The 57671-nt window shown below is 38.8% G+C and carries 42 protein-coding genes, 1 tRNA gene and 1 pseudogene (2 of these 44 running past the window's edge); 32 read left to right on the forward strand and 12 right to left on the reverse strand.

Features of this window, described 5'->3' with window-relative positions; all coding sequences use genetic code 11:
• The 12 genes from DW036_RS02465 to DW036_RS02520 all read left to right on the forward strand — a co-directional run.
• On the forward strand, positions 1-349 hold the 3' end of the coding sequence (locus DW036_RS02465) for a TonB-dependent receptor (protein WP_118461030.1). 2753 nt of this gene lie to the left of the window's left edge; the window shows 349 of its 3102 coding nt (coding positions 2754-3102); its start codon lies off the left edge, out of view; the stop codon is at positions 347-349.
• A gap of 12 nt (positions 350-361) precedes the next feature.
• Positions 362-2071 (forward strand): RagB/SusD family nutrient uptake outer membrane protein, encoded by a 1710-nt coding sequence (locus DW036_RS02470; protein ID WP_233560228.1) that lies wholly within the window; start codon positions 362-364, stop codon positions 2069-2071.
• A 26-nt stretch (positions 2072-2097) separates the two neighbouring features.
• Complete coding sequence (locus tag DW036_RS02475) at positions 2098-3609, forward strand: DUF4859 domain-containing protein (RefSeq protein WP_118461032.1); 1512 nt, start codon at positions 2098-2100, stop codon at positions 3607-3609.
• A 57-nt stretch (positions 3610-3666) separates the two neighbouring features.
• A complete protein-coding gene (locus DW036_RS02480) occupies positions 3667-5952 on the forward strand; it encodes a DUF6055 domain-containing protein (protein ID WP_233560231.1) in 2286 nt (761 codons plus the stop codon).
• Positions 5949-6494: a hypothetical protein gene (locus DW036_RS02485; protein WP_118461034.1), complete on the forward strand. Its 546-nt coding sequence runs from the start codon at positions 5949-5951 to the stop codon at positions 6492-6494. The genes DW036_RS02480 and DW036_RS02485 overlap by 4 nt, the downstream gene beginning before the upstream one ends.
• Positions 6495-6605: 111 nt before the next feature.
• On the forward strand, positions 6606-7898 hold the full coding sequence (locus tag DW036_RS02490) for a CotH kinase family protein (RefSeq protein WP_158585936.1): 1293 nt from the start codon (positions 6606-6608) through the stop codon (positions 7896-7898).
• 8 nt (positions 7899-7906) lie between these two features.
• A complete protein-coding gene (locus DW036_RS02495; protein WP_118461038.1) occupies positions 7907-9235 on the forward strand; it encodes a DUF6055 domain-containing protein in 1329 nt (442 codons plus the stop codon).
• Between the two features lie 10 nt (positions 9236-9245).
• Positions 9246-10157 (forward strand): DMT family transporter, encoded by a 912-nt coding sequence (locus tag DW036_RS02500; protein ID WP_118461197.1) that lies wholly within the window; start codon positions 9246-9248, stop codon positions 10155-10157.
• Positions 10154-14134 carry a hybrid sensor histidine kinase/response regulator transcription factor gene (locus tag DW036_RS02505; protein ID WP_118461040.1) on the forward strand — a complete coding sequence of 1327 codons (3981 nt, stop codon included), beginning with the start codon at positions 10154-10156 and terminating at the stop codon, positions 14132-14134. Before DW036_RS02500 ends, DW036_RS02505 begins: the two co-directional genes overlap by 4 nt.
• Positions 14135-14274: 140 nt before the next feature.
• On the forward strand, positions 14275-17523 hold the full coding sequence (locus DW036_RS02510) for a S41 family peptidase (RefSeq protein WP_118461042.1): 3249 nt from the start codon (positions 14275-14277) through the stop codon (positions 17521-17523).
• A gap of 124 nt (positions 17524-17647) precedes the next feature.
• Complete coding sequence (locus DW036_RS02515; RefSeq protein WP_118461044.1) at positions 17648-18463, forward strand: MBL fold metallo-hydrolase; 816 nt, start codon at positions 17648-17650, stop codon at positions 18461-18463.
• A gap of 336 nt (positions 18464-18799) precedes the next feature.
• Positions 18800-19552, forward strand: a complete 753-nt coding sequence (locus DW036_RS02520; protein WP_118461046.1) for a NigD-like protein — start codon at positions 18800-18802, stop codon at positions 19550-19552.
• A gap of 69 nt (positions 19553-19621) precedes the next feature.
• On the opposite strand, the gene DW036_RS02525 is transcribed toward DW036_RS02520, so the two are convergent.
• From DW036_RS02525 to DW036_RS02550, 6 genes are all read right to left on the reverse strand, one after another.
• Positions 19622-21010 carry an FAD-dependent oxidoreductase gene (locus DW036_RS02525; RefSeq protein WP_118461048.1) on the reverse strand — a complete coding sequence of 463 codons (1389 nt, stop codon included), beginning with the start codon at positions 21008-21010 and terminating at the stop codon, positions 19622-19624.
• 413 nt (positions 21011-21423) lie between these two features.
• On the reverse strand, positions 21424-22146 hold the full coding sequence (locus DW036_RS02530) for a DUF3823 domain-containing protein (RefSeq protein ID WP_118461050.1): 723 nt from the start codon (positions 22144-22146) through the stop codon (positions 21424-21426).
• Between the two features lie 12 nt (positions 22147-22158).
• Positions 22159-24117: a RagB/SusD family nutrient uptake outer membrane protein gene (locus DW036_RS02535; protein ID WP_118461051.1), complete on the reverse strand. Its 1959-nt coding sequence runs from the start codon at positions 24115-24117 to the stop codon at positions 22159-22161.
• Positions 24118-24129: 12 nt separating this feature from the next.
• Positions 24130-27264: a TonB-dependent receptor gene (locus DW036_RS02540; protein ID WP_118461053.1), complete on the reverse strand. Its 3135-nt coding sequence runs from the start codon at positions 27262-27264 to the stop codon at positions 24130-24132.
• Between the two features lie 38 nt (positions 27265-27302).
• Positions 27303-28604: a hypothetical protein gene (locus DW036_RS02545; protein WP_118461055.1), complete on the reverse strand. Its 1302-nt coding sequence runs from the start codon at positions 28602-28604 to the stop codon at positions 27303-27305.
• Positions 28605-28638: 34 nt separating this feature from the next.
• The gene (locus DW036_RS02550; RefSeq protein WP_118461056.1) at positions 28639-30576 is read right to left on the reverse strand and encodes a sialate O-acetylesterase; all 1938 of its coding nucleotides are present in this window, start codon (positions 30574-30576) and stop codon (positions 28639-28641) included.
• A gap of 200 nt (positions 30577-30776) precedes the next feature.
• Between DW036_RS02550 and DW036_RS02555 the strand changes: the two genes are divergently transcribed.
• On the forward strand, positions 30777-31640 hold the full coding sequence (locus DW036_RS02555; RefSeq protein WP_118461058.1) for an AraC family transcriptional regulator: 864 nt from the start codon (positions 30777-30779) through the stop codon (positions 31638-31640).
• Between the two features lie 133 nt (positions 31641-31773).
• On the opposite strand, the gene DW036_RS02560 is transcribed toward DW036_RS02555, so the two are convergent.
• The 5 genes from DW036_RS02560 to DW036_RS02580 all read right to left on the reverse strand — a co-directional run bounded on the left by DW036_RS02560 (position 31774) and on the right by DW036_RS02580 (position 38901).
• Positions 31774-34641: a sugar-binding domain-containing protein gene (locus DW036_RS02560; RefSeq protein ID WP_118461060.1), complete on the reverse strand. Its 2868-nt coding sequence runs from the start codon at positions 34639-34641 to the stop codon at positions 31774-31776.
• Positions 34642-34671: 30 nt separating this feature from the next.
• Positions 34672-35874, reverse strand: coding sequence for a hypothetical protein (locus DW036_RS02565; RefSeq protein ID WP_147401427.1), 1203 nt, complete (start codon positions 35872-35874; stop codon positions 34672-34674).
• 16 nt (positions 35875-35890) lie between these two features.
• Positions 35891-37534, reverse strand: a complete 1644-nt coding sequence (locus tag DW036_RS02570; protein WP_118461064.1) for a sodium/solute symporter — start codon at positions 37532-37534, stop codon at positions 35891-35893.
• A 26-nt stretch (positions 37535-37560) separates the two neighbouring features.
• Positions 37561-38574, reverse strand: a complete 1014-nt coding sequence (locus DW036_RS02575; RefSeq protein WP_118461066.1) for a glycosidase — start codon at positions 38572-38574, stop codon at positions 37561-37563.
• Positions 38575-38827: 253 nt separating this feature from the next.
• Positions 38828-38901, reverse strand: a tRNA-Met gene (locus DW036_RS02580).
• A 209-nt stretch (positions 38902-39110) separates the two neighbouring features.
• Between DW036_RS02580 and DW036_RS02585 the strand changes: the two genes are divergently transcribed.
• The 19 genes and pseudogenes from DW036_RS02585 to DW036_RS02675 all read left to right on the forward strand — a co-directional run bounded on the left by DW036_RS02585 (position 39111) and on the right by DW036_RS02675 (position 57444).
• Complete coding sequence (locus DW036_RS02585; RefSeq protein ID WP_118461068.1) at positions 39111-40232, forward strand: hypothetical protein; 1122 nt, start codon at positions 39111-39113, stop codon at positions 40230-40232.
• Positions 40233-40400: 168 nt separating this feature from the next.
• On the forward strand, positions 40401-40646 hold the full coding sequence (locus DW036_RS02590; protein WP_118461070.1) for an NVEALA domain-containing protein: 246 nt from the start codon (positions 40401-40403) through the stop codon (positions 40644-40646).
• Positions 40630-41694 (forward strand): BF3164 family lipoprotein, encoded by a 1065-nt coding sequence (locus DW036_RS02595; protein WP_118461072.1) that lies wholly within the window; start codon positions 40630-40632, stop codon positions 41692-41694. The genes DW036_RS02590 and DW036_RS02595 overlap by 17 nt, the downstream gene beginning before the upstream one ends.
• Positions 41695-41880: 186 nt before the next feature.
• The gene (locus DW036_RS02600; protein ID WP_118461074.1) at positions 41881-42132 is read left to right on the forward strand and encodes an NVEALA domain-containing protein; all 252 of its coding nucleotides are present in this window, start codon (positions 41881-41883) and stop codon (positions 42130-42132) included.
• 150 nt (positions 42133-42282) lie between these two features.
• Entirely contained in the window at positions 42283-43365 is a 1083-nt protein-coding gene (locus DW036_RS02605) for a BF3164 family lipoprotein (protein ID WP_233560234.1), read from the forward strand.
• A 12-nt stretch (positions 43366-43377) separates the two neighbouring features.
• Positions 43378-43551, forward strand: a pseudogene (locus tag DW036_RS02610) (BF3164 family lipoprotein); the annotation flags it as partial.
• 183 nt (positions 43552-43734) lie between these two features.
• Positions 43735-43986 carry an NVEALA domain-containing protein gene (locus DW036_RS02615; RefSeq protein WP_118461078.1) on the forward strand — a complete coding sequence of 84 codons (252 nt, stop codon included), beginning with the start codon at positions 43735-43737 and terminating at the stop codon, positions 43984-43986.
• A gap of 1 nt (position 43987) precedes the next feature.
• Complete coding sequence (locus tag DW036_RS02620; RefSeq protein WP_158585937.1) at positions 43988-45193, forward strand: DUF4221 family protein; 1206 nt, start codon at positions 43988-43990, stop codon at positions 45191-45193.
• A 44-nt stretch (positions 45194-45237) separates the two neighbouring features.
• Positions 45238-45486 (forward strand): NVEALA domain-containing protein, encoded by a 249-nt coding sequence (locus DW036_RS02625; RefSeq protein ID WP_369905707.1) that lies wholly within the window; start codon positions 45238-45240, stop codon positions 45484-45486.
• A 25-nt stretch (positions 45487-45511) separates the two neighbouring features.
• Positions 45512-46510: a 6-bladed beta-propeller gene (locus DW036_RS02630; RefSeq protein WP_118461083.1), complete on the forward strand. Its 999-nt coding sequence runs from the start codon at positions 45512-45514 to the stop codon at positions 46508-46510.
• Between the two features lie 30 nt (positions 46511-46540).
• Positions 46541-47425 (forward strand): DUF1573 domain-containing protein, encoded by an 885-nt coding sequence (locus tag DW036_RS02635; RefSeq protein WP_118461084.1) that lies wholly within the window; start codon positions 46541-46543, stop codon positions 47423-47425.
• Entirely contained in the window at positions 47409-48320 is a 912-nt protein-coding gene (lepB, locus tag DW036_RS02640; RefSeq protein ID WP_118461086.1) for a signal peptidase I, read from the forward strand. The genes DW036_RS02635 and lepB overlap by 17 nt, the downstream gene beginning before the upstream one ends.
• Entirely contained in the window at positions 48317-49987 is a 1671-nt protein-coding gene (locus DW036_RS02645) for an O-antigen ligase family protein (RefSeq protein ID WP_118461088.1), read from the forward strand. Before lepB ends, DW036_RS02645 begins: the two co-directional genes overlap by 4 nt.
• A gap of 5 nt (positions 49988-49992) precedes the next feature.
• Positions 49993-51957, forward strand: coding sequence for a transglutaminase domain-containing protein (locus DW036_RS02650; protein WP_233560237.1), 1965 nt, complete (start codon positions 49993-49995; stop codon positions 51955-51957).
• A 34-nt stretch (positions 51958-51991) separates the two neighbouring features.
• A complete protein-coding gene (locus DW036_RS02655) occupies positions 51992-52429 on the forward strand; it encodes a helix-turn-helix transcriptional regulator (protein WP_118461201.1) in 438 nt (145 codons plus the stop codon).
• A 135-nt stretch (positions 52430-52564) separates the two neighbouring features.
• Positions 52565-52951, forward strand: a complete 387-nt coding sequence (locus DW036_RS02660) for an START-like domain-containing protein (RefSeq protein WP_022394051.1) — start codon at positions 52565-52567, stop codon at positions 52949-52951.
• A gap of 76 nt (positions 52952-53027) precedes the next feature.
• Positions 53028-54926 carry an LptF/LptG family permease gene (locus DW036_RS02665; RefSeq protein ID WP_118461089.1) on the forward strand — a complete coding sequence of 633 codons (1899 nt, stop codon included), beginning with the start codon at positions 53028-53030 and terminating at the stop codon, positions 54924-54926.
• A gap of 26 nt (positions 54927-54952) precedes the next feature.
• Positions 54953-56167 carry a bifunctional 3,4-dihydroxy-2-butanone-4-phosphate synthase/GTP cyclohydrolase II gene (locus tag DW036_RS02670; RefSeq protein ID WP_118461091.1) on the forward strand — a complete coding sequence of 405 codons (1215 nt, stop codon included), beginning with the start codon at positions 54953-54955 and terminating at the stop codon, positions 56165-56167.
• A gap of 83 nt (positions 56168-56250) precedes the next feature.
• Positions 56251-57444 (forward strand): pyridoxal phosphate-dependent aminotransferase, encoded by a 1194-nt coding sequence (locus tag DW036_RS02675; RefSeq protein ID WP_022394054.1) that lies wholly within the window; start codon positions 56251-56253, stop codon positions 57442-57444.
• 73 nt (positions 57445-57517) lie between these two features.
• Here the strand turns inward: DW036_RS02675 and DW036_RS02680 are convergent, their stop codons facing one another.
• Positions 57518-57671 carry the 3' portion of a DUF362 domain-containing protein gene (locus tag DW036_RS02680; RefSeq protein WP_007211130.1) on the reverse strand. The gene runs 17 nt beyond the window's last position, so 154 of the gene's 171 nt are visible here — the last part of the coding sequence; the start codon falls outside the window, past its right edge; it ends in the stop codon at positions 57518-57520.

The raw sequence follows: 57671 nt of genomic DNA on the forward strand, positions 1-57671 counted from the left end.
TATAAATACGGATGGAACACCTTATATTGACGAAGCTACTGGCAAACAAAAAATGGTACGTTTATCCAACTCTATGGGGCAAGGATTCTGGAGTGATCATTTAGAGAAAGGTGATTTCGTGAAACTAACCAATGTAACTCTGGGGTATGAACTGCCTCTGGCAGGAAAGATTAAAAAGTTTATTAATTACGCACGTCTCTATTTGTCGGCAGAAAACGTATTCTGTATTACTGGTTATTCAGGCATTGATCCTGAAGTATCTAATAACTTTATGTCACCGGGTATTGACTATCAGGATAAATATCCTACTACTCGGTCGTTTACGGTTGGCATGAATCTTACCTTTTAATAGAAACTGATTATGAAAAGATATTTAAAAAATACCCTTATGGGATTGATGGCTAGCAGTATGCTGAGTCTGACTGCTTGCACTGATTTGACAGAAAATCTATATAGTACACTGAATGATACGAATATTGATTTTGATAGCGAGAAAGATGTTGCTTCATTGATGGGACAGGCCATAGCGCAATATCGCTATATGCATTGTTCTTGGTTTGGTTCTTGGGAGTTGAACGAACAATGTACAGATCAGTATATGGTTCCTTTTCGTGTAGGTATAGGTTGGGGAGATGTTTATGTAAATCTTCATAAGCATGATTGGAATTATAATTTAGGGCATGCTGAGAATATTTGGAATTTTGCTTTTGGATGTATTGGTTATTGTAATAAAGTGCTTGATGTAATGCCTGCAGAAAATGCAGCAGACCGTGCCCAGATGCGATTCTTTCGTGCTATGACTTATTATCAACTATTGGATTATTTCCGTAATGTACCTATAGAAACGACTTTGGATGTACCAGATGGATACCTGCCGGAACAGAATACTACACAAGAAGTCTATGAATTCTGTGTAAAAGAATTAACGGAGATTAAAGAAGATATCGGTACTGACAAATATTTTGGTTATGGTAATCGTTGGTCAGTTTGCATGGCACTTGCTAAACTCTATTTAAATAAAAATGTCTATCTGGGTACAACTGGTAATGATGGTTATGAAGCAGCATTGCTTGAGGTGAATGACATTATTGATAATGGTGGTTACACTTTAGCTCCTAAATATAGTGATTGTTTCCGTGAGAACATAGATGATAATCCGGAGATAATATTTGCAATACCGCAAGATAGAACTCACGCGAAACATTTCTTATTGCATACTTACTCTTTTCCGCAGGTAGGTCTGGAGGCTTTTGGATGTACGGCTAATGCAACCAATGGTAGTTGTGCTGTTCCACAGTTCATTGATTCGTACGATGCGGCAGATAACCGTTTAACAGATACTTGGACAGGTGGTAAGCAGAAGAAAGCAGTGAAGAATTCTGATGGCACTTATACTTCACAGGCAGGTGATTATATAGAGTATGCTGAAGATGATTGGGCAGGTGAAGGTATTCTGAACTATAATAAGAATGTACATTCTATTGATGTACCGGGTGCTTATAAGCAGGAAGGATATCGCATGGTGAAGTATGAAATCGTAGCAGGAGAGTATGGCACAATTGCTGATGATATACCTGTTTTCCGTTTGGCTGATGCAATGTTTATTAAGGCTGAGTGTTTACTTCGTTTAGGACGTGACGAGCAAACTGCTGCCGACTTGGTGACTGAAGTTCGTAAACGCTCATTTGATGCAGCCACAAAAGCCGTTCGTTCCGTAGCTCAATTAAAAGGAGGAAGTTGCTATAATTATGGTCACCGTGAATATACCTGTGAAGGTTATGCAAACTGGGATCCGGCTTCTTATGTATCTACTACGGAAGGTGGTGCAGACATTGAATTAGGTGGCTTATTGGATGATCTGGGCTGGGAGTTTGTAGGTGAACAACATCGTCGCCAAGATCTGATTCGTTTTAAGATGACTGATGGACGTAGTGTATACAATGGTAAATCATGGTTCTGTAAGGATGCTACTACGGAATCTCATTGGAATTACTTCCCGATTCCAGAACAGGCAATGAGATCTAATATTAATCTGAAGCAAAATACAGGTTATACTGGAGCTACTGAATAAGTGATAACCCTAAAAAATAGAATAATATGAAAAAGATATATTTTTACCTTGTATGCTTTGCCTTACTAATGTCCGGTTTGGCAGGGTGTGGTGATAATACGGATATATGGAGTGAACACATCCTTACTGCTGAAGAAATAGCAGAATTGGCGCGTCAAGATTCTATAAAAGAGGCGCAGAAGAATTCTATTAATGCTGATTTGATTCTTGAATATGATGCTGAAATAACAATTCTTGCTAATGGATATGATGGTGTATATGTTTATATTGATACGGTTAAGATCGCTGATTTATTTGGAATAACTCCGACTCAATTGGCACATGGTATTGCCAATATGGGATCGGATAAACCTTATGAAGATGCCCCAGATATCACAGGTTTCTGTATTGAAGGCACTACACATGCTGATAATATGACGAATTCTAATACCAACTCTTATTGGGGACATTGGTGGGATAAAGATGGTAATACAGCTTCTTGGGGAGATAATGCAAGAGTTTTTGCAGAATATGATGCAGAAGGAGGATACTTCAATGTAGGACAAATGCCTGGCAAACTGGAAGTTGGCAAAGATGTTAAGTTTATTGAGTGCTTGAAGTATCAAGAAAAGCGTATTGCAGTTGTTATTACCGCGAAGCCCAAAGAAAAAGGACAGATAAGTGCTACGATTGTTAGTACACAGGATTTAACTGTGACAATGAATCCAAGATCAACTTATGATTCAGATCCAATAGCGTTTGATCGAGCAAAAGTATTGAGTGATTTGGGAATATCCTCTTTAGAAGATGCACAAATTATCGGTGTTAATTCTGATGGGAGTTATGCGCAAGAAACGAGTGCTACTAATGGCTTCTGGTACGATCTTAATGGTTTTGCCGGTTCTCATGGGGATGGCGCTGGAATATATGTGGAATATTATGGATTGGGTGATGACGTTGAAGAGGAAGATTTGGACGTTTTATATGTAGGACAAATGCCAAATGCATTGGAAGGTGGATACAGTGTAACTGCAAAATATGGCTTCTTAGCAAACAATAAAATAGTAATGTTGAATATTACCGTTAATATCGTTGCGTATGAAGATCCGGAAACTCCTCCTGTAGGGGAACCAACTACAGATAAAGTATTGGATGTTACTATTGAGAAATCGTGGGATGATACATTTAGCAATGTACAGTTTGATATGAAGGATGTACTTCGTGAGGCTTTCAAAATGACTACTTATCAAATTCACAAGGCAAGAATTAGCGGTGATTTGAAAATATATTGTGGTAAAGTCAGTGAAGAAGATCCGACATATACTAGTGATGCCCCAGGATATTGGCTTAATGCAACCGGTGAAGTTTGTAGTTATGGTACGGAGAGTGTGGTATTCTGTTGTCTCGGAAGTTCGGAAACGGCGCTTTATTTGTATGCTGGTAACCATCCGGAAAGCTGTTTACCTAATACTGCGGTGGCTTCTAAATATATCATCTCTTGTAATGGAGGCGTTGTAACAGTGAATTTAACCGTTAAGGTAGGAGCAAAAGCTGAATAATAAATGTAAACTGTAGGGAGTAGAGTTATTCTATTCCCTGCTATATATACTAACACTATGAGAAGTATAAAAAAAGAACTCTTGACAAAACTTATTGGTCAAATGTTAATGTGCCTGATAATGATGGCTTACCCTTTCTTCTTTGTAGGATGTAGTGATGACAAAGAAGAAGGTACAGGGGAAAATATGATAACCGTTAATGAAGACCAACTCTCTTTTTCATTAGAAGCGGAGGATACCTATACGTCTGTTAGTTTTACTGCTTTGGCGTCATGGACTGCAGCTCTGAAAGAAACTAATGCTGCGAGTTGGTTAACTCTCTCTGCTGACAAGGGGATTGGTGGAATGATGAAAATAGGGCTAACCTTGAAAAAAAATACTAATAAAGAAGCTCGTACAGCTACAGTTATTTTAACCTGTGGTACTACAAAACAGGAAATTAGTGTAGCACAAGCCGGTACTTCTTTATTAATTATGGATGAAACTGATATTCAAGATTTTGACAAGTATTATAAACCTGAAGAATTCAGTAGTATGAACATGCTTCGCAGCGATGCCAAATGGTCTTGGTTCCGGAGCAAACAGAGTGAACATTTCTTTGTATTTTGGGAAGCAGGCTTCGGAGACGATCCAAATGCAGCAACTGTAGATGCAGCTTTGCGTGTGGATATCGATGATTTATTGGAAAAAGCAGAACAATTCTATAAAACAAATATTGAAAAGCTGAAATTTGCAGAATTGGGACAAGGTAAATCTTATTTGGACAAATATAAAATGGAAATTTACTTGTTGTATCAGACTGAATGGCTTGCAACAGGCTCTGGCTATGATAATACAATTGGTGCTTTGTGGGTGAATCCCAGTACTTGTCAGCCGGTAGGTTCTACTATTGCTCATGAAATTGGACATAGTTTCCAGTATCAGGTTTATTGTGATAAGATACTGCAGGGTGAGCCTAATGATTTTAAGCATGGTTTCCGTTATGGCTACGAAGGCAGTAATGGTGGTAATGGATTCTGGGAACAGTGCGCACAGTGGCAATCTTATCAGGATTATCCAGAACAATTGTTTGCTAATTACCACTTTGATGTATGGTTGGCTAATTGTCACCGTCACTTCGAACATGAATGGATGCGTTATGCTAGTTATTGGCTGCAGTACTACTGGACACAAAAACATGGCATTGAAACTGTAGGTGAAATATGGAAACGTTCAGCTTCTCCAGAAGATGCTATCGGAACATATATGCGTTTGTATTGTGGTAACCAATGGGAGGCCATGAAAACAGAACTATATGATTATGCTGTACGAATGGCTACTTTTGATATTGATGTCATTCGCAATTATGCTGATGGGTATATTGGGAAATATTCTACTAAACTCTATCAGATTGAGGATAATTATTATCAGGTTGCTTATGCCAGTTGTCCGGGTTCCACAGGTTTCAATGTTATAGCGTTGAACGTGCCAGAGGCAGGCACTGCTATTACTGTTAATTTTGAAGGGTTGGCACCGGGTTCTGCTTTAGCTACTGATGATCCGGGTGAATATATGGAGTCGGAAGCAGTGAAAGGGAATGTAAATAAATACAATGTAGGAACTGCAAGCAACGCAGGATGGCGTTATGGTTTTGTTGCTTTGAAAACTGACGGTACTCGTGTATATGGAGAAATGAATCAGAAAGCAGTAAATTCTGTAAACTTTACTATTCCTGCTAATACCGACAAGTTGTATTTTGTGGTATTAGGAGCTCCCAATCAATACAAAGCGAACCCATGGGACGAAAAAGAGTTAACTGATGAACAATGGCCTTATAAGGTGAAATTTAACGGTACTGATCTTTTGGGGAGTTTTAATATTGACACGAATGCCGATCCTAAAGATGCGGAGTTTACTTATAGCTTCAATTGTAATGCTGCAACAGAAGGTTATGATCTGGGGGTTATTGATTTGCAGTCGAATGGAGATATTCAAAAACTGGCGCAAGCTTTTGTTATGCAACCCAGTGTACTGAGTGGAAATACATTAACCATTGCAAACGGGCAAACATCAAATCCTGCTGAAGGAAAAATAGCTTTTGGTTTGCTACAAACGGATGGAACTTACTCTTATTCCTATACGGCTAATGGTGGATTTTACTGTACAACTGAAGGTAATCAAGGCTCATGGGGGAATAATGATCCCATTTGGATTGAATATGATAAAGATGCATTCGTTTTTAAATATGGTCATAAACCGGGAAGTAGTGTGGCTGGAAAGAAGTATGTAGTAAAACCATCGTTGGTATATACCAAGAATGGCATGCAATATAAAGCTACTTTTGTGTTAAATCTACAGTTTTGAAGAAAATCTTAGGGAAGGAAGAAAAAGTATTCTTTCATCTTCCTTCTTTTAATAATAAATTTGATAACCTTAAAAACATGATTATGACTCGTTTATTTAATTTTTCATTAGCAATGCCTTTGCTCTTTTATTTGCTGTATTTATTAACTTTTACTCTGACATCTTGCGGCGATAACGATAGTGGGAGTAAAAAGCAGGTGGATGAATCGGAAATCTTTGTGCCCGATGCCAAAGATAGACAGGCTTTTAATGTTGCAAATTTATTAGGAAAGTTGTCATATGATGAAGATACAAAAGAATGGATTATTCTTCCGGAAAGAGAACAAGATAATATGTTTATCCATTTGGGTGACGAAGAAGGAGCTTATATGATTGTGTCCAACATGAAAAAAGAGTATGAGGATTATGTGGGAACAATTACTTTTAGTGGGAAAACTGCAATGAAGCACCAAATAATCTCCAATTCAAAAATGAGAAACAAAACTTATGTTTATACTATTGAACTTTCTGATATCATTCCAACAGAGGAAAGTCATAAATAGGTATTAGGTTATATGTGGAAATGGGAGGAAATAAAAGTAAATCCTTTTATTCCTCCTTTTTTATCTTATGCGCTTGGATATCATTTCTCTCCTGCATTAAATAAAAATACAATGAAATTAGCAAATATTTTTGGCTTGATATGTTTATCTGCGTTCTTGGTAAATTGCTCAGATGACTCTGCGCCTGTAGAACCAGATATACCAGATACAAGTGAAGTTGTGGATGCTCAATATCAAGTTGCACAACTGGCTATCACCACCGAGAATGCTGCCCCTATCATCTCAAAAGATAAGAAGGACTATGTAAACTGTACCCTCACCATTGAGTCGAAAAAAGAAGAATGGAATTATACAGGAACCGGACGTATTCGCGGACGTGGAAACTCCACATGGTTATGGTATCCTAAGAAACCTTATCGCATTAAACTGGATAAGAAGTCAGAGATACTCGGATTGGCTACTGAGAAGGATTGGGTACTGTTGGCTAATTATCGGGATCCAACTCACATGATGAATACCTTCACTTTTATAGCAGGACAACAATTGGAACTTCCTTATATTAACCATTCTCGTTATGTAGAAGTCACACTGAATGGGGATTATATTGGACTTTATCAATTGACCGAACAAGTTGAACAGGGCAGTAGTCGTGTAGCGGTGGATGATGAGCAAGGAATGCTGATCTCGCTGGATGCGGATGACGGACCGGAGCTTAATCCGGATGGAGGGGATAATTTCTGGTCGACAGTTTACAAGATGCCCATCTGTGTGAAATATCCTGAGGATGCGACTACTAACCAACTGAAAGTAGTACAAAATGATTTTGCCCGGTTGGAACAAAGCATATATGAAAGTAATTATGAAGCAACCTCTAAATTAATGAATATTGCTTCGTTTATTGACTATATGCTGATACAGGAGTTAGTCTATAATGTGGAAGTGGATGCCCCTCGTAGTATTTATATGCATAAAGACAAAGAAGGACTCTGGACAATGGGGCCGCTTTGGGACTTTGATGCCGGTTTTGACTTCGATTGGGGAACTATGTATACCGGACACAATTTTTTCACTAGTTATCGTGAATTGGTATTAGGTACTGATCCTGCCAATCATATCGGAGGTTATTATGTACCCTCTTTCTTCACTGATTTATTTAAAAATAAGCACTTTGTTAGTGAGTATAAAGCACGTTGGCAAACAATCAGGGATAAAATAATGTCAGACTTTTGGGAGGAAACGAATATCTTTGTAACATCTTGTTCCGAAGCAATGAAACGGAATGCTGAACGTTGGCCTATTGACAAAGATTATCAGACAGAGATATCTCGAATGAAGCAATGGCTTCAACAGCGTACCGACTATTTAGATACTGTTATTAAGAACTATCCGTCAGGAACAAAATAGAAAATAATATGAAGAAGTATATCCTTTTATTTAATTTTATCTTAGTGATTTCTCTGAGTTTGATAGCGCAAGAGGCAGCATCTGTTCCAATGCCTTCCGGCAAAGAAATTTATATCCCCAAAGACCTGCAGGGTATGGATCTTCAAAATCCTGATAGTAAATGGAGTTATCACCGCATGGCATATACTGATAATTTCGTCATTTTCTGGGAAAAAGGGTTTGGAAATGATCTGTCTAATCCTCCTCAGTTGGAAGGGCATGATATGGAAGTGGATTTGTCGAATTTAACGGAAAAATTGGAAAGTTTCTATCGTTTTTTCCGGGATACTTTGAAGTTTTCCAAGCCGGGTTCAAAGTGTGATAAGTATCGTATGATGGTCATGCTAAACTACTCTTTGGAAGGAACTGCCTATGGTGGTGATTATGATGGAGAAATCGGTGCATTATGGATTGCTCCCAATCGTGTGCAGGATAAGAAACTGAATTGCATAGCCCATGAATTGGGACATAGTTTTCAAGCTCAGATCAGTTGTGATGGAGAAGGAGAGGCTTGGGGAGGATGCGGTTTCTTTGAAATGACCTCGCAGTGGATGCTGTGGCAAGTGAATCCCGAATGGATCACTGATGAAAAATATCATTGGGATGCTTTCATGAAGCTGACTCATAAAGCTTATCTCCATCTGGAAAACATCTATCATTCTCCCTATGTGCTGGAATATTGGGGTATGAAACGAGGATTGCCTTTTATTGCCGAACTCTATCGTCAAGGTAAGCGGGGAGAAGATCCGGTGATAACTTACAAGCGGATGACCGGATTAGATCAGAAGCAGTTCTGTGATGAAATGTTTGATGCTTATCGTCATTTTATCAACTGGGCTTTTCCTCGTGTATGGAAAGAAACTCGACCGTATGCCAATAAATATACTACCAGCTTAACCACTCTATCGGACGGGTGGTATGGAATCGCACCGGACAACTGTCCTGAGAATTATGGATTTAATGCTATTCCGTTAGCTTTACCTGAACAGGGAAAGAAAGTGAAAGTAGAGTTCTGTGGAGAAGCAGGAAAGGAAGGATATAATGCAATTCATACGGATAAAGCCGATTGGCGTTATGGTTTTGTAGCCATAACGGAGGATGGTAAATCTATTTATGGGGATGTGAGTGATAATAGCGGAAAAAGTATTATTTTTACAGCTCCAAAAGTAAATAAATTGACTCATTTGTGGCTGGTTGTGATGGGTGCCCCTACTGAACATTGGATGAATCCCAATCCGGAGGAAAAAGATGCCCAATGGCCATATCGCATCAAAGTTACAGGAAGTAAACCTTTATAAACAAAATGCTATGCTTGCAAGGGCAACTTATGTAAATAGTCGTAACAATACGAGGGCTATCATTTATGCCTGTATTGCGGTGCTTAGTTGGTCTACTGTTGCCACCGCTTTTAAAATTGCTTTGACGCATCTTACTCATTTTGAGATGTTGTTGATAGCCAGTTGTACTTCATTAATCATATTTGTCCTTTTGCTGACCTTCCAGAAGAAGTGGAAACTATTGTCTGCATTGCCTGCCCGGCAATGGGGATATTTTGCATTATTAGGCTTGCTGAATCCGGTGGCTTATTACCTGGTGTTGTTTAAAGCTTATGATTTGCTGCCTGCACAAGTGGCGCAACCTATCAATTATGCATGGCCTATTGTGCTATTAATATTGCTGGCCCTATTTGCCCATCAGCCCATACCTCCGAAGAAATATATCGGTATGTTTATTTCTTTGGGTGGAGTAGTACTTATTTCTGTAGGAACCGGGCAGTCGGGTGGCATGGATATACCTGTTCATGGCTTGTTGTTGGCAGCATTGAGTGCCTTGTTGTGGGCTATGTACTGGATGATAAATAATAAATTTAAGGATCGGACAGATGGTAGCGTTGCACTGTTTATGAGCTTTTTGTTTGGTACGGCATATTTGCTGGTTGGCGCAATGATAGTGGGTGTTCACTTGAATACTTTGCCCGGTATCTTGTCAGGAATGTATGTCGGCGGATTTGAGATGGGGATCCCTTTCATCTTTTTCAGCCTTGCCATGCGGAAAACTACGAATCCGGCACTGGTCAATCAGCTTTGCTACCTGTCTCCCTTCTTGTCTTTGTTCTTTATTGCAATCATATTGGGTGAACAAATTGTGTTTACAACGTATATCGGCCTCATATTGATTGTACTGGGAATTATGTTCAACCAATATCTGGTAAAGAAATGAAAAAGATTATCCTTGCGATGATAGCTGTTATGGTTCCGCTGATGCTTTCTGCCGGTTCTACTGATTTTTGGTTTCGTAATTTTTCAGTAGAAGACGGATTATCCTCCAGCGCTGTACGTGCTATTATGCAGGATAAATATGGCTTTATGTGGTTAGGTACAGATGATGGTCTGAACCGTTATGACGGTACCACTATTAAAATATACAGATTGAATCCGGAAGGAGTTAATGATTATATTTCATTTTTATACGATACTACAGATAGGATTTGGATAGGAACAGGGGACGGAGTTTATATTTATGATTATGAAACAGAGAACTTCGAGCCGTTTAAACTTCTGACTGCCAAAGGGGATAGCATTAAAACCAATGTGAATCATATTGCTGAAGACAGGGATGGTAATTTGTGGTTTTCAACCGTAGGTCAGGGAATCTTCAAATATAATGTATCCAAGCATTATCTGGAGCATTATGAGTTTAAAGATGCCGATGGGTTAATGGCCAGCGTGCTGATTGATAGTGAAAATCAAATATGGGCTGTTACTAATTGGGGAAACCCGACTGTTTCTAAGTTGAATAAAGCGGAGAATAAATTTGAGCCTTTCCATATTACCTACGAAACGGGTGGGTACGACTCCAACTCTTTGGTTATGCTGGAAGATTCTGAACATGCACTCTGGTTGGGAACCTGGGAGTGTGGTTTGCAAAAGATAGACCGGTATACCGGTAAGGCAACTACTTATTTGCACCCGTCGGATGGTAAAGGGGCAACGCATATTCACTCTTTGATGGAATATGCTCCCCATCAACTACTGATAGGTTCGGATGACGGGCTTTTACTGTTTAATACCCTTACATGCGAACACCAATTATTTACAGAAGATGAAACGAATCCTTATTCTTTGTCCAATCGTTTTGTTTATCCTATTGTAAAAGACCGTGAAGGTGGAGTCTGGATAGGAACTTTCTATGGCGGTGTGAATTATCTGTCACCCAATACCGGGCAGTTTGAGTGCTTTGCTCATTCTCGTTTTTCCAATTCTGTCAATGGAACTGTTATCGGACGCTTTTGTGAAGACACTTACGGGCATATTTGGATTGCTTCTGATGATGGTGGCTTGAGCCGCTTTTCACCTAAAGATAAACACTTTACTCATTATCTGCCCGATGAGCACAGAAATAGTCTTTCTTATCATAACGTACATGCACTTTGTATGGATGGTGATGATTTATGGATTGGTACTTATACGGGGGGAGTTAATGTGTTGAATACAAAGACAGGGGTATTCAGGGTTTATACTGCTAAAGCGGGAGATCCCACTACCCTTGATAGAAGCAGTTCTTATGCTATCTTTAAGGACCGTGAAGCACGTATTTGGGTAACTTCCATGTCGGGGGTAAACTTGTATAACAGGGAAGAGGATAACTTTACCCGAATAAGAGATCTTGGTTCCTGGATCATGGACATAGATCAGGATGCCGATGGAAATATCTGGTTCTCTTCTCAGGGAAACGGGCTGTTCAAGTATGATCCGGATAAGCAGGAATGGACGAACTATGTACATAGCAGTGCTCCCGGTGCATTGATTAATGATCAGGTGAATTGTGTATTGATAGATGGTAATGGGGAAATGTGGATTGGAACGATGAACGGACTTTGCAAATACAATGCAAAGGAAGACCTGTTTGAATTAATTCCATTGGATATTCCCAGCAGTAATATTTGTGCTATTATTGAAGATCAGCGTGTCTTATGGCTGACTACTACAAAAGGGCTGGTGCGATATGTTCCCGGAGAAAGTTGCCAGGTATTTACACGAAGTGACGGATTGCAAAGCGAGCAGTTTCTGGTGAATGCTGCTTTGAAAGCTTCCGACGGGAAAATCTACATTGGTTCGGTAAATGGGTTTAATGCTTTCTATCCTTATCAGATTAAAATGAACAAGGTACTTCCTCCGGTAATTATTACGGGACTGGAAGTATTCAATAAAGAGATCCGGATAGGTGATAAGTTGTTGCCGAAGGCTCTGAACCATATGGAACAGCTGGAATTATCTTATAAAGATCATGTCTTCAGCTTGCTTTATGCTTCATTGAGCTATTGTACGCCCGAAAAGAATCAGTATGCCTATAAATTGGAGGGTTTTGATAAAGAATGGAATTATGTAGGTTCTCAAAATAAGGCTACTTACACCAATCTGCCTGCCGGAACCTATACTTTTAAGGTGAAAGCTACTAACAACGATGGTATCTGGAGTGAGCAGGAAGCAAGCCTGAAAATAGTTATTCATCCGCCTTTCTATTGGAGTCTGCCGGCCAAATTGCTTTATTTCCTGTTGTTGTGTGTGGCATTGACTTTCTTCATCCGCTTTCTGCTGAAAAGGAGTGAAAAGAAACATACGGCAGAGATTAAGCAACTGAATGTGAATAAAGAGAAAGAGGTGCATGAGGCTAAGATTAAGTTTTTCACAATGATAGCTCATGAAATCCGTACTCCGGTTTCGCTTATCATTGGTCCGTTGGAAAAGATTATGAGATCATCCACGCCTATGCCGGCGATGCTGCGTGATGACCTTAATATTATAGACCGCAATAGTCAGAGATTATTGTTCCTGGTAAATCAGTTGTTGGATTTCCGCAAAGTGGAACAGGAGGGGATGACCATGAAATACACCTCACAGAATATTCGTCAATTGCTGGAGGCTGTTTGTGAACGGTTTAATCCTTTCATTACCCAACATGGTGCTCATCTTACGGTGGAGTATCCCGATGCGAATTTTACGGCTATGGTGGATAGCGAGGCGGTTACAAAGCTTATCAGTAATTTGCTGACGAATGCAAGTAAGTATACAAAAGATGAAGTTATCCTTTCGTGTGTGGTGCAACCGGAACAGCATACATTTGTAATCAGGGTAACGGATAATGGAATCGGTATAAGTAAGGAGGATCAGAAGAAGATTTTCAAACCTTTCTATCAGGCCATGGACAATAAACCCGGTACTGGTATTGGACTGAGTATTGTGAAAAGCATTGTGGAGTCTCATAATGGCTGCATAGAAGTGGAGTCTGAAGTCAATAAAGGATCGTCCTTTATAGTAACGTTGCCCATAGAACAAAGTCAGGAGGCAGTTCCGGAAGGGGAAGCGAATGGATTGAATCCGGCAATTCCCGAGGACATTTTATCGGAAAGCTTACCGGCAGCAGTCTCTAAGGATAAACCGGTCATGCTGATTGTGGATGATAACGAAGAAATGCTGAACTTCCTTTCCGGCAGTTTCTCTAATCAATACTCTATTCTTACGGCTGAAGATGGGATAGAGGCTTTGGAAAAGTTGAAAGAGAATGATGTGACCCTGATTGTGAGTGACTGGATGATGCCGCGCATGGATGGGGTGGAACTTTGCAAGGCTTTGCGTGCTGATCAGGCCATCAGTCATATACCGTTTATTTTGCTGACTGCTAAAACGGATACGAATTCAAAGATAGAAGGTATGGATTGCGGGGCGGATGCTTATATTGAAAAGCCTTTCTCGGTACAGTATCTGGAAGCATGTATCAAGAATCTGCTTGATCTGCGTAATTTGTTACGTCAGAAATTCTCTAAAATGCCACTGGTACCGTTGAACAGTATTGCCAATAACTCTATGGATAATAAATTCCTTACCCGTATCAATGAGATTATAGAGCAAAACTTCTCAAATTCGGAACTGTCTGTTGACTTTCTGGCAGAAGAACTTTGTATCAGTCGTTCCGGATTATTTGCCAAGATAAAAACGCTGGCTAATGTTACTCCGAACGAACTGATTCAGATTGTGAGGTTAAAGAAAGCTGCTGCTTTGCTTTCAGAGAATAAATACCGGATCAATGAGATTTGCTATATGGTAGGTTTTAATAATCCATCTTATTTTGCCAAATGTTTCCAAAAGCAATTCGGTATCAAACCCGGAGAATTTGTTAATAATCAGAGCATCGGTTGAGTTGTACTTAAAGTGGCGAAGACTTTCTTTCGGAGTTTTTATTGAATGAAAGTTGGCAGGATTGATCTTTTTTTGTATGTTTTTCGTGTAATTATTCTTTTTCTTTTCATACTTTTGTAAGTCAACTAATTTTTAAGAGTATGAATAATAAATTACTTTTATCCCTATTTGCCCTTGTAGGTGTATCTGTCTGTCTTTCGGCAGCAGATGAAGCGCGTTTATTGCGCTTTCCGGCAACGAACGGGAACGAGATTGTTTTCTCGTATGCAGGCGATTTGTATAGAGTGCCTGTCACTGGAGGAGAGGCGCAGCGCCTGACTTCGCATGTGGGTTACGAAATGTTCCCTCGTTTTTCACCCGATGGCAAAACGATTGCTTTTACCGGTCAATATGATGGAAATACGGAAGTATATACCATCCCGGCAGCCGGTGGAGAACCACAACGCCTGACGTATACTGCGACGAATTCCCGTGATGACCTGGGCGATCGTATGGGACCTAACAATATCGTGATGACCTGGACACCGGATGGTAAACAGATCATTTATCGTAACCGTATCAGTGACGGTTTTTCCGGTAAGCTTTATTCTGTCAATCAAGAGGGTGGTATGCCCGAAATTATCCCTTTGCCCGAGGGGGGATTCTGTAGTTATTCTCCCGACGGCAAGCGACTGGCTTACAACCGTACCATGCGTGAATTCCGTACCTGGAAGTATTATAAAGGTGGTATGGCGGATGATGTCTGGATATACGATCCGGCAAAGAAATCAGTGGAGAATATAACGAATAATGTTGCTCAGGATATCTTCCCCATGTGGATCGGCGATGATATATTTTTCCTTTCCGACCGTGACCGCACCATGAATATCTTTGTTTATAATACGAAGACAAAACAGACGTCGAAGGTTACTAACTTTACCGAATATGATGTGAAGTTCCCGAGTGCTTCCGGCAATACCATTGTGTTTGAGAATGGCGGATATATCTATAAGATGGATGCTGCCACCCGTCAGCCCGAGAAAGTAAATATCAGTCTTGCTTCGGATAATATCTATGCCCGCAGCGCCATAAAGAATGGAGCTAAGTATCTGACAGCCGCCAGTGCATCTCCCGATGGAGAACGGGTAGTGGTGACTGCACGTGGAGAGGTCTTTAATCTGCCCTCGACCAAGGGTGTGACGAAAAATATAACCCGTACTCCGGGTGCCCACGAACGTGATGCACAATGGTCTCCTGATGGAAAATACATTGCTTATATCTCGGATGCTACCGGAGAGACTGAACTTTATCTTCAGGATGCAGTAGAAGGTAATCCGGTGCAGCTGACCAAGAATAATGATACGTATATCCGCTCTTTCGAATGGGGTCCGGACAGTAAGAAGATTGTTTATACCGACCGTCAGAATCGTATCAATCTGCTGGATGTAGCTTCACGACAGGTGACTATGCTATTGCAGGACCCGATGGGGGAACCGCAGGATGTGACTTTCTCGCCGGATAGCAAATGGCTGACTTATACCCGTGATGCAGACAATGAAATAACTGTTGTATATGTTTATGATATTGCCGGAAAGAAGGAATATCCGGTGACGGACAAGTGGTATAATTCTTCTTCACCGGTATTCAGTACGGATGGTAAGTATCTGATTTTCTCATCTGCCCGCGATTTCAACCCTACATACGGCTGGTTAGAATGGAACCACGTCTATAATAATATGCATGGAGTTTATCTTGCTTTGCTCTCGAAAGATACCCCGTCCCCTTTCATACAGAAAGATGCCGGAGTGAAGAACGACACTGAGAGTGAGGCGCCGAAGGCTGCTGAAAAGACTGCCGGAAAGAAAGACGCGAAACAGGAAACTGCCTCTGCGTCACTCGTCAAGTTTGATCCGGAAGGTATTACCGACCGTATCATCAAGCTTCCATTGTCGGCTTCTTATTATGCTAATTTCTATTCAAACGGAAAGAAAGTATATTACTGGGGCAATGGCGGAACGAAGTTTTTCGATCTTGAAGGTCAGAAAGAAGAAACGGTTGCAGATGGTGCTATGATGACGGTTACTCCGGGCAGTCAAAAGGCTTTGTTCTACAAGGACAGCAAGCTTTATGTAACCGCTATGCCGGAAGGGGCGGCTAATCTGAGTACGCCTGTCAATATGGATAATATGTCCATTACGATAGATTATCCCAAGGAATGGGCACAAATCTTCGATGAGGCCTGGCGTGCTTATCGTGATGGTTTTTATCTGGAGAATATGCATGGTGTGGATTGGAAAGCAATCAAACAGAAATATTCTGTCCTGTTGCCTTATGCAAAGACACGCCTTGATCTGAATTATATCATCGGAGAAATGATTGGTGAACTTAACTGCGGACACGCATACGTCAATCCGGGTGAAACGGATAAACCGGCACGTATCAAGACAGGTTTGCTGGGTGCTGAAGTATCGGCTGATAAGAGTGGTTTCTTCCGTTTGGATAAGATACTTCCCGGTGCTTCCTGGAGTAAGGAACTGCGCTCTCCGCTTACTGAACCGGGTATTGAGGCTAAGGCCGGGGAATACATTGTCGCCATTGACGGCATACCGACGAATACGGTGAAGAATATCTATGCTTTACTGGTAGGAAAGGCTGATGTGCCGACAGAAATCTCGCTGAATAGCAAACCGCAATTGGCAGGTGCAAGAAAGATTGTCATCAGTCCGCTGGAAAATGAATATCCTCTTTATCATTATAATTGGGTACAGGATAATCTGAAGAAGGTGGACAGAGCATCCAATGGACGTATTGGTTATATCTATATTCCTGATATGGGTCCGGAAGGTCTGAACGAGTTCTCCCGTTATTTCTATCCGCAGCTCGACAAGGAAGGTCTGATTATAGACGACCGTGCTAATGGTGGCGGTAATGTATCTCCTATGATTCTGGAACGCTTGTCTCGCGAACCTTACCGCTTGACGATGGGGCGTGGTACGAAGCGTGTCGGTACTATACCCGATGCCGTGCAAGTAGGGCCGAAGGTTTGTCTGATTAATAAATATTCTGCTTCCGACGGTGATCTATTCCCATGGGGCTTCCGTGCATTGGGGCTTGGTAAACTAATCGGTACCCGCACCTGGGGTGGTATTGTAGGTATCAGCGGACCATTGCCTTATATGGACGGTACGGATATCCGTGTTCCTTTCTTCACCAGTTATGATGCGAAAACAGGCCAGTGGATTATTGAAAATCATGGCGTCGATCCGGATATCTTGATTGATAACGATCCGGTGAAGGAATGGAATGGTGAAGATGAACAGCTCAATAAGGCTATCGAAGAAGTGATGAAGGAATTACAGGATCGTAAGCCATTGCCGCCTGTTCCGGCTCCAAGAGATTTCAGTAAGTAATCACATACTTTACTATACTGTTATAAATATGCCATTTTATGAGGAGAGCTTTGCTCTCTCCTTATAGAATGGCATATTCTGTTTATCTTTGTGGCTCAGATTTCGTAATTATAGAATTAAGAAGATGAAGGATACTCAGATTATTATGTTAGGTACAGGTAATGCAGTCGTTACCCGGTGCTATAATACTTGTTTCGCAATCCAGACAACTGAAAATGTGCTGCTCGTGGATGCCGGTGGAGGGAATGGAATATTGGTTCAGTTAGAGAAAGCCGGTATCGCCATTGAACGTATTCACGATATGTTTGTGACTCATGCTCATACGGATCATATATTAGGTGCAGTATGGGTAATTCGGATGGTGGCACAACGGATGCAAAGTGGGAAATATACAGGAGTCTTCCGAGTGTATGGGCATGATAAAGTGCTACAGGTTCTGGATTGGATCTGCCGGATGACGTTGCCTAAGAAAATAGTACAGTATTTAGGGAATGGCATTGAACTTTGTGAGGTTAAGGACGGAGAGATATTTAAAGCAGGGGAGTTAAAACTACAATCTTTTGATATAGGATCGACTAAAGAGAAACAATATGGTTTTCGTACCACATTGCCGAATGGTCAATCGCTGGTTTGTCTTGGAGATGAACCTTATAATGAGAAAAATCGTCCTTATGTAATAGGGGTTGATTGGTTGTTATGCGAAGCTTTCTGTTTGTATAAAGACCGTGATATATTCAAGCCTTATGAGAAGCACCATAGTACAGCACTAGATGCCGGAAAGCTAGCTGAAGAACTGAAAGTGAAGAATTTATTGTTATATCACACAGAAGATAAAACGTTGGATACCCGTAAGGTGTGTTACACTGAAGAAGCGGCTCAGGGATTCTCTGGTGTGGTATACGTACCGGATGATCTGGAAATAATCGACTTCTCAGAGTAGAAACAAACCTTATTAAAGCGTTATTGATTAACAACCTTTGTTCACTCCACACGGTAACTCCATTTACACGCTGCGGTAAAGGTCGTTACATATCGCGGTAAAGAGCGTTACAATAAGGGGTAAAGGACGTTACATCCTGGGGTAAATGCTTTTACATTATTGGGTAAATGAGATGTAAATGCTATCTGTTGATAATCAGCGATATATACTATTCTAAGTAACTTGGCTGATTTTATTTGAGCATAATTAACAAAATGCTATGCAGTCTTTTCCTCAATATCTCATTTCTATAACGTAGAAAAGTTATTTTAAATGTTTAATAGGAGGAACCACACTATGAAAATTTATTCTGTATTTAATAAAACACTTTTATTTGTTGGGGCCATAGTTTGTACTATAGGTTTGCAGTCTTGTTTGGATGATGATGATAACAATACCTATTATTTGAGGTATCCTAATGCTCTTGTAACAGTGAAGGGCGCTGCCGACGATGCATTCTTCTTGCAGTTGGATGATAAGACGACCTTATTGCCAACCAATGTAAAAGCTTCTCCTTTCGGCGACAAAGAGGTCAGAGCTTTGGTGAATTACAGTGAAGTGAATGAACCCAGTGGCGACTATACGAAAGCCGTGCATATAAACTGGATAGACAGTATCCTGACCAAGCCTATCGCACCGGATTTAGGGGAAGAAAATGATGAGGTATATGGCACAGACCCTGTAGAGATTGTGAATGATTGGGTAACTATCGCTGAAGATGGATATCTGACACTTCGCTTCAGGACTATATGGGGCGGTAGTAAAAAGCATTTCGTAAACTTGTTGTTGGGACAGAATCCGGAGAATCCTTATGAAGTAGAGTTCCGCCACAATGCGTATGGCGATACCTACGGAAGTGAAGGTGACGGCTTAGCAGCTTTTAAGTTGGACGAACTGCCTGATACGGAAGGTAAAACAGTTAAACTGAAATTGAAATGGAAGTCATTTAGTGGTGAAAAATCAGCTGAATTTGATTATTGTACACGGAAGTCCGTTACACCGAGTGAAGCGGCTATTACAGCAGTAAGAAGCACTTTAGATTTGAAATAGTTTTCATAAGACTGTGATTGATAGAAGGAAGGACGCCATGAGCTTTGGCGTCCTTCTTTTTTGGTAGTATTACAACAATTGACCTACCTGTTGAAGCCTGTTTCTAAGTTGTTTTATATCTACATTATGTACGTCAGGCGATTTGGATCTGCAGATTTGTCCGGCAGCTACACCTACAGCCTCCCCAGTCACCAGGCAAGGTGGCATTACACGCAGACTTCCATGTGCGTAATGATCGGTTGAAATACAACGGCCGGCTACAAAAACATTCTTTAATCCTATTGGAAGAAGGCTTCGGAAAGGAATTCCGTGCGATTCTCCTTTTCCGTATCTGGGATATGTTGTGGCATTGCTTTTATGTACATCAATATAATAGGCGTTACGACCAATGCCATCCTCAAATTCTTTGTGGGCCAACCAATCATCTAACGTGAAAGTATAATCACACTTGATGCGTCGACTTTCACGGATTCCCATTAATGAAGCAGTACTTGCCAGATAAGAGGAAGCAAACACCTTAGGTTCATATTCGGCGAGTCCTTCCTGAAATTGTCGGGCTACTTTCCGGCCGGCCATCATGGCTTTCGAAAGAGAGACTGGATCTGTACTGTCTACTGTTACATGTCCTGCGTTGAACATCAGATATCCTGGTCCGGCGTATTTATCGTTGATATGATTGTCTTTTATCAGATTATATTTACCTGAATCGAGCATCTTATGAATAGGTCCGTCTTTTCGGCTGGTATGCACAGAGCCAACTAGTGAAAATTCGTAAGGGTCGATGTTGGATAAGGAAAAACAAAGAGTGCCTTGCTGAACATTTCCTTCTTCATCGCCCATATCAAAACCTGCACCAGCCCATGTTGCCAAATCACCATCGCCTGTGCAGTCGATAAACAGTTTTGCTTTGTAAGCAGTGAGTCCGGCTTTGTTGGCTACAACAATTGCATCCACCACTCCTTCCTGTTTCATCTCTACCGCGGCCATGGTGGAGAAGAATAACACTGAAACTCCTTCGGAAGTGACCAGATCGTCGTATACTGTTTTCAGATATTCCGTATTGATGGGTACCCAATCGTTACCTTTGATATGTGGAACTCCTTTTTTTGCCTCAAGGAAAACCCTTTCGGCAATTCCTCTGTAAATTATCTTTTCTTTATCCGTAAAGGGGCACCAGGCATTTAACAATCCTGATGTTCCCATTCCTCCTAACATTCCTGTTGATTCTATCAATAAAACCTTAGCACCTTCTCGTGCCGCTGCCGTTGCAGCTGCGCAACCGGAGGGGCCACCTCCTACAACAATTACATCCCATTGGTCACCTGTTTTTATCATTCCTTTTTTTGAGGAAAGGCTATTGCCCTCCTCTGTGGATATTGTTGCTTGCATTATTCCCGGGATGGCTGCAGCTGCAGCTATCATTCCGGCCTTTTTCATAAAATCTCTTCTACTAGTCATATAAGCTATTTCTTTTTATGATACTGTGTTATCATTGTCTTTTTCAATTCGCACAAAATTATATTAATAAATTCATTTCATCTATACCATACCCGTATTATTTATTGGATTGTACAGATAGTTTGTTTTTCACTAAATCATATGGTTTTAAATCTAAATATTAACAATGATAAAATTACAAATAATTTATTATGTATGTTTAGCCTTCTCATAGAATGTGATTTGTTATTGGATATAATATCTTGTTTGAGTAAAAGTACGCTAAAAAGTATTCTTAGCGGTATATTATTTTATTTGATGTGAGGTGTGTCAAAATGTGAACTGCATCCCAAAAGTTAGACATAAAACTTCTTGGGTGCAGTTCAGTTTTGGTACAACCTCTAGTTATCAAGAAAAACAATCTAAAATATTTGTTAGAATGATATTTTTACAGCTGGAGCATAGTTATGCCTAACAGTTCCGACATCATCTAGACTAGCTATAGCTCCTATACGAAAATAATAACTTCTACCTGCTTTGAATAGATTTGTGTTTTTTTCTAAATTAATGGATAGTTCATATTGCTTAGATGGATCTATAATCTCATTGATATTATTTGTTTTATCATTGCTAGATTGTATGTCAAATTTAACAGCTTCTCCTACATGCATATCTGAAAATGCATATAAACGGATATTTTTTATGATAGTATTCTCACGTCCTCCTTCCAATGAGAAGGTTGCTACTATCTCATTTTGATTATGAGTAATTGTTGGAGATTTAATACGGATATAGGGCTCAACTTCAAAGTTATATTCATTATTTCCCGGTTTTATTTCAAAAGATTTGAATTCTAAAGGATAGAAATTGGCATTTCTCAAGTATAAATCATATTTATTGGAGAATACGAGATTATTGCGGAATTCTCCATTGTTTTTTATAACCCAGGTTTGTGCACTAGGATTTTCATAACCTAATTCATAAGCTTCTATTGTAGCCCCATTTTGCAAATCGGTTTCAACAAGCTCTCCTGTTTTAACATCTCTTATTGAACCATAAAAGCACGCGTTGGGTCCTGTAAAGTTGTCCTTTTCGCAAGAAGGTAATAATAGCAAGCAGAATAAAGACTGAATTAAAAATATTTTTTTTGTTTTCATATACTTATATTGTTAATATTGAGGATTTTGAATTAAATTATTGCTTGTCGTTCCTGGAATAGCTAAATAGTATGACCTTTCATTAAAACGACGTCCATTATCTATATTATCGTAATAGCTATTTGCACGTACAAATATATATTGAGGAGTTGTTTCGCGCAAATCAAGGATAGGGACTAGGGCTTTCCGCATGGCGGCCCCATTAAATATGATATGGGCATCCCGTCGACGAATTAAATCCCAGTAACGATGACCCTCAAAAGCAAGTTCTACTCTTCGTTCTTTCAGAACATTCTCCACTGTTAATGGAATTTCGTCCCTATGACCAGCTCTTTTACGAATATCATTCAAGCATTTTTTGGCTAGGATAATATCGCCTTGGCCAGATTCAGCTACGGCCTCTGCATAATTCAGGTATACTTCTGCCAGTCGCATGTCTATATAGTCTGTGGTGGAACTAAAGAGCTTACCCGTTACACTTTTATCTTCCTGTAGAAATTTTTTTAAAGAAAATCCTGTGATAGAATATTTCGCATCTTCCCAATTATTATAAATTCTGAATGAATAATCGGTCATGGCTTGTCCACCGAATGTATAATAAGTTTTTCCGTCTTTCCCGATCGCCTTGTTGTCTTGGTATATTAGCTGTGTACCATCGGGAGAGATTAAGCCCCCTTGCATGATAATTGTGACTCCTTTCCAAATACTCCCGGGAACAATACAACTGCCAAATAATCGTGCGTCTTTCCCTGCGAAAATGTCAGAAGGATTATTGTATTTGATATATGGTACGTTTATGTCGATTCCTTCACCAGGGTTGGCGATGTAGATGTCTTCTTTGCCGTCAATACGTGTACGAATGGGGGCACTTTTCCCTGTACCATCATCTGTGTAATCTTCGTATATATCGACTAGATTTAATGCAGGACTAAACTTACCGTATGCGGTGGTATATCCGGGATTTGTTTGTGCTGGGTTGAAGAATATATCGGTATTATGGCCTTGTAACATTGTCTGTGTCCCGTCGATATAACCTTTTGCAAAAATCACTTCATTTAAAACTTCTGGATCTGTAGGATTCTCAAATATGTGTTGATAGTTTACAGCTGCTTCTTCAGCGTTTTGAGGGATGGGCTTATAAAGTTGTTTACCAGAATTATCAATAATTTGTTTTGCTGCATCAGCAGCCTTTTGATAATAATTCTCAGCATCAGTTGGAGTAAAACCGCCTACTAATTTATCTTCTACGGCCTTGCCTGTAAGAGGTGCTTTATTCCAATATTTTGCCAATGAAGCTGCAAATAGAGCAACTCTAGACTTTAATGCATATGCAGCCCATATCGTTGCACGTTTTGTTCCTTCTATATTTTCTACTTTCTCAGGTAAATGAGCAGCAGCTTTATCGCATTCTTCTAGAATAAAATCCCATGTCGCTTTTTCTGTGCTGCGAGGAACATATAGTGCATCCCCCTCTTCCATCTGTTGAAGATGTGTTACAATAGGTACACCACCAAAACGTTTTGCTAATGCAAAGTAGGTATAAGCACGGATAAAATGTGCCTCACTAAGCAAACGGTTAGCTTCATTTTCGCTAATATCGACGGTAGGAACAGTTTCCATAAATTGATTAATTTGCCTGATAGCTCCATAATCCCAATATCCATATGATATTTCTACGCTATGAGAACCACCACTATTAGTACTTTCATCTGTAAAGAAGGAAGAACTATAGCCTAATTCTACCCATCCACCACTTTCTTGATGATAATTGAAACCTTTATTGGGATTGTAAGAAAAGTCTTCCATTGGCATCTTGTTGTATAAGGTGGCAAGGATAGTTTTTATTTCACTGATGTCAGAGAATACTTGCTCTGGCGAAACCCTATCAAGAGGTTTTATGTCTAAAAAATCACTACATGCAGTGCTCATAAGTGCAGCAAATAGGATGCATATCATTGATTTGCTTTTCATATCTTTAATTGTTTAAAAGTTAATACTAAGACCAAAGTTAAAGGAACGCATAAGAGGATAAGTTAAATCTGCTGTATAATCTCCTTCTTCCCTTTCGGGGTCTAAATCTTTGATACCTTTGCCACAAAAGGTAAACAGATTAAATCCGTTGGCATAAATCCGTAAACCTTCTAGACCTATAGCTTTTGTCCATTGTTTTGGAAAAGTATAGCCAATTTCTATACTTTTGATACGCAAATAGGAAGCATTGAGACGCCATAAATCAGTAATCATAGCATCTGTTGTTCCACTAGCATCAGTCTTCAATGCGGGATATTTGCCGCTAATCCATTGGGTATTGGGGTCATATGGATCGTCATTGATATTGGCGGTATGCCACCTATCCATGTACTGTTCCCATAATACTGGATAGCTTCCATATCCCCAAATATCATTTTTTTGAGTGAATACAGTGAACAGGGCAGAACCTTGCAATAAGACATTAAGATCGAAGCCCTTCCAAGCTACATCTAAGTTAAAACCATATTGTAGAGGTGGGTTGTTAGCAATTCCCGATTGTTGACCTGCCCAGAATGTTGGTAGTTGGTCTTTATCATTGATTATACCATCACCGTTGACATCGATAACTCTATAACTACCAGGTAAGCCTTTAGAATTGCCCACACTTCCTCCGATTAGTGGAGCTTCTTGATATTGTTGAATATTTGTGTATTGGCCATCATATATAAAGCCCCATTCTCTACCAGTGTAGCGGTTACTGCCTTGAGAGTCTTTCCATGCTTCCCATGAACTGCTATAGGGTGAGCGCTCTGTATGCAGTAGCTTTTTTCTCGAATATACGAGATTAGCACTTACCCCATATTTGAAATCTCTGATAGAATTTCTGTGTGAGATAACTAATTCGAATCCGCGTACTAAATCGCTATTTAGGTTCTCTTGTGGGAATGATGCTCCGAAAGTATTAGGTACAGACTGTATTTTGGTAGCTAATAATCCATTTCTGTTCTTTTGGAAGAAATCTACGGATGCTGATAATTTCCCATTCCACAAATCAATGTCTAATCCTATATTAGCCGTTTTGGTTTTAATCCAAGTTAGATTATTATTAATAACTCCTGGAAATAATACTCCATTTGTTAAAATACCATCATTAAAGACGTAGCCTCCGCTTATACCAGCAAGGGTATAGCCAGAATAATATTGAAACGGATTACCGGCATCAGCTCCCATCCAACCATACGAACCTCTTAACTTTAGATTAGAGATAAAAGGAAGATTTTCTTTTATAAAAGATTCTTCGGAAATTCTCCAACCTGCGGATAAAGAAGGGAAGAATGCCCAGCGCTTTCCGGGAGCGTATTTATATGAACCATCATATCTGAATGCAAATTCAAATAAATATTTATTCATGTAATCATAGTTAGCTCGACCAAGTAAAGATAGAAACGCTTCTTCTGTACGGTTGCCGCCGTTTGATAAATTGGTTAAACTACCTTGGTCCAGAACATCATTGGTGTATATATCATCATATTGTCTTTTACCAGAGATTGTTTTTTGTTCCATTTTCTTGGCTTCCCATACCATGGTTGCTCCAATTGTATGTTGTCCAAAACTATTGTTGTATAACAATTGAGCTTGGACATCTCTACGGGCAAATGTAGTTTTGCTATTTGAGTAGGTGGAAACTGCTGGGTCTACTACCTTAGCGTCAGTTTGATAGTCATAGAGATAATATCCTTTTTGCAGAATGGAATTATCGTTGATATTTCCATCATACGCACCTAATACTTTTGCTTTTAGGCCTTTCACCCAAGGTACTGTATAGGTGAGCTCCAAGGTTGTTTGATATTGTGTATTGTTCCACGACTGGTAACCGTCAACATCTTCCTGCATCATTGCTACAGGATTTTGATTGGTGTTGGGTAAGCTTGAATAGTGATCAGGATTCTTCAATGTTGTCGGTCCAATACCGCGTTCTGCCGTAATTATTGGTTTAAATAGCCAAAAGTAGCCAATACGGGGTGATTTATTACTATCATATTTCCCCGAGAATGTAAAGTCGGCTATTAAATTCTTTGTAAGCTCTGCTGTCATATTAACTCGCGCATTATATTTGCGATACGTTTGAATATTGCTTTTTAATAGCCCATTATCTTCCATGTACCCCAAACTCATGTAATACTTAACCTTATCGGAACCGCCGGTTGCAGAAATAGAATGTTGTTGTTGTGTGGTTATATTCTTTAGGGTCAAATCAAGCCAGTCATGGTCTTGATATCCTGGCTCTGTTCCTGCTTTCCATTTTGCTAGTTCTTCATCATTATAGGAAGGATTATTTCCGTTGTTTCTGTCCATCTCGTTTTTCATAAGGCGATAGGTGTAAGCATCAACTGATTGACGCATTGAAGTTGGGCTCTTGATGCCAAAGTAGCCGTTATATGAGAATTTTGTTTTTCCTTGACTACCCTTTTTTGTTGTAACAATAATAACGCCATTATCTGCATTCATACCATATATGGCTGCTGAAGCATCTTTCAGAACGGAAATGCTTTCAATATCATCCGGACTTAATCTTTCAAAATCTGATATACCATCTCTGGCTACTCCATCAATTACTACCAGTGGGGAACCAAATCCTCTGATACTTACCATGCTGTTGAAAGAGCCTGGCTCACCAGTCTGTTGGCGAATTTGAATACCAGGAATCTTACCTTGGATGCTACTGACTAAACTAGGAGCTTTGGTTGTTAAGATGTCATCAGATTTAATTTGTGCCACAGATCCAGTCAATGTTTCTTTCTTCTGTACACCATATCCAACTACTACAACTTCATCCAAAAGCTCAGTGTCTGATTCTAACTTTATAACTAGGTTTGTTTTAGCTGCAATGTGAATCTCTTTACTTTTGTATCCAACATAGGTTATCTTTAATCTGCCATTTGGATGAGCAGAGAGTTTAAATGTGCCATTTACATCAGTAATTGTTCCATTCGTAGTTCCTATTTCTACGATATTTACCCCAATAAGAGGTTCGCCGGTTTCGTCTGTGACCAAACCTTTAATAACACCTGTTTGTGCAAGCCCATTGAAGGGAATAAGGCAACAAATCAATGCAACCCAAAAACTTGCAAATAAAAAATGTTTCATGTTTAAATTAGATTTAATTAATAAAGAATGGTATGTTTCTATTTTAGACTTTGTCCTTGATTCTTTAATAGAGAGTCAAAGTATTTTGCTGCAAAACTTTTTGTACCATCAGGACGAATCAGCCAAAAGCCTCTCATTTCATCATTGGTACGTGTACCATTGGAAGAACGGAATGCTTCATCTTTGGGCTCATTACAATAAAGTTCCCACTGAATGAGGTATGGTATATTTAAGGCTAAACACACTGCAACATATGTGTCCCAGTTCTTGATAACGGGCTCTTCAGTGAGTAATTCTTCATAGCGTTGTTCCGGAATGCCAATTTCACCTAAGAATACTCTCTTTTCGCCTTTCATAATGTTACTTGGCGTGAAGTATTTTTTTATATATTCGATACCTTTATATAATAGTATGCCGTTATCTAGCCCTGTTGTATTTAAGGCATCATAGCATGACCAAGAAACCATATCTACATTTACGTTTGGTAATACCGAATTGATGATTCCTGGAATTCCGTTCATGCTGTCAATTACTTTGTTTGCTTCAATGGCATGGTATACTTTACATTTAGAATTTACATTCTCTTGCCTTGCGCGTTCTACCCCTCTTTGACGGGCTGTAAACCATTTGACCATATTTTGTACTCTTTGGGTGGAATCGGCGGGGACTAGAACCGTGTATCTATCTCCGTCTACAGCCTTAATAAGTTCACCGGCTTTGCGCGACCATCTAGCACTGTCTCCGGTTCCTCCTCTCATTATCCAATCTCCTTCCCAATTTTCTAATATGAATGTCATCTCTCTGTCTTTATATTCATCTAAAAGGTATTGGGTTAGCTCGTAGATTTCTTGTTCTTCTTTTTGGCTGCTTTCATTAGTGGTTTTCACTCCTGCTCCACCAATACTCAATACAATTGTAGAGAAGTTCATGTCAAAACATGTTTTATAGTAAGTGTTTTGTGCCAAATCTTTTAATGTACAATTGTCTGGAAGCTGCCATTCGGAATTGTATGAATATCCATCTATTTTAGTAATCTTTCCTTGCTTTTTCCCTTTGTTGAACCACAATTTGACAACACCATATCCCATTTGTTGTAATGTGCGGCATCCTTCGATAATATAGGGTTCTCCTGTAAAGTAGTATTTCCCGTCTACATGTGTAGCACCGATTCTTGTAGAAAAATTATCGGGTATTTGATACCCTTTACTTGGTTTATGCTGATCTATGATGGCTGCAATTTCCGCATCGCTTAATTCTTTTGTTTTATCACTAAGCGAATGGCAAGAACAGGCAAATATTGAGATTAAGAAATAATAATGAAATAATTTAATTCTTTTCATGATGATTTTGAGTTTAGTAAATTAATTGTGTTTTTTATTCTTGAGTTATACCTTCCCAAACATCAGTGCGGAAAGGAGCTGCCGGAAGCCCTACACTATTGTATAAGTTTACATTGGGATTATCTGACCATGCATAACGTACAGCAATTGGGGCGTCTACTTCATCTGAATATACGATTACATCTTTTCCTTGGACTTCAGCTTTTGCCCAATGATATTTTTTGTCATTTCCTGCAATAGTGAAGCCTTGGAGTTCTTTTCCTCTTACCACTAACCCTTGGGCAACATTTAAATAGCTTATTCGTATTTTATTTCCTTCTATATTCATAGAGTGAAATGTTGGTCCCATAGCTATGATATCTTTTCTACCATAAGCTAATTTCTGGGCTTGCAGGTATAATCTGTGAGATACATCTTGCTTGTTTTGTGGGTGGATATAATGCTCTTCACCTATATCGATAGTAACAGCTAATCCCGTAGCGGGATATAAAAGCGCTTTTGCTTGTACTTCTCGCATCTCAGCCCAACCGGACTCCATAGGTTGTGGCTGTTTTTTCATGAAATTGGGCAATTGTACAATAAGGAACGGAAGATTCCCTTGCCGGAATCCGACTCTCCAATCTGTAAACAACATTGGTAATAGCTGACGATATCTTTTAGCTTGTCCTGCATTATTTTCTCCTTGATACCATAAGAAACCGCGTATCGTGTATGGCATTATAGGATAAACCATAGCATTATATAACACTGTATTTGTGTTATAGTAATTCTGCCAACCGGGGGCTCTGCGTTCCAATTCCGCATTATATCTCCATTCATTATCTAAAGGTACAATTAATGTACTATCTTTAGTGCATATGCTAAGAGGTTGTTCTTCCGTACCTAAATGAGCACTTCCCCAATATATGGTTGCTTTAAAAGAAAGTACATTTTTCTTTTTTAGCCATTTTGCAGGAAGTTCTATGCCCTGTGTTTTGCTTTTTTTTATTTTTTTTCCATTAAGCCATATCTCCAATGCTTTGATATCTATATCTCCGGTGAGAAATAATGATGTTTTTGTTTTTGGCATTTCAAAAGTTGTGCGTAGCCAGGCTACTCCCCAAAAATTAGTAAGATTCATTTTATCGGTTCTGATAGGAGCGGATGTTGTGGCCCAATCTCTATCATTATAAGATGTTTTGTAGACTTTGGCTTTGATGCCGGCATTTGCCTCAGCTACAATAACTTCTCTCATTCTATCATTTTCTAAACTTTCTTCCACCTTTTTTCTCCATTTTAGAGTGTCTGTGTCTAGATTATTAACCCATTCAGTATAGGCCTTATGTGTCTTTAATGTTTCTGCATTCATCCATGCCTCTATATTTGTCGCCCCCCAAGAAGATGAGATAATTCCTACAGGTACTTTTTGGTCCTGTGATATTTCTTTTGCGAAAAAATAGGCGACTGCAGAAAATGATTTGGCTGTTTCAGGTTTGCAGATATCCCAATCTTTTCGTTCCCACTTTGCTGTTGGTATTATATTTGTTTCATGTGGTGTGTTGAAGAAACGTATCAGTGGATAATTTGCTTCGGCTATCTCTTTAAGGGTATTGGGACCCACACCATCTTGTAGCATCCATGCCATATTGGATTGTCCGGATGCAAACCATACTTCTCCTATATAGATGTCTTGTAATTCAATGCATTCGTCTGCTGAAGTGACTGATAGTACATAAGGTCCTCCTGCAGGTTTTGATGGGATATAGAGCATCCATTTCCCATTAGCATCTGTTTGACAATCGAAAATTTCTTGTTGGAATTTTACCATAACTTTGGAGCCTGCATCAGCCTTTCCCCATATTGCAATTGGTTTCTCTCGTTGTAATACCATGTGATTCGAGAAAATAGAAGGAAGTTGCAGAGCCCCTGCATAAATTTGCCCACCATAGAATAATAATAACTGGACAATGATAATGATATTGATTTTCTTCATACTATGATATTTATTTTGTTTAATCTAGGTAATGAAATATATAAGTAAAAGACTCTTTTTTTATAATGCAAAAATAGCGTATTAGTATATGTGCTTTGAATATTTTATGGCTTAATGATGATACTATTTTGCTATTTCCTTTTGGAAGCTCGAAAAAATAGTATAATATTGTAGTGAGAAACTTTTATTGCTGAAATACAATGAAACAAATAATCAGGGAGATTACTCCCATTAATAATGATGATTTTTTTGTCTTATTAAATCATCCGTGTGCTAAATTTGATTTTCCCACGCATTACCATTATGAATATGAGCTAAATATGGTCTTTAATTTTCATGGAAAGAGGATTGTTGGGGATTCGGTAGAGAATATTTGTAGTTCTGATTTGGTACTAATTGGGCCAAATACTTTCCATTCATGGAGTGGTGCTCCTGATTTTAGGACTCATTGTATTACTATTCAGTTCAGTCCGGAGCTTTTTACTAATTGCTTCTTGCATAAGAATCTATTTCGACCTATAAAAGAAATGCTAGATTTATCCAGTAAGGGTATTTCTTTTCCGCCGGAGAAAAATGAGAAAATCGTAGTTTTATTGCTAGAGTTAACGAAAAAGAAAGGCTTTGATACAGTGGTTGATTTTTTGAATCTTTTATATCAATTAGCTATTTCAACAAATAAACAGGTGTTATGCAGCCCAAATTTTACTCAGGATTATTATGAGTTGAAAAGTAGAAGAATAAAGATTGTATATCAATATTTGCAAAAGAACTATGGCAACAAGATAGCTGTAGCTGATGTAGCGAAACTTATTAATATGACAGAGTCTGGCTTTTGTCATTTTTTTAAAAAGAGAACTCAAAAAAGTTTTGTCGATTTTCTGAACGATTTGCGTATAGGAGAGGCGGCTCGAATGTTACTTGAAACAACACATACCATTTCAGAAATATCTTATAATTGTGGTTTTTGTAATATGTCTAATTTCAATCGCATTTTTAAGAAGAAGAAGGGATGTACTCCAACGCAGTTCCGGGATGAGAATACTCATACGGTAACAATCTATTGAATTTGATCGAATGTGTTGTTGAGGAAGTTGTTTCATCTAAATAATACAATACGATAAAGGAATAAAAAATTATTCCTTTATCGTATTGTATTATTTAGATGAAACCTGCATGAGCAAAGGATATGGAATTTTATTAAAATGTTGTAGATATATCCTGCTGTGGAATATTATACCCTTCTGCTGTTAACTTTAGATTCTGTTGTTTGTATGTTATGGGTAATTCAAATTTAACGCTTCTGACTTCTCCCGGTAATAAAGAAAAATATCCATCTTCGAAGTAGACTGGTAAAATAGCATCTTCTGTTTTTGCATTACGAATGTTTAACTTTATAGCTAAAGCAATTTTATCTGTTGTATTACAGATTGTTATACTTCCCTTGAGCTCTTCTTTTTCTCTGTGTACTGTAAGCTTTTGTCCAGTTAATGTTGTTTGGGGAATATTATTTAATGAAGTATAATCATGCGGTTTTTTATCAGATATCCAATAAAAATTTTGAGATATGATTCTATTTTTGTCTCTTAATTGTAATCGGACAAAGTAGCATTCATTTGGGATATTTTGAATTGGTAGTTTTATTGCTGTGCTAACTTGATTAGGAGATATGTCTAAATGTGAAGTTTCCTCGTATAGGACTTTTCCCTGCAAAGATATAATTTGTCCGATAGCTTGTAATTCTGACAAAGATTGAAGACTGGTATTTACGATTTCTATTTCTCGAGTAATCATATTATATTGAATATGTACAGGTTCACAAGCCTTTTTGGCACCATAATAGGCACCCGGAGTTTCATAATCCCAAGAATAAGTCTGCCAGACCATACTTGGCCAAGCAGGATGACTCATCCAGAGTAATACTCCTGATGTCGTATTAAAAAGTTTGCTGTTCCAACTCTCAAAAATGGCCCTATAACTTTCATAATTGACTAATTGTGCTTTTCTGCAGAATTCATCTACTCCTGAGGATATCCCGAATTGGTTATTAATCCCCTCTTCATAACTTTGTATAAAAGCATTATTTCCCCATTGGCCCTTTAGCCAATCATGATAATACCATACATCTCCTATAGGCCATAAATCTTCTTCCGACATCATTTTACGTAAAGATTCTGCCGTAGGCAATGATGGACTACCAACTTCACTTGCAAACCCTTGAGCTATAGTATAATAGTCTGTTGGCTGTATGTAATTCCACGGACCGCTTGGTCTTGTGTTGAGCGTACGTGAATTTCCTAAATAATGTCTGGTACCATCAGCTTCTGCTATAATTTTCGATATCCCATTTTCAATATATGCAGGAGGGAAGCCTTCATTCTGAGGGCACCAGATAGCTATTGAAGGGTGATTACGGAAACGTGTCACGATATAATTTACATTATCTAAGAATAAGTCATAATCGGCTGGCAAGAGGTTATGGTTTTCAGTTGAAAGTCCAAAGTCGTTGAATACTAAAATTCCGTATTCGTCGCATAAATCATAAAAAACTTTTTCAGTACTTTCTGCTGTCCAATTCCGTATCATGTTAAAGCCTTGTTCCTTGTGAAATCTGATGTAAGGTTCCAGTCTTTCACGAGAAGAACGTTTCATGGCGTCATCTATTCCCCAGTTTCCGCCTTTACAAAAGATACGCTTTCCATTAACTCTTATTATGATGTACGGGTTGGACTGATCCTCTACTAATTCTTCTATACCTGCCTCTACATTTTCTTTGATGGAAGGTATCCAACAGTTGGGAGAAAGTTCAACTTTTTGCAAATTGTCGAAAATCACCTTATGGTTTGCATAGGCATCCAGTGGATTGAATAGAATTCTTTTCGTCTTTCCTAGTTGCTGTATAGTCAATTCGTAACTTAGCTCGCGAATACCGAATCTTACAGTTTGTAAGTCGGATAAGGTTTTATCTTGCATAAGGGAGAGATGCATTGTATATAATTCAGGATTTCCATAGCCATTTGGCCACCATAAACGTGGATTTTTAATATTTAATTGGGGAAACTCATCGGGAATGAAAGATATTTTTTTGTGTTCTAAGGGTTTTAATTCTATTTCTTTTGATAATTCGCTTTTATCTATTTGAATTTTTATATCGGCAGTTTTTGTCTCTGAAGTGTGGTTGATAGCTTCTACGTTTATAGTTACTTTTGCAGAGTTCGTTTCCGGTAATGGTAGATTAGTCAGAATTTGAACGTTCTGTATAGAAATATCTTTTCTGAATATTAATTGAACATCTTGCCAGATACCTATATTTCTGTCACGAATGCCAGGCATCCAATCCCAACCTTCTGAACAGATAAAGGTAGGACCATCTAAACATAAAACTCCACCATTTCCTCCATGACTAACACTGTTTTGTTCTTGTGGGATTCCCGGATTATTAGGTGGAAAAATACGGACGGCAAGTACGTTTTGAGTGTCTTTATGAAGATAATGAGTGATCTCAAACTCATTAGATGCAAATGCACCTGCCATTTTTCCGACAAATTGGTAATTTAACCAAATTTCTGCTTTGTAATTTATCCCATTGAAACGTAAAAATGTTCTTTTATCTTCTTGATTGCTAGGTATATTAAAGGCTATGCGGTACCACCAGTCTGTTCTGCATAAATCTTCAGGAATTATTAAGTTGTTTAATCCCCAATATGGATCTGGGTAAACACCTTGATTGACTAAAGTTGTCAAAACTGTTCCTGGCACAGTTGCATTATACCAGGCAGACGTGTCATAGTTAGGATCAAAGATTGATTTCGAGGATGCTATTACCTGTTTTGAATCAGCCATTTCCCATCCTTTAGATAACTGGTAAGTATTTTGGGAAACCTTTTCCATTTTTACGGCTTCCTGTTTTTTAGGCACTCTGGTGACCTTGTGATGTCCTGCTTTTGATTTGGGAAGTTCATCTTCCTTTTGAGGATAATGTTCACCGAAAAAATAGGATTTCTGTCCAACCATATTTCCTGTATTGATAATAAGTATTAATAGTAATAGTAGGTTTCTCTTTTTCATAATAAATATATATTAGTTTAATGTATCTATCTATTTTAATGCATTAAATGTGAGAGCAGCTTTCGTAAACTCTTTTTCTGTAGGCATTCTCTGTTTTTTCTGTATATACTGATGCAGCCATTCTCTGCTTTCACTGTAAAATTTGTAATGAGTTTCATATAAAGGTGTTTTTTGATTGTTTTTATCTATTAGCCAGAAACCTCGGTTAGAGCCGTCTGTATTTAACTCATTATTGTACATTTCCCAAAAAAGGATGTAAGTACATCCCCATTTTAGAGCCGTTTTTATTACCCATTTAGCTCGTTCATTAATTTGTTCCCGTGAGTATTCCGATTCATTCCAACCATATTCACCAATGAACAATCGTTTACCTTGAATTTCTTTCTTTGGAGGAATTTTTGATTCTATATAATTTAGATGAGCGGTTAATACAGAGTCCATTTCTTCTTCTGTGGCAGGAGGGTTGGTTGCTGTATATGATGAGAATGAAACATAATCTATATTGGTGTGTGGAAGAACACTATTGATAGCACAACTTTTACCTGCTATAGCCAGATCTGAAAGATTTACTTCTAAATAATGATATACTTCAACATTATTGTGTGGAGTGTTTTTTTTAGCATCATCTATCGCTCTTTGACGCATATTGATCCATTTAATCATTTTCTGTATGGTTTGAGGGTCTATATCTTTTGTACGGTCATAGTCTTGGCGTAAGTGCCAATCACCTTCCCAATTTCCTAAGTAAAAGATCTTTCCGGTTCCTGTAAATTCCTTAAGAAGATAAGTAGTTAGACCGTAGATTTCTTTGTAGGATGAAAATTCTGCATATTTGTTGTTCTTATGGTTTGGAAGCACTGTTGGCTCTTGTAGAAATTCATATGCCCATAGTTGGTAGTATTTAAAGTCCATTCGTAAAACTTGATTAACTGACTTTTCTTTTGCTAGGTCAGTTAGAGATTGAATGTTATTTTGGTAGGGAATATCATAATTTTCGTCAAAGTATTGGGGGCCCAAACTTATTTTTAAGATATTGGAACCCATATTCCGAATTGCTTTGGCAGTTTCTACAAGATTGGTTTCTTGAGTAAATTTATATTGGGCTCCTATAGTTTGAGTTCCTATTATGAAGTTGAATTCATTCATTTCTTGTTCAAAATTGTTTTTCTGACAAGAATATGATGTGAAAAGTATCACATACATGTAACTAACTAGAAATAGTTTGTTTCTCATATCCCATTTATATTAATTATAAGAAAATTAGATATTCGATTGTACAACAAATAAGAAGAATAATGCAGAGTATTCTGAAGTTTTTGTACCAAACAACTTCTTTTAACTCTTTGCTTTCGTTTATCCATATCTTCTTATTCCATGTAGTTGCCAGCACCTTATCTTGTGGAGGAGCTGGAGTAAAGAAACTAATTATGATGGTAGTCAGCATGCTTGCTAACATTAATATTGGTACGCATATGAGGTAGTGTAAGGGAATGTGTACTTCTATTATATACTTTAAAATCATGATACTTATTGCAACCACCAATCCGAACATTAGTCCTCCTAGAGCTCCTATTGCATTTGCTCTTTTCCAAAATACTCCTAAAATGAAAGTACCTACTATAGGAGGGGCTATATAGGAAACCATTTCTTGATAATAGCCCACTAAAGAATCGAACCTTTGTATGTATGGAGCCCATATAATGGCAATAATAAGAGCTATAAAAGATGAAATTTGTCCAATATGAACTAATTTTTTTGGATTAGGAGTTTTAACGTAATGAGAATAAAAATCCATAGTAAACAGAGTTGATACTGAACTTAGAGTTGCACTGAGTGTAGAAATCAGAGCAGAAATCATTGCTGCGAGAATTAATCCAATAAGTCCACTTGGTAATAATTTAGTTATTAAACGTGGATATACTTCATCTGTATTAATTTTATATACTTCCTTCAATATTCCTCCATTGATAATCTCATTAGGAAGGGTATCACCGATATCGAATATGTCAATGCCGCGCGCTATGAGTCCTGGTATAATAAAAATAAATAGTGTGAACATGTATAGCAAACCAACTAATAGAACACCTTTACGCCCTTCGTCGACTGATTTTGCAGAGAGAATCCGTTGTACCATTACTTGATTATTGCCCCAAAAATAGAAACTTAAAATAGTGATACCAAAGAAAAGACCAGGCCAAGGTACTGTAGGATCATCTATAGGGCGGATTAATTTGAGCCATACTCCATCCTGAAAATGACTTATCAGGTTTTCCCAGCCTCCAATACTTTCGAAACAAAAATAAGACAGTATAATTGAGCCTATTAATAAGATAATAGATTGTATTACGTCCGCATTGAGTATGGAAGAGAGCCCACCCACAATACTATAGCTACCTGCAATCAAGCCTATGCCGATAATAATCCAAAATATATCTATCTCAGGAAATATCATTTTTAAGATTAGTGCTCCGGTATATAAAGCTGCTGCGGCATCCAAAAAGATATTTCCTATTATAGTGATAAATGAAAAGTAAAGCTGCGAACGCGAATCGAATCTTTTTCCTAAAAACTCAGGAATAGTGAAGATGCCGTTTTGTATGTAGAAAGGGAGGAAAAAAATGGCGAAAAATACCATGACAAATACAGCCATAAGATTGTAGTTGAACACTGCAATCCCACTGATAAATCCCTCTCCGGAATGTCCTATTAGGGTAGAACTGGAAATACTGGCAGCAAATAAAGACAAGCCAATTATAGGCCAGGTTGCTTTCTTTCCAGCAAGAAAATATGAGGTAGAGTCTGCTGTCTTTCGATGTGATAAGGCCCACCAGATAATGAAAACATAGAAAATAATTATTATGATAATATCTAAAGATGAAATAGAACTTGTCATTGGAATTGATTTGAAGTTAATGATTTTTATTTGCTGTTGTCTTTGATATAAGCCAATAATTCATTTATATTGCAAGTTGCTAAGCAGCACCATTGATCTGAAGCTCCGTAATATACATAGAGAGTTTGTTCTATTACAACTGCTCCTGTGGGGAATACAACTCCCCATTTATATAATCCTCCTTTCTCATATTTTGTTTCTGGTTCCATAATGAATTTTTTTGTTCGATATAATACTTTTGTTGGATTCTCTAAGTCGAGGATGCATGCTCCTATTCGGTATGTATATTGGTTATCTACTCCATGATAAAGTAATAACCAACCTTCCGTAGTTCTGATAGGAGGAGTATTGCCACCTACTTTTATTTCCCAATCCATTTCTCCTTTTAACAGTAAGTGACTAGGGACATTCCAATTCATTAAATCATTAGATGATTTGATCCATATTGAAGGATAGCTTGTCCCATACTTTTCCCCAACATATTCTTTGGGTCTGTGTAGCATATAAAACTTCCCATTTATTCGTTCTGGGAATATTATTACATCTCGGTCATCTAATGAAGGGCAGGTTAGTCTACCAACTTTTTTGAAGTTTAGCAGATCTCGGGATATTGCCAGTGCCGTATTGCCAACATTTTCTCGTAAACATTTGGGTGCATATTCATCATGTTCGGGCGATACCACTTTGTCATAGTCATATTTCCAGTATTGCCCGGGAGGATAGGGACGGAATGCGTAAGTCATATAATACTCATGCCCCAACTTGACAATTCGTGGATCTTCTACGGAACCTGCGTCAAAACCATTAGGATCAGGACTCAATATGGGGGTATGCGAAACTCTGGTAAAATGGAAACCATCTATACTTTTGGCAAGGCCGATGTATATGCAATGCTTCTCATCATTACCTGCTGCTCTATAGAAAAGGTAAAAGTTTCCGTCTTCATACCATACAGCAGGGTTGCACACGGATAAACTTTCCCAAGGAGTCTCTGGATTAGGAGATAATATAGGGTTTCCACTATATTTTTTTAATAACATAATATTGATATTTGATTGAACGGCACAAAAATAGTGGAAATAGGTAGATAGATAGAATACTATTTTGTTCAAGTCTTATACTTTTTGTGAATATATATCCTTATATTAGGAAGTAGCATAAATTTATTTAGAAAGCTGAGAGTTAAAGTTTGAAATTTTGCGTTGATCCGTTTTCACTATGATTTCACCGAAGGTAAAAACAAAAAAGACCGCCAAGAGTGGAAGCCTCCTAACAGTCTAAATCTTCATCTTGTAGCGGGACCCGGGATTGAACCGGGGACCTCATGATTATGAATCATGCGCTCTAACCAGCTGAGCTATCCCGCCATCGTTTCTCGATTGCGGGTGCAAAGATAGAGCTTTTCTTGAAATCTCCAAAACTTTTGCGAATTTTTCTGTGCTTTTCTTCTCTCTTCTCGGTTCTGATGCGATGTTTTCTTTCTTTTTCTCTCATCCTACTTGTCAGATTAATAGTAGATTAATGTACTTATTGGCCTTTTTGTACTAATTTTGCAGAATAAAATGTTTGATGAACTATGAATAAAAAAGGCAGAACTGCGGAATCCGGTAAATTAATATGTATGTGGGTAGGAGCTTTCATCTGTACTATGGTTACAGGGATATATGTCTATATCTTCTATAATAGCTATAAAGAACAGATACCGGAATGGAATGCATTGGCTAAAGAAACATTCGTGGAGGCGCTGAATCTGGAGGTGCAGAGACGAGGGGACATTGTAGTGCCATTTATTGCTGGAGATTTTCCTGAAATGAAAACATTGGAAACCCCATTCCGAAGTCATGTAACTTTGGCGAGCAAGTATGGAACGCATAGCTATGAAATATCACGTGTGAAATTTGATAATAGTCTTATCAAGGATACTGAAAAAAGAATGTTGCTTAGCTATGTGCTTGAGGAGCGTCCTCTGAATGCTGATACGCTGAATACATCTTGGAATAGTCTATTGATAAGGAAATCAATTAAAGCTAATACAGGTATTCGTCTTTCAACAACTGATTTATTGAAGAAGACTTCCACTGTTTATTCTTCCGACAGTGTAAAAGTGCTGCAGGGGGATAGCTTGCTATCTCGTTATGTAGGATTTCGTTGTGAAGTGGGGGTAACGGGTTTTGTTTCTTATGACTGGTGGCGGGTGTTAAAGGTATGGCCATTACTCTTACTTTGGCTTTGTTTTTTCCTTCTCCTTTTATATTATGAACAGATTGCTTACTTCTTGCGGCAAAAACTGGTGAGAAAGGAAACGATTATCCGTATTCAAGAGAAAAAGATAATTGTTGAAAGAAAGATGCATTTGGAGGAGGAAGTCGGGCAAACCGGATTATATGAATTGGCCGACGGGACTATCTTGAATTCAGAAAAAGGTACCCTGATGAATGGGGAAAAGACGAGGCAACTTCGGCCTCAAGTAATTGTCTTATTGAAGCTTTTTCTACAGACTGAAAATTATCGGTTGACCGCAGAAGAAATTATTAAGGAACTGTGGCAAGGGAAGGGAAAACCAAATCAACTTTATGCTGTTATTCATCGTTTGCGTGAATCATTGGAAGGTATCTCTTCTCTTGTTGTGGAATATAAAGATGAACATTATTGTTTGAAAATGCCCCATTCCATCGAAGAAAATGCTGAAAAAGGATAAAAAACGGCCTTATCGATGCTTACCAAAAGGCCTTCAAGTAAAGTTGGTAAGTCGTTGTAAGGCAAAATAGTTGGTTTGATATAAAATTCCGTCTACCTTTATGGGCAAATATGTGGCAATATTGTTTGCATGCTTCATACGGATGTTTAATATTAAGTGTAGTGGAATATGAAAAACAAGATTAAGATTGCTGTTATCAGCTTGTGTGCAGTTGGTGCAATAACTGCTTTTTGTAGTCAGAAATCCTCCGGTAAACCAATGGATGATCTGCTATTGAAAAATGTAGAAGCTTTAGCTTGGGGTGAAGGAGGAGGATCTTCGCACTGTTTGGGTTTGGGTGATGTTGATTGTCCTTTTTCGGAAGTTAAAGTGAGATATGTAATGACTGGTTACAGCCTTGAAGACCTCTATTAACATATTATTAGCTTTTCTCTTCGCTGCATGCACTTCTGTGCCCGATGAGAGAATGATGTCCTACGTTAATTTTCCCGAAACCAGAGAATTGACAGCCCGTACTTTGTCATTGGATACAGCTTTGTTTCGCTATCCTTATAGAGTACGTGTACAGGATAGCAAGGCTATAGTGTTTGATTTGCATGGGACAGATTATTTCTTTCATGCCTTTCACTATCCCGACTTTCATTATTTGTCCTCTTTCGGCAAGCGGGGCGATGCTCCCGAAGAGATGCTTTCAGCCGAAAATCTTCGATGGAATGGGAACTTTTTGTGGACACTTGATTCCAATAAGTCTGAATTAACCCGGTTAGGTTTTGCTTCATCCGGCAACTCATTGCTTCGGTTGGAAGCCGTGAGTCTGGATGAAGAACTACTTCGGGCACTGGACTTTGTGCAATACGATGATTCCACCTTTATTATTCCTGATTATTCCGGTGACAGTCGCTTCTGTTTGGTAAGTCGGCAGGGTAAGTTACTCCGTAAAATAGGGACTATTCCCACTACCAATGAGGACGCTTTGAAGAGTGCCCGTCCTGCTTTAGCGCAGGCATGGCGGAGTTTCATTGATTACAATCCTCGTAATGGGATACTTGTGGCGGCTACTCAACTGGGAGAAGTGCTTGAAATCTATAATTTGAAAGACAGTACGCATCTAGCATGTATTGGTCCTAATGGCGAACCTGAGTTTCAGATTTCCCAAGGTTATGGCATACCGACTGGTATTATGGGGTTCAGTGATATACAAGTGACAGATAATGCTATTTATGTTGTCTTTCAAGGACATGCATTTAAGGATATTATGCAGAAAGCGCAGCAAGGCATTAACTTACCGAATGGTGGACAAAATATTTATGTATTCAGCTTGGAAGGTAAGCCGCTTCGGAAGTACGTGTTGGATCACTATATTCACGGGATTTCAGTAGATGAGCAGAAGGGCATTATAATAGCTACGGATGTGAATAAGGATGAATCAATAATAGAATATCGTTTTCATCCTGCAGCATAATTACCAATGCAAAAGAAAAGACTCACTTAGTGAGAAAAAAATATAAACCGGTTTTAGCTGTGACGACAGCATGATGTGAAATGATCTCAGTGAGATATTCTGTATCTTGCTTCTCTGAAGCACAATATTGGTTTGTGTTTGATATTGATGATTGAACGTATTTTTGATTAAAAAAACAATTTTACAATGAAAAATTTTTTGAAATATGCTTTTGTTGCAGCATTTGTAACAGTAGCAGGATATAGTGTTTATTCTTCACAGAAGTCTGATGCTATGTCTAATTTGATGTTGGCTAATGTGGAAGCATTGGCTGGCGGAGAGGGTAGTGGCTCAGATATATACTGTTGTGGTAATTCAGGGGTATGCATGGTTGTTATAGATAATACTGGTACTAAGCATGATGTTAAAGGAGTCAAATCTACCCTACCATGTCCCTAATTACTAAGTTGCTACTGTATATATACCTTATTTTATTAGCGTAAGCTGGTAAAAAATAAGAAAGAATGTATAGTGGCTGTATTGGTGTAAAAATATTAGGCATACTAAATAGGTATGCCTAATGAAATATATTTTAAATATTAGATTGTGATGAAACAAGGTCGGATTTTATTCTTTTTATTTTTGCTATATATATGTTTATTAAACGCCTGCAAAAGTGAAGATACTCATACGGTTTTGGAATTATTTCCTGAATCTCACCCTTTGTCGGAGAAAAAGGTGTATGATATTAATGAAGATTCTCTTGCTGTAATAGAAGGTTTAGTCTGTGATGGAGAAAATTTGATAGTTTATGATTATCATTCAAATAGTAGTTATACTCTTTTTGATGAAAAAACGGGAGAATTTATCGCTCGCTTCGGAACCATTGGGCAAGGACCTATAGAAATTCCCGTTGGGTGTTATGGTTATTTATTGAAAGGATGTTTCTCTGTTTTTGATGACCAAACTCGGATAGTTATGAAATATAATCTTGACTCTTTGCGAAATGGAAAAGTGAATGCCGCTCCCAAGCGCTTAACGAAATATGATATTCCAGACGCACAAATATCAAGACTTATAGCAATAAATGACAGTACTTTTTTCTCTGCTGGAACCTATAGGGATCGTTACCAATATTTGTTGTTTGATAAGAACAGCAAGGTGTTGGATTACGGCGTGGATATTTATAACGTTGCAGATAGCACTTTTAATAAATATACTAAATTCCTTTCTAATCAAGGAGACTTGATTATGCATCCAAAAAAGCAGAAGTTTGCTTATTCAATCAATCTCTCTTCCAACTTGGACTTTTTTGAAATAGGGGATGATAAAATCAAACTGACAAAATCATTGCGGTTGGGAGATCCAATTTCTCAGCCTGTTACAAATACTATTGGAGGTGGCGGCATGTATTGTAGTGTCGAATTAACAGAAAATAGTCAAATTGGTTATATTAATCTTTGCGCGACTGGTGAGTATGTTTATGCTTTATATTCAGATAAAAAAGCGATTAAAAGTACTCGAAAGTCAAATGTAGTGTTGGTTTTTGATTGGAATGGTAATCCAGCTAAAAAATATTTACTAGATACTGATGCCTATTATATTGCTGTTGATGAAGTGGAACAAAGTATGTTTGCAGCTGTAAAAAATAGTGAAGGGGGATGGAGTATTCAATGTTATAATCTACAATAGTCGGGTTATGTAAATGGTGGACAAAATATTTATGTATTCAACTTAGAGGGTAAACCGCTTCGGAAGTACATGTTAGATCACTATATTCATGGAATTTCAGTAGATGAGCAAAAGGGCATTATAATAGTTACGGATGTGAATAAGGATGAACCGATAATAGAATACCGTTTTCATCCTGCAGCATAATTACCAATGCAAAAGAAAAGACTCACTTAGTGAGAAAAAAATATAAACCGGTTTTAGCTGTGACGACAGCATGATATGAAATGATCTCAGCAGGATATTTTGTATCTTGCTTCTCTGCTGCACAATATTATTTTGTGCTTGATATTGATAATTGAATAAGTTTTTATATTAATAGTCTTTAAGATGAAAAAGTTTCTGAAAATAGCTTTTGTTGCAGCATTTGTAGCAATTGCGGGTTACGGTGTCTATGCTTCACAGAAGTCTGATACTATGTCTGATTTGGCTTTGGCTAATGTGGAGGCATTGGCATCATCGGGTGAAACGACGAGCTATTATCGTTTATTCCCTTGTTATAGTCATCTTTCACAAAATGAGTGTAAATTGAGTACTGACAATAATAGACCTGTCTGCTATGCATCCTCTTATTGTCAGTAAAATGAGCTTGAGGAGTCATTTCTTTCTCTTAATTTGTTTTTCCTTTCTTGTTTCCTGCCAGTTTGCAGGAAATAAGAAAGAAATTGGTTACGGAGAGGAGGTGCAACTTAATGTGAAAGAAATCGTTGTTCCGTCTTCCAATGTCCTCAATTTGAAATCTTACTATTTGTCGTTTGTCTATCAGACTGATTCTTTGCAAATGTTGTATGGATATAATTATAAGATTCACGGGCTGGATTGCTTCAACTTAAAGAATATGCAATCATCTCAAATTACATTTTTGGGAGATGGTAATTCGGCCGTAGTACGTCCGGTGACGGGGGTGTATGTGCAATCACTTGATTCAATTTGGATTTATGACGGTTCGCAACGGGCTCTATTGTTGGATCGGCAGGGACAACTTTTAAATGCAGTCAGTTTGCGTGATGGTTTGACGTCCGATGAACAGGTATTGATAGATTGTAATTTTGCAATTTCTACTTCTAAATTATATTATGACGAACAGCATAAATCGTTACTTTATGGTATTCAGGATACTTCCACTTCTCCCTATTCTTTTAAGGTACGTGAGGTATTTTTGAACGGCTCATTTCCTCCGGTGATGTATTTATTGCAATCCTCTGTTTCTGTTTCTGATGTAAGCGGTGGAGATTATGGTAATATGAGCGGGATAAATATTTCATTTAGCGATGATAATATCCTTTATAACTACCCTGTGGAATCGCATGTGTATGTATTGGATCGTGGAACAAAGCAAACGAAAGTAGTAGATGCGGATAGCCGTTTTACAAAGAATTTAGCGGGGAAATGTCGATCACGGAGTGATTATTCGCAGTGGATAAGGCATGCAGTAGAAAATCCTCATTTTTATGATATTATGTATCTTCCTGAAAGAGAGATGTATGTACGTCTGCATTTGGGGGAGCATACTTTTGACGCAACGTTGGATGCAGATGCTCTAATGGATGACCGTAATTTGTATATTACTCTTTTTGATAAAGAATTTAATGTAGTAGGTGAATGTAGTTTAGCTACTCATCGGTATAATTATTATACAGCATGGACTGCTGTGGGGAAAGGGCTTCTTGTATTTGTAGATAACTTGATGTCTCCTGCAACTAAGACAGATAGGTTGGAAATGGATATCATAGAGATACCTATGAAAACAGAAAACGAAGGTGGATATAAACTTGTAAGTTTGAATTAGGGGTTTGATCTTTATCATAGCTGCGGGTGTAAATAAGTACTTTTTTGAATTGTTTTTGTGCAGTATTTGCGACAATTGCTGTTTACGGTGTCTATGCTAATCTAAAGGTAGATGCTATGTCTGATTTGATGCTGGCTAATGTGGAAGCATTAGCTCTTGGTGAGATGAATTCTGGTTATCCGAATGAATGCACTAACTGTCTCAATTCGTGTTGTCGTTGCTTTAAAATATACAGAGACATGAGAGAAATATATTTGGGGGAGTGTTTTTTATCTTTGGTTTGTGCGAAATAATCGTAGTGTATTAATATAATGGCTTATGAAATTAGTGTTATATCTTTTGGTGATTTTATTCTGTGGTGCATGTACCTCAAGGGAAAAAAACGAGAAGTGGCAGAACCGGAGGGCGAATATCGTTAATGTAAAAGACGATGTGAAAGAAATAGATACGGAAGATGTCCTGATAGGTGCTGTGGCACAACCATATATGTGTGGTGAGTATTTGGCTGTCATCGACTATAAATCTTTTGATAAACTCGTGCATATCTTTGATAAGCATACGTTTAAACATATATTGAGTCTTGGAGACAGAGGTCAAGGACCAACAGAAATAGCCGTTGTCGGATCAATTGCGTGGAATGAGAAAGAACATGATTTATATGTGACTGACAACGGACAACGTAAAATCCTTAGGTATAATTTGGATAGCCTTCTCAATGACTCTCTATATGCTCCAACTGTCAAATTGAAATTTGGAAATGTGCCATTTCCTGATGAGTATTACTATATCAATGATACATTGTCCTATGGTTCGTTCGTAGAGACTTCCATTTCTTCTTTTAAACAAACCAGTGGAAAATGGAATATGATAACCGGAGAAGCAGAATTGATAGATTATGTTCATCCTGCAGATAAAAAGAAACGGGTGGCTTTTGCTGTCTCCCCCCAATATAATACATTGATAGAGTGCAACAGACGGTATGATTTGATAAGCTTGTACAATCTTAATGGAGAATTACAATGCAATGTGTATGGTCCTAATTGGGATAAAAATGGTGATGGGAAGGCGCATTTTAAAAATGCAACTATTTGTGATGATAAGATCGTTGTTTCATACACAGGAGAAGATTGGAATCATAATGATGGGGCGAGGGTACTTCACGTGTTTAATATTGCAGGAGATTATTTGAAAACATTAGATATTGGACGTAGAATTAATCGCTTATGTTGCGATGAGGAGAATAAGCGAATTATTATGAATTTGGACGATGAATATCAATTTGCTTATCTTGATCTTGAAAAATACATTAGTAATTAGAAAATTAGGATATGGTTAATTTTGATTGGTATGAACTTTAGAAACTTGATAATAGTCTTTATTCTCTTTTCTCTATTTTCTTGTGGAGACCGGAAGAAAGAGGATGTAACAGCATTGTTGAAGACATGGAGTGGGAAAGAAATTCTATTTCCCACAAATCCTGTATTTACAGTACAAGATAAAGATACTATTGACTTTTCAATGTTGGGAAAATACAAAATCCTAACTTATGTGGATTCTATTGGTTGCATAAGTTGTAAATTGCAATTGGGGAAATGGAAAACTTTTATGGAAGAAGTGGATAGCTTAGGGATGAATTCTGTGAGGTTTTTATTTTTTTTCTCTCCTGAGAAAAGAAGAGATCTTCTGATTACATTAAAATCGGAGAGATTCACTTATCCTATTTGCATTGATAAAGAGAACAGGTTAAATGAATTGAACCATTTTCCTGTATCAGATATGAACTTCCACACATTTTTATTGGATAAGGACAATAAAGTTCTTGCTATCGGCAATCCTATCCATAATCTTAAAGTGAAAGAACTGTATTTGAAGATTATTCAAGGAGAGGAAGTGGAACAGAAAGATGAAAGTAAAGTGATAAGAACGAAAGTGGATATAGACAAAACCTCCGCTTCGTTGGGTAGCTTTGACTGGAAAAAGGAACAAAAGGCGACTTTTGTTTTGAAGAATACAGGTGATAAGCCGTTAGTTGCTGAATACGTCAATACTTCCTGCGGCTGTACTTCGGTGGATTATTCCAAAGAGCCTGTGCAGCCGGGAAAGGAGATGATATTGGATGTCACTTATAAAGCCGAGCATCCTGAATATTTTGATAAGACAATAACTGTATATTGCAATGCTGAAACGTCTCCGATAGTTTTGAGAATAACGGGAAATGCAGAACAGCAATAATTCTCATACCAAAAGAGGCTTAGGTTGGTATATTGATAAGATCCTTAACCTATTCTTAATGCTCTTTGGGGCGGCATTGATCTGGATATTTCTTCAAGTGATATGTATTGCCACATTCAAAATCCCTTCTGATTCTATGGAGCCGTCTTTGCTTGCAGGAGATAACATCTTGGTGAATAAATGCGTAATGGGAGGACGTTTGTTCAATGTATGGGATGCTTTGGAAGGAAAGGATATACATATATCTCGTTTGCCGGGATTAGGGAAAATAAAAAGGAATGATGTAATAGTCTTTAATTTCCCCTATTCTAAACAGCGTTGGGATAGTGTTGCCTTTGATGTGATGAAGTATTATGTAAAGCGTTGTGTTGCATTGCCGGGAGATACATTCGAAATAAAGGATGCACGATATAAGGTGCGAGGAAAGGATACGTCTTTAGGTAATGTGGAAATGCAAGAAACGTTGATGGGCTTAGCGAAGAGAGGGAAGGCGGAAGAGTTGGGAATTGTAATGAGGGGGTATCCCTATAATTCGGCATTTACTTGGGACATAGTAAACCTTGGACCTCTTTATATTCCTGCTAAAGGTGATAACTTGAAGATGGATTCTATACATGTTATTCTATATAAGAACATAATAGAATGGGAACAAAAAAAGAAATTGTTTGTACGTGGAGATACTGTTTCACTGAATGATAGTGTAATACAGACCTACAGCTTTATAGAGAATTATTATTTTGTAGCGGGGGATAAGGTCATGAACTCTCAAGATTCCCGTTATTGGGGATTATTGCCTGAACCTTTTATTGTGGGAAAAGCTGTCAGAATATGGAAGTCGGTAGATAATAGTACAGATAGGATAAGGTGGAACCGGATATTTAAAAAGATAGAGTGATAAGGCTATGGATATATAGAGTAAAAGATGTGGTGATAGTGTTGCTACTATTTGCTGCCGTCTGCTCCTTGTTGGGGGTGGTTGGGGTGACTACGCCCGAACTTCCTGTGGGGGAAAATATAGGGCAATGGATATGGCTTGGTAAATCTACTTTGTTTTCAGCCGCCTGTATCATTATAACTTACCTGTTACAACTTGTGAAGAGAGATTCTTTGAAAAAAGTGATATGTTTCTCTCATTTCTCTCTCTATGTTTCATGGAGTTTAGTGCTTTGGGGGAGTGTCGAAGCGGTTTGGGGCTTGCGGCAATTGTATGGCTTTTCCACTTCAGGTCACTCTCTCTATGCACTAACAGGGTCTTTCTTCAATCCGGGACCGTATGCAGGGTATTTGGCAATGGTATTGCCTGTCTGCTTACACTTGTATCTGTGTGCTTGTGCTTGTAAGGAACGCTCTGTTTGTTATAAAATAGAGAAAGTGGTAGTTGCAATAGCAGGTATCTTGATTCTTTGTGTGTTGCCAGCCACAATGAGCCGTTCAGCTTGGGTGGCTACGGCGGTTGGTTGTGTTTGGGTAGCATATATGCATCGTGATAAAAGCAAATGGAATGTGTTGTGGAAGAGGTACAAGAGACAATCCGTCTTGTGGGGAATAAGTGCATTTTTTATTCTGATGTTAGGAGGTGTCGGGGCGTTTCTATTGAAACCTGATTCTGCATTAGGGCGTCTGTTCCTATGGAAAATAACCTGTCGGGCTATTGTTAGCTATCCATCGGGTTGCGACAAGGGATTTGCATTTGCTTATGGTGAGGCACAGGAGGATTATTTTGCTCAAGGCGACTATGCCGAATGGGAAGAGCGTGTGGCCGGAAGTCCTGAATATGTGTTCAATGAATATTTATCGCTGGCTTTGACGGAAGGAGTTGTCGTCTGTGTAACAGTATTGGTTGTTATAGGAACATGTTTATGGATGGGGGTGAAGCGTGGGCGCTATGGTATCTGCGGTGCAATTCTGTCTTTACTTATTTTCTCTTTTTCTTCCTATCCTATGCATTTTCCGGCTTTTGTGATAGCAGGGATATTCCTGCTTCTTGCTTGCGGTGTAGGAGATTTTATCTGTAAACCACTTATCTTGTGTGCCAGCCTCATTCTGTGGATGGGTGGCTATACGGAGAAATGGAAACTGGAAGAGGATGCCTGCCGGAAGTGGGTATATGCAAAGATGTTTTATAGTTCGGGTGCTTATAAAGCTGCCAATAAATCTTATGGAGAACTTTATCCGGCATTGAAGGAGAAAGGGGTATTTCTGTTTGAGTATGGGCATAGCTTGCATAAATCGGGCTTTTATGATGAGTCCAATAAGTATCTGGAAGAGGCTTGTCTGTACACTACCGATCCAATGGTTCTGAATATCATAGGTAAGAACTATCAAGAACTGCATTGTTATGAACAGGCGGAAGCTTTTTTACTAAGGTCGATTCATCGCCTGCCGGGCAGAATTTATCCCTATTATTTATTAGCCAATCTCTATGCTAAACCGGAATTTTATCGACCTGATAAATTGAAAGAGGTTTCTGACGTCGTGCTGACTAAGGAGCCTAAGGTACATTCGACGGCAATTGAAGAGATGCGTAAGGAGATAAAGAAAATAGTAAATGAACTGGAGTGATTTATATGAGGTGGATTTATATATTTATATGTGTGTGTGCTCTGACTTTTCTATCTGCTTGCATCGAACAACATGATAGTCGGTTAGAAAGTGCATTGAATATGGCAGGTGCTAACAAAGGGGAATTATTGAAAGTGTTAAATCGTTATCGGGAAAGTGATAATCAAAAATACCATGCTGCATGTTTTCTTATAAAGAATATGCCTTATTATGGTTTCTATAAAGGGGAAGAATTACAGAAATATCTTCGCTATTTTGAGGCGCATTCTACTAATATAAAGGGAGCTCAATTCATTGTAGATTCACTCAAGAAAGCGGATGGAGAATTTTCAATGGATATGCTTACCCGCAAAAAGGATATTGAAGTGGTAGACTCCGCTTTCTTAGTTGAACATATAGAATGGGCATTCAAGGTTTGGAAAGAACAGTCATGGGGAGGAAATGTAAATTTTGAGGATTTTTGTGAGTATATATTGCCTTATAGGATTGGGGATGAGCCTCTCTCGTTATGGCGTAAGGATTTGTATGATACGTATAATCCTCTGCTCAATAAATTCCGCAAATCAGCTGATAGCAATGATATAACAAAAGCAGCTCAGATTTTAATGGATACTTTAAGGCAGGGGAAGTATCGCTATACAAGTCTTTTCCCCAAAGGTCCCCATATAGGTCCGGTAGCATTGAAGTGGAAAACTGGAAGTTGCCGTGAATTTGCTGATGCAATGATATATGTGATGCGTGCTCTTGGTATTCCGTGTGGTATGGATAGGGTAATACAGCGTGGCGATACGAATGCTTCGCATTTTTGGAATTTTATATTGGATAAGGGGCATAATACATATATGGCGGAATTTCCTTATCAAGAAAAGTGGAAGAAAGCATCGGAATATGATGATATAACCAGAGGAAAGGTATACCGCGTGACTTATAGCCTGAATGAGGAGCTGACAAAAGACTTGAAAGATGTGTCGTCTGTTCATCCTATTTTCAGATATCCGTTTTTTCATGATGTAACGGCTACTTATCTGGGACAACAGAATGGACAAATAGTTATTCCTCAAAAAGAACTGTATGATTGCCCTCGTACTGGTGAATTGGTATACTTGTGTTTTGCAAACAAGCAAGAATGGGTTCCCGTTGCTTATACTTTTTTTAATGGGGAGGCTGTTTGTTTTGATAATGTGGAAGGGGGAATAGTGGCTATTTTGGCAACATACAATGAGAGTGGTCTTCAAGCATTGTCCAATCCTTTTACGCTAAATCATGATACGCGGGAGATTCATTATCTTAATCCATTGCAAGAATCCCATATAATTAGTGTTTATAAGAAGTTCTATTTTGCAGTTAAGAATTATTTTAATACCCGTATGGTTGGTGGAGTAATAGAGGGCAGCAATCAGAAGGACTTTCAGAATGTGGATACGCTATTTTTAATCAAAGAGGCTCCCTATCGGTTGTATACTGTCGCTTATCTGAATCCGGATAGGGTATATAGGTATATTCGCTATCGTGGTGGAAAAGATAGTTATTGTAATATAGCAGAACTCTCTTTCTATGAAAACTGCTTGGATACATTACCTTTGAAGGGGAAAGTCATAGGTACTCCGGGATGTTACGGAGACGACGGCAGGCGTGAATATACAAATGTCTTTGATGGTAATCCGGATACATCTTTTGATTATAAATTTCCGGATACCGGCTGGGCGGGTTTAGATTTAGGGAAACCTTATCGGGTAAGTAAGGCAATATATACTCCCCGGAATGATGTGAATTTTATTTATAAGGATAATATTTACGAATTATTTTACTGGGATAAAGGATGTTGGAATTCTCTTGGCAGACAAACAGCAGTTGCTGATTCGTTGGTATATACTGTGCCTCGGAATGCCTTGTTATATCTGAAGAATCATACCACAGGTAATGACGAAAGAATTTTTGAGTATGAGAATGGAAAACAAATATTTTGGTGATATTAATGTCGATAAAAGTTTCTCCGGAGAAATTATGGATGCTTCTAAGGATAATTGGAATGCTTGTTTATTATATCGTAATAAACAATTGACGAGACAACTGAAGGACTATCAGAAAGTTGCAGCATTGGTAGGGTGCTCTTCTTCTCTTATAGTTGCGATGGGGCAGTTATTGTGTCTTCATCAAAGACCGGTTTACGGAATTGTCCGGGATGAGGCAGAGTGGCATAGTTTGTTTGTTGTCATTGATTTGTTTTATGGAGGTTGTTTGTTAGAAACTTTGGCGCCATTCTGTTTAAGTGCTCAGGAACTGAGATTGTGCTATCTGATACGTGCCCGGTTGACTAATAAGACTATTGCTTTGCTTTTTAATATTACCCCCAGGTCTGTATTGAAGTCAAAACAACGTATCAAGTCAAAACTATCTTTATCGGGTTCAGATAGTTTTGATAGATACATACAGCAATACTAACTTATTCGAAATGGATGTTTTATATAGGGGATGAAGAACAGCGGTTTGTAGAACACGAATAAAAAAGACGTATTTTTTTTTGTATTTAGAAAAAAGTCTCTATCTTGCCGCCGCAATAAAAAGCAAATATGAACTATGGAAAGACAGAAAATTCATCGGGAATACCTCTTGAATGCAACTTCTAAAAGCATTCTTTGGTCCGCGATAAGTACCCCCACCGGTTTGGAGGGCTGGTTTGCAGACAGGGTGCAGTCGGACGATAAAGTTGTCACTTTCTTCTGGGGAAAGACAGAACATCGTGACGCAGAGATTATAGCTGTGCGGGCTTTCTCTTTTATTCGTTTCCGTTGGTTGGATGATGAATATGAACGGGAATACTTTGAATTAAAGATGACAAACAACGAACTGACTAATGATTTCGTGTTGGAAGTAACAGACTTCACTTCTGTGGACGAGGTGAACGATTTACGTGAATTATGGGACTCTCAGGTAGAGACTCTACGGAGAACGTGCGGTTTTTAGTTAACTTTGATATAAAAATTTTCCACACTCCCTTTTTTATGCTAATTTTGTGTCTTCATTGCATGAAACGAGTAAAATGCTGCGCATAAAAAAGTTAGATATATTTATATTAAAGAGCTTCTGTACGCTCTTTATGGGCACTTTCTTCATTTGCCTTTTCATCTTCATGATGCAGTTCCTATGGAAGTACGTTGATGAGATGGTGGGGAAAGGATTGGAAATGAGTGTCCTTGCACAATTTTTCTTTTATTCTGCCCTGACATTGGTACCGGCTTCGTTGCCATTGGCTATCTTGTTGGCAGCACTTATCACTTTCGGTAATTTTGGAGAACGTTTTGAGTTGCTTGCCATGAAAGCGGCAGGTATCTCACTACTTAAGATTATGCGCCCATTGATTGTGTTTATCATTTTCATATGTGGCGTTTCTTTTTATTTCCAAAATGTGATAGGACCAAAGGCACAGACCAAGTTATGGACGTTACTAATCTCCATGAAACAGAAGTCCCCGGAATTGGATATACCGGAGGGAGTGTTTTATGATGAAATAGATGGATATAACCTATATGTGAAGCACAAGAATCGTAAGACGGGTATGCTTTATGATGTATTGATCTATAATTTTGAGAAAGGTTTCGAAAATGCTCAAATTATTAAATCCGATTCCGGTCGTCTGGAAATGACGGCAGATAAGCAGCACTTATATCTGCATCTTTATAATGGAGAGCAATTTGAGAACCTGAAGTCTCAGAATATGAATCAGAAGAATGTACCTTACCGTCGGGAAGCGTTCCGGGAGAAACATGCTATCATTGAGTTTAATTCCGATTTTAATATGGTGGATGCCGGTATCATGAGTAGCCAGTCCAACAGTAAGGATATGGCGATGCTGCAAGCGGGTATCGATTCTATGACAGTGCAGAATGACAGTGTAGGACGTGCTTATTTCAAGGAAGCCATGAATGGTACCTATAAGATCACGGCAGACCTGAAGAAAGCAGATACTTTGAAAATAGAGCAGGCACATTTGGGAGAATACAATGTAGACAGTCTTTTCAATGTAGCCACCTTATCACAGAAACAGAAGATTATCTCTACTGCAGTGAGTCGTGCGGAAAGTGCGGGAAGTGATTGGAGTTTCAAGAGCTATAACATTATACAGACAGATACCAGCCTTCGACGGCACATGACGTCCTGGCACGAGAAGTTGACACTTTCGGTGGCATGTCTTATATTCTTCTTTATCGGTGCCCCGCTGGGTGGAATTATCCGTAAGGGTGGTTTGGGAATGCCGGTTGTGGTGTCCGTGCTTATCTTTATTATCTATTATATTATTAATAATACAGGTTATAAAATGGCGCGTGACGGTCAGTGGATTGTATGGATGGGGATGTGGACAAGTACGGCTATCCTGGCTCCATTGGGCGCGTTCCTTACTTATAAGTCTAATAATGACTCTGTGGTACTGAATGCCGATGCTTATATTAACTGGTTCAAGAAGGTTGTAGGTATTCGTAGTGTGCGTCATCTGTTCCGTAAGGAAGTAATTATACACGATCCTGATTATACCCATCTGCCAGCTGATTTGCAGGCATTGTCTGCTGATTGTCGTGCATACGCTGAGAGGAAAGCTTTGAAGCGTGCTCCTAATTATTTTAAATTATGGATGACAGAGTCCAATGATGAGGAGATAGAAAACATAAATGATCGTCTGGAGAAATTGGTGGACGAAATGTCCAACACCAAATCTGTTCATTTGCTGAATGCGCTGAATAATTATCCTATTATTTCTGTTCATGCCCATTTGCGTCCCTTCCGTAATTATTGGCTGAATATGGTTTGCGGCTTGGTGGTACCTGTAGGATTGTTTTTCTACTTCCGCATCTGGGCATTCCGTATCCGGTTGAATAAAGATATGGAGCGGATTATAAAAAACAATGAAGATGTTCAAAAGATAATAGAAACTAATCTGAAATAACCTAAATAAATAAAGGAGAAAACAGAATGGAAAAAGTGAAATTAGATACAATAGAAGAGGCTATTGAAGAATTCAAAGCCGGTAATTTTGTGATTGTAGTGGATGATGAAGACCGCGAAAATGAGGGTGACCTGATTATTGCTGCAGAGAAGATAACTCCTGAAAAGGTGAACTTCATGCTGAAGCATGCACGTGGAGTACTTTGTGCGCCGATTACTGTATCCCGCTGTAAAGAGCTGGATTTACCTCATCAGGTAAGTGACAACACTTCTGTACTGGGTACACCTTTCACGGTGACTATCGATAAGCTGGAAGGCTGCACTACCGGTGTTTCTGCTGCCGACCGTGCGGCTACCATACGGGCATTGGCTGACCCGGCTTCTACACCTGCAACGTTCGGACGTCCGGGACATATCAATCCGTTGTATGCTCAGGAGAAAGGTGTTCTGCGTCGTGCCGGACATACGGAAGCTACGATTGACATGGCTCGTATGGCAGGTTTGTATCCTGCAGGTGCCCTTATGGAAATTATGACCGAGGATGGTGGGATGGCACGTCTGCCTGAGTTGAGAAAGATGGCTGATGAATTTAATCTAAAGCTGATTTCTATTCGTGATATGATTGTTTATCGCCTGAAACAAGAATCCATTGTGGAAGAAGGTGTAGAAGTAGATATGCCCACTGAACATGGACATTTCCGTTTGATCCCGTTCCGTCAGAAATCCAATGGCTTGGAACATGTGGCTTTGTTTAGAGGTACATGGGATCAGGATGAACCGATTCTGGTGCGTGTACACTCTTCTTGTGCTACAGGAGATATCTTTGGCTCTAAGCGTTGTGATTGCGGTGAGCAACTGCACAAAGCTATGGAAATGATTGATAAAGCCGGTAAGGGGGTAGTTGTTTATCTGAACCAGGAAGGTCGTGGTATCGGTCTGATGGAAAAGATGAAAGCTTATAAATTGCAGGAAGACGGTCTGGATACGGTAGATGCCAATATTTGCCTGGGACATTTGGCTGATGAACGCGACTATGGTGTAGGTGCTCAGATTCTGCGTGAACTGGGAGTACACAAAATGAGACTGATGACGAATAATCCGGTGAAACGTGTCGGGTTGGAGGCTTACGGTCTGGAAATTACAGAGATTGTTCCTATCGAGACAACTCCGAATCCATACAACGAACGTTATCTGCGTACTAAGAAAGAACGTATGGGGCACACGTTACATTTTAATAAGTAATTTGCTGTTTTGTTTTCTAATATCAAAGAAAATAGCTTAATTTGTAGCCAAATTTATGCAACAACCATAAAATAGATAGAAAAATGAATCAATTATCAGATCGTTTGAACAGTTTGTCGCCGTCGGCGACGCTGGCTATGTCGCAAAAGAGCGCCGAGTTGAAAGCACAAGGCGTTGACGTAATTAACCTGAGTGTGGGAGAGCCTGACTTTAATACTCCTGATCACATCAAAGAGGCTGCGAAAAAAGCGATAGACGACAACTTCTCTCGCTATTCTCCTGTTCCGGGATACCCGGCTTTGCGCAATGCAATCGTGGAGAAACTGAAAAAGGAAAACGGTCTGGAATATACAGCCGCACAAATTTCATGTGCCAATGGTGCTAAGCAATCAGTCTGCAATGCAGTGCTGGTGCTGGTGAACCCGGGTGATGAAGTTATTGTGCCCGCTCCATATTGGGTAAGTTATCCGGAAATGGTGAAACTGGCTGAAGGTACCCCGGTTATTGTTACTGCCGGTATCGAACAGGATTTCAAGATTACTCCTGCACAGTTGGAAGCTGCTATCACTCCGAAGACTAAGGCTCTGATTCTTTGTTCTCCTTCTAACCCGACCGGTTCGGTTTATACTCAGGAAGAGTTGAAAGGCTTGGCTGACGTACTGGCAAAACATCCTCAGGTAATCGTAATTGCTGATGAGATTTATGAGCATATCAACTATATCGGCAAGCACCAGAGTATTGCCCAATTCCCTGAAATGAAAGATCGTACGGTAATCGTAAACGGTGTTTCTAAGGCATATGCAATGACTGGCTGGCGTATTGGTTTTATTGCCGGACCGGAATGGCTTGTAAAAGCCTGCAACAAGTTGCAAGGTCAATATACTTCAGGTCCTTGCTCTGTATCCCAGAAAGCTGCTGAGGCTGCTTACACAGGAACACAGGCTCCGGTAGAAGAAATGCGTAAAGCTTTCGAGCGTCGTCGTGATTTGATTGTGAAGTTGGCGAAGGAAGTTCCGGGATTCGAAGTGAATGTACCGCAGGGTGCTTTCTATCTGTTCCCGAAATGTGATTCTTTCTTTGGGAAGTCTGTTGGCGACCGTAAGATTGGCGACTCGGATGATTTGGCAATGTATCTGTTGGAGGTTGCCCACGTGGCATGTGTGGGTGGTGCTTCATTCGGTGCACCTGAGTGTATCCGCATGAGCTATGCAACCAGCGATGAGAATATTGTAGAAGCTATCCGTCGTATCAAGGCAGCATTGGCTGAATTGAAATAAGAGAACGTATATAAATGAGAAAGCCCGGCTTCATAATTGAAACCGGGCTTTTCTTTTTCTTTGAGTGTTGTTATTATTCTGCTGGGTGAATTGCTTCAGACGGACAAACATCAGCACAAGTACCACAATCTGTGCAAGTTTCAGGGTCGATAGCGTAGATATCACCTTCAGAGATAGCTCCTACCGGACATTCGTCAATACAAGTACCACAAGCAACACAACTGTCA

Source organism: Bacteroides sp. AF39-11AC (genome assembly GCF_003474285.1).
GTDB lineage: Bacteria > Bacteroidota > Bacteroidia > Bacteroidales > Bacteroidaceae > Bacteroides.

What these genes read in the sequence shown, in the direction of transcription:
- DW036_RS02470 (WP_233560228.1), top strand. Translation starts at nt 362, where the DNA reads ATGAAAAGATATTTAAAAAATACCCTTATGGGATTGATGGCTAGCAGT.
- DW036_RS02475 (WP_118461032.1), top strand. Translation starts at nt 2,098, where the DNA reads ATGAAAAAGATATATTTTTACCTTGTATGCTTTGCCTTACTAATGTCC.
- DW036_RS02480 (WP_233560231.1), top strand. Translation starts at nt 3,667, where the DNA reads ATGAGAAGTATAAAAAAAGAACTCTTGACAAAACTTATTGGTCAAATG.
- DW036_RS02490 (WP_158585936.1), top strand. Translation starts at nt 6,606, where the DNA reads ATGAAATTAGCAAATATTTTTGGCTTGATATGTTTATCTGCGTTCTTG.
- DW036_RS02495 (WP_118461038.1), top strand. Translation starts at nt 7,907, where the DNA reads ATGAAGAAGTATATCCTTTTATTTAATTTTATCTTAGTGATTTCTCTG.
- DW036_RS02500 (WP_118461197.1), top strand. Translation starts at nt 9,246, where the DNA reads ATGCTTGCAAGGGCAACTTATGTAAATAGTCGTAACAATACGAGGGCT.
- DW036_RS02505 (WP_118461040.1), top strand. Translation starts at nt 10,154, where the DNA reads ATGAAAAAGATTATCCTTGCGATGATAGCTGTTATGGTTCCGCTGATG.
- DW036_RS02510 (WP_118461042.1), top strand. Translation starts at nt 14,275, where the DNA reads ATGAATAATAAATTACTTTTATCCCTATTTGCCCTTGTAGGTGTATCT.
- DW036_RS02515 (WP_118461044.1), top strand. Translation starts at nt 17,648, where the DNA reads ATGAAGGATACTCAGATTATTATGTTAGGTACAGGTAATGCAGTCGTT.
- DW036_RS02520 (WP_118461046.1), top strand. Translation starts at nt 18,800, where the DNA reads ATGAAAATTTATTCTGTATTTAATAAAACACTTTTATTTGTTGGGGCC.
- DW036_RS02525 (WP_118461048.1), bottom strand. Translation starts at nt 21,010, where the DNA reads ATGACTAGTAGAAGAGATTTTATGAAAAAGGCCGGAATGATAGCTGCA.
- DW036_RS02530 (WP_118461050.1), bottom strand. Translation starts at nt 22,146, where the DNA reads ATGAAAACAAAAAAAATATTTTTAATTCAGTCTTTATTCTGCTTGCTA.
- DW036_RS02535 (WP_118461051.1), bottom strand. Translation starts at nt 24,117, where the DNA reads ATGAAAAGCAAATCAATGATATGCATCCTATTTGCTGCACTTATGAGC.
- DW036_RS02540 (WP_118461053.1), bottom strand. Translation starts at nt 27,264, where the DNA reads ATGAAACATTTTTTATTTGCAAGTTTTTGGGTTGCATTGATTTGTTGC.
- DW036_RS02545 (WP_118461055.1), bottom strand. Translation starts at nt 28,604, where the DNA reads ATGAAAAGAATTAAATTATTTCATTATTATTTCTTAATCTCAATATTT.
- DW036_RS02550 (WP_118461056.1), bottom strand. Translation starts at nt 30,576, where the DNA reads ATGAAGAAAATCAATATCATTATCATTGTCCAGTTATTATTATTCTAT.
- DW036_RS02555 (WP_118461058.1), top strand. Translation starts at nt 30,777, where the DNA reads ATGAAACAAATAATCAGGGAGATTACTCCCATTAATAATGATGATTTT.
- DW036_RS02560 (WP_118461060.1), bottom strand. Translation starts at nt 34,641, where the DNA reads ATGAAAAAGAGAAACCTACTATTACTATTAATACTTATTATCAATACA.
- DW036_RS02565 (WP_147401427.1), bottom strand. Translation starts at nt 35,874, where the DNA reads ATGAGAAACAAACTATTTCTAGTTAGTTACATGTATGTGATACTTTTC.
- DW036_RS02570 (WP_118461064.1), bottom strand. Translation starts at nt 37,534, where the DNA reads ATGACAAGTTCTATTTCATCTTTAGATATTATCATAATAATTATTTTC.
- DW036_RS02575 (WP_118461066.1), bottom strand. Translation starts at nt 38,574, where the DNA reads ATGTTATTAAAAAAATATAGTGGAAACCCTATATTATCTCCTAATCCA.
- DW036_RS02585 (WP_118461068.1), top strand. Translation starts at nt 39,111, where the DNA reads ATGAATAAAAAAGGCAGAACTGCGGAATCCGGTAAATTAATATGTATG.
- DW036_RS02590 (WP_118461070.1), top strand. Translation starts at nt 40,401, where the DNA reads ATGAAAAACAAGATTAAGATTGCTGTTATCAGCTTGTGTGCAGTTGGT.
- DW036_RS02600 (WP_118461074.1), top strand. Translation starts at nt 41,881, where the DNA reads ATGAAAAATTTTTTGAAATATGCTTTTGTTGCAGCATTTGTAACAGTA.
- DW036_RS02605 (WP_233560234.1), top strand. Translation starts at nt 42,283, where the DNA reads ATGAAACAAGGTCGGATTTTATTCTTTTTATTTTTGCTATATATATGT.
- DW036_RS02615 (WP_118461078.1), top strand. Translation starts at nt 43,735, where the DNA reads ATGAAAAAGTTTCTGAAAATAGCTTTTGTTGCAGCATTTGTAGCAATT.
- DW036_RS02620 (WP_158585937.1), top strand. Translation starts at nt 43,988, where the DNA reads ATGAGCTTGAGGAGTCATTTCTTTCTCTTAATTTGTTTTTCCTTTCTT.
- DW036_RS02630 (WP_118461083.1), top strand. Translation starts at nt 45,512, where the DNA reads ATGAAATTAGTGTTATATCTTTTGGTGATTTTATTCTGTGGTGCATGT.
- DW036_RS02635 (WP_118461084.1), top strand. Translation starts at nt 46,541, where the DNA reads ATGAACTTTAGAAACTTGATAATAGTCTTTATTCTCTTTTCTCTATTT.
- lepB (WP_118461086.1), top strand. Translation starts at nt 47,409, where the DNA reads ATGCAGAACAGCAATAATTCTCATACCAAAAGAGGCTTAGGTTGGTAT.
- DW036_RS02650 (WP_233560237.1), top strand. Translation starts at nt 49,993, where the DNA reads ATGAGGTGGATTTATATATTTATATGTGTGTGTGCTCTGACTTTTCTA.
- DW036_RS02655 (WP_118461201.1), top strand. Translation starts at nt 51,992, where the DNA reads ATGGATGCTTCTAAGGATAATTGGAATGCTTGTTTATTATATCGTAAT.
- DW036_RS02660 (WP_022394051.1), top strand. Translation starts at nt 52,565, where the DNA reads ATGGAAAGACAGAAAATTCATCGGGAATACCTCTTGAATGCAACTTCT.
- DW036_RS02665 (WP_118461089.1), top strand. Translation starts at nt 53,028, where the DNA reads ATGCTGCGCATAAAAAAGTTAGATATATTTATATTAAAGAGCTTCTGT.
- DW036_RS02670 (WP_118461091.1), top strand. Translation starts at nt 54,953, where the DNA reads ATGGAAAAAGTGAAATTAGATACAATAGAAGAGGCTATTGAAGAATTC.
- DW036_RS02675 (WP_022394054.1), top strand. Translation starts at nt 56,251, where the DNA reads ATGAATCAATTATCAGATCGTTTGAACAGTTTGTCGCCGTCGGCGACG.